Annotated in this window: 53 protein-coding genes (1 of these 53 cut by a window edge); 36 read left to right on the top strand and 17 right to left on the bottom strand. The window is 61.8% G+C overall.

Annotation, left to right across the window (positions count from 1 at the left end):
- The 7 genes from ACFO3E_RS13200 to ACFO3E_RS13170 all read left to right on the top strand — a co-directional run.
- Window positions 1-1975, top strand: the 3' portion of a protein-coding gene (locus tag ACFO3E_RS13200; RefSeq protein ID WP_380805350.1) for an efflux RND transporter permease subunit. Its footprint begins 1130 nt before the window's first position; only the last 1975 of its 3105 coding nucleotides appear in the window; its start codon lies off the left edge, out of view; the stop codon is at window positions 1973-1975.
- Between the two features lie 23 nt (window positions 1976-1998).
- Window positions 1999-2547: a TspO/MBR family protein gene (locus ACFO3E_RS13195; RefSeq protein WP_380805347.1), complete on the top strand. Its 549-nt coding sequence runs from the start codon at window positions 1999-2001 to the stop codon at window positions 2545-2547.
- 46 nt (window positions 2548-2593) lie between these two features.
- Window positions 2594-2893: an accessory factor UbiK family protein gene (locus tag ACFO3E_RS13190; protein WP_066524502.1), complete on the top strand. Its 300-nt coding sequence runs from the start codon at window positions 2594-2596 to the stop codon at window positions 2891-2893.
- A gap of 109 nt (window positions 2894-3002) precedes the next feature.
- Complete coding sequence (locus tag ACFO3E_RS13185; RefSeq protein WP_066528600.1) at window positions 3003-3509, top strand: type III secretion system chaperone family protein; 507 nt, start codon at window positions 3003-3005, stop codon at window positions 3507-3509.
- A gap of 11 nt (window positions 3510-3520) precedes the next feature.
- Window positions 3521-4333 (top strand): pyrroline-5-carboxylate reductase, encoded by an 813-nt coding sequence (gene proC / locus ACFO3E_RS13180; protein ID WP_380805344.1) that lies wholly within the window; start codon window positions 3521-3523, stop codon window positions 4331-4333.
- 69 nt (window positions 4334-4402) lie between these two features.
- Complete coding sequence (locus ACFO3E_RS13175; RefSeq protein ID WP_380805341.1) at window positions 4403-4906, top strand: asparaginase domain-containing protein; 504 nt, start codon at window positions 4403-4405, stop codon at window positions 4904-4906.
- Window positions 4907-5193: 287 nt separating this feature from the next.
- Entirely contained in the window at window positions 5194-5427 is a 234-nt protein-coding gene (locus tag ACFO3E_RS13170) for a hypothetical protein (RefSeq protein ID WP_066524497.1), read from the top strand.
- 116 nt (window positions 5428-5543) lie between these two features.
- Here the strand turns inward: ACFO3E_RS13170 and ACFO3E_RS13165 are convergent, their stop codons facing one another.
- The 4 genes from ACFO3E_RS13165 to ACFO3E_RS13150 all read right to left on the bottom strand — a co-directional run bounded on the left by ACFO3E_RS13165 (window position 5544) and on the right by ACFO3E_RS13150 (window position 9692).
- Entirely contained in the window at window positions 5544-6071 is a 528-nt protein-coding gene (locus ACFO3E_RS13165; protein WP_066524496.1) for a CarD family transcriptional regulator, read from the bottom strand.
- Between the two features lie 303 nt (window positions 6072-6374).
- Window positions 6375-6713: a ferredoxin FdxA gene (gene fdxA / locus ACFO3E_RS13160; protein WP_066524495.1), complete on the bottom strand. Its 339-nt coding sequence runs from the start codon at window positions 6711-6713 to the stop codon at window positions 6375-6377.
- A gap of 83 nt (window positions 6714-6796) precedes the next feature.
- The gene (locus ACFO3E_RS13155; RefSeq protein ID WP_066524494.1) at window positions 6797-7093 is read right to left on the bottom strand and encodes an RNA-binding S4 domain-containing protein; all 297 of its coding nucleotides are present in this window, start codon (window positions 7091-7093) and stop codon (window positions 6797-6799) included.
- Entirely contained in the window at window positions 7086-9692 is a 2607-nt protein-coding gene (locus ACFO3E_RS13150) for a helicase-related protein (protein WP_380805337.1), read from the bottom strand. The genes ACFO3E_RS13155 and ACFO3E_RS13150 overlap by 8 nt, the downstream gene beginning before the upstream one ends.
- 226 nt (window positions 9693-9918) lie before the next feature.
- Here ACFO3E_RS13150 and ACFO3E_RS13145 point away from each other — a divergent pair, with 226 nt between their 5' ends.
- Genes ACFO3E_RS13145 through ACFO3E_RS13135 form a run of 3 tightly spaced genes read left to right on the top strand, consistent with a single transcriptional unit; the run spans window position 9919 to window position 12531 of the window.
- Window positions 9919-11460, top strand: coding sequence for a peptidoglycan DD-metalloendopeptidase family protein (locus ACFO3E_RS13145; RefSeq protein WP_380805334.1), 1542 nt, complete (start codon window positions 9919-9921; stop codon window positions 11458-11460).
- A gap of 39 nt (window positions 11461-11499) precedes the next feature.
- Window positions 11500-12378 carry a nucleotidyltransferase family protein gene (locus ACFO3E_RS13140; protein WP_380805332.1) on the top strand — a complete coding sequence of 293 codons (879 nt, stop codon included), beginning with the start codon at window positions 11500-11502 and terminating at the stop codon, window positions 12376-12378.
- Between the two features lie 24 nt (window positions 12379-12402).
- Window positions 12403-12531 (top strand): hypothetical protein, encoded by a 129-nt coding sequence (locus ACFO3E_RS13135; protein WP_380805330.1) that lies wholly within the window; start codon window positions 12403-12405, stop codon window positions 12529-12531.
- Window positions 12532-13777: 1246 nt separating this feature from the next.
- Here the strand turns inward: ACFO3E_RS13135 and ACFO3E_RS13130 are convergent.
- Together ACFO3E_RS13130 and ACFO3E_RS13125 are read right to left on the bottom strand one after the other, a co-directional pair.
- Entirely contained in the window at window positions 13778-14167 is a 390-nt protein-coding gene (locus tag ACFO3E_RS13130) for a hypothetical protein (protein WP_380805328.1), read from the bottom strand.
- Window positions 14168-15044: 877 nt separating this feature from the next.
- Entirely contained in the window at window positions 15045-16373 is a 1329-nt protein-coding gene (locus ACFO3E_RS13125) for a lipopolysaccharide biosynthesis protein (protein ID WP_380805325.1), read from the bottom strand.
- 117 nt (window positions 16374-16490) lie between these two features.
- Between ACFO3E_RS13125 and ACFO3E_RS13120 the strand changes: the two genes are divergently transcribed.
- The gene (locus ACFO3E_RS13120; RefSeq protein WP_380805322.1) at window positions 16491-17255 is read left to right on the top strand and encodes a phosphocholine cytidylyltransferase family protein; all 765 of its coding nucleotides are present in this window, start codon (window positions 16491-16493) and stop codon (window positions 17253-17255) included.
- On the opposite strand, the gene ACFO3E_RS13115 is transcribed toward ACFO3E_RS13120, so the two are convergent.
- The 5 genes from ACFO3E_RS13115 to ACFO3E_RS13095 all read right to left on the bottom strand — a co-directional run bounded on the left by ACFO3E_RS13115 (window position 17243) and on the right by ACFO3E_RS13095 (window position 21806).
- On the bottom strand, window positions 17243-17671 hold the full coding sequence (locus ACFO3E_RS13115; protein ID WP_380805319.1) for an HIT domain-containing protein: 429 nt from the start codon (window positions 17669-17671) through the stop codon (window positions 17243-17245). The two genes, ACFO3E_RS13120 and ACFO3E_RS13115, sit on opposite strands and share 13 nt — an antisense overlap.
- Window positions 17668-18729: a CDP-alcohol phosphatidyltransferase family protein gene (locus tag ACFO3E_RS13110; RefSeq protein ID WP_380805317.1), complete on the bottom strand. Its 1062-nt coding sequence runs from the start codon at window positions 18727-18729 to the stop codon at window positions 17668-17670. Before ACFO3E_RS13110 ends, ACFO3E_RS13115 begins: the two co-directional genes overlap by 4 nt.
- A gap of 52 nt (window positions 18730-18781) precedes the next feature.
- Window positions 18782-19798 carry a glycosyltransferase family 2 protein gene (locus tag ACFO3E_RS13105; RefSeq protein WP_380805314.1) on the bottom strand — a complete coding sequence of 339 codons (1017 nt, stop codon included), beginning with the start codon at window positions 19796-19798 and terminating at the stop codon, window positions 18782-18784.
- Window positions 19799-19839: 41 nt separating this feature from the next.
- Window positions 19840-20472, bottom strand: coding sequence for a hypothetical protein (locus ACFO3E_RS13100; RefSeq protein ID WP_380805312.1), 633 nt, complete (start codon window positions 20470-20472; stop codon window positions 19840-19842).
- A gap of 107 nt (window positions 20473-20579) precedes the next feature.
- Window positions 20580-21806, bottom strand: a complete 1227-nt coding sequence (locus ACFO3E_RS13095; RefSeq protein WP_380805309.1) for a glycosyltransferase — start codon at window positions 21804-21806, stop codon at window positions 20580-20582.
- A 134-nt stretch (window positions 21807-21940) separates the two neighbouring features.
- Here ACFO3E_RS13095 and ACFO3E_RS13090 point away from each other — a divergent pair, with 134 nt between their 5' ends.
- The 8 genes from ACFO3E_RS13090 to lpdA all read left to right on the top strand — a co-directional run bounded on the left by ACFO3E_RS13090 (window position 21941) and on the right by lpdA (window position 32174).
- Complete coding sequence (locus tag ACFO3E_RS13090) at window positions 21941-22729, top strand: succinate dehydrogenase iron-sulfur subunit (RefSeq protein ID WP_062115037.1); 789 nt, start codon at window positions 21941-21943, stop codon at window positions 22727-22729.
- Between the two features lie 4 nt (window positions 22730-22733).
- Window positions 22734-23195 (top strand): PaaI family thioesterase, encoded by a 462-nt coding sequence (locus ACFO3E_RS13085; RefSeq protein WP_380805306.1) that lies wholly within the window; start codon window positions 22734-22736, stop codon window positions 23193-23195.
- Window positions 23192-24304, top strand: a complete 1113-nt coding sequence (gene zapE / locus ACFO3E_RS13080) for a cell division protein ZapE (protein WP_066524457.1) — start codon at window positions 23192-23194, stop codon at window positions 24302-24304. Before ACFO3E_RS13085 ends, zapE begins: the two co-directional genes overlap by 4 nt.
- Window positions 24305-24581: 277 nt before the next feature.
- Window positions 24582-25544: a malate dehydrogenase gene (gene mdh, locus ACFO3E_RS13075; protein WP_066524456.1), complete on the top strand. Its 963-nt coding sequence runs from the start codon at window positions 24582-24584 to the stop codon at window positions 25542-25544.
- A 98-nt stretch (window positions 25545-25642) separates the two neighbouring features.
- Window positions 25643-26527: a succinate--CoA ligase subunit alpha gene (sucD, locus tag ACFO3E_RS13070; RefSeq protein ID WP_066524454.1), complete on the top strand. Its 885-nt coding sequence runs from the start codon at window positions 25643-25645 to the stop codon at window positions 26525-26527.
- An 87-nt stretch (window positions 26528-26614) separates the two neighbouring features.
- Complete coding sequence (locus ACFO3E_RS13065) at window positions 26615-29410, top strand: 2-oxoglutarate dehydrogenase E1 component (protein ID WP_380805301.1); 2796 nt, start codon at window positions 26615-26617, stop codon at window positions 29408-29410.
- 8 nt (window positions 29411-29418) lie between these two features.
- On the top strand, window positions 29419-30660 hold the full coding sequence (gene odhB, locus ACFO3E_RS13060; protein WP_380805299.1) for a 2-oxoglutarate dehydrogenase complex dihydrolipoyllysine-residue succinyltransferase: 1242 nt from the start codon (window positions 29419-29421) through the stop codon (window positions 30658-30660).
- A gap of 113 nt (window positions 30661-30773) precedes the next feature.
- Entirely contained in the window at window positions 30774-32174 is a 1401-nt protein-coding gene (lpdA, locus tag ACFO3E_RS13055) for a dihydrolipoyl dehydrogenase (protein WP_380805297.1), read from the top strand.
- 61 nt (window positions 32175-32235) lie between these two features.
- Here the strand turns inward: lpdA and ACFO3E_RS13050 are convergent, their stop codons facing one another.
- Together ACFO3E_RS13050 and ACFO3E_RS13045 are read right to left on the bottom strand one after the other, a co-directional pair.
- Window positions 32236-33408, bottom strand: coding sequence for a GGDEF domain-containing protein (locus ACFO3E_RS13050; protein ID WP_380805295.1), 1173 nt, complete (start codon window positions 33406-33408; stop codon window positions 32236-32238).
- A 132-nt stretch (window positions 33409-33540) separates the two neighbouring features.
- A complete protein-coding gene (locus tag ACFO3E_RS13045; protein ID WP_066524447.1) occupies window positions 33541-34218 on the bottom strand; it encodes an HAD family hydrolase in 678 nt (225 codons plus the stop codon).
- A 158-nt stretch (window positions 34219-34376) separates the two neighbouring features.
- On the opposite strand from ACFO3E_RS13045, the gene glmU reads away from it, so the two are divergent.
- From glmU to glmS, 3 genes are all read left to right on the top strand, one after another.
- A complete protein-coding gene (glmU, locus tag ACFO3E_RS13040) occupies window positions 34377-35669 on the top strand; it encodes a bifunctional UDP-N-acetylglucosamine diphosphorylase/glucosamine-1-phosphate N-acetyltransferase GlmU (RefSeq protein ID WP_380805384.1) in 1293 nt (430 codons plus the stop codon).
- Complete coding sequence (locus tag ACFO3E_RS13035; protein WP_380805291.1) at window positions 35666-36523, top strand: metallophosphoesterase; 858 nt, start codon at window positions 35666-35668, stop codon at window positions 36521-36523. The genes glmU and ACFO3E_RS13035 overlap by 4 nt, the downstream gene beginning before the upstream one ends.
- A 93-nt stretch (window positions 36524-36616) precedes the next feature.
- Window positions 36617-38440 (top strand): glutamine--fructose-6-phosphate transaminase (isomerizing), encoded by a 1824-nt coding sequence (glmS, locus tag ACFO3E_RS13030; RefSeq protein WP_380805289.1) that lies wholly within the window; start codon window positions 36617-36619, stop codon window positions 38438-38440.
- Between the two features lie 107 nt (window positions 38441-38547).
- Here glmS and ACFO3E_RS13025 read toward each other — a convergent pair whose 3' ends face one another.
- Window positions 38548-38745 (bottom strand): KTSC domain-containing protein, encoded by a 198-nt coding sequence (locus tag ACFO3E_RS13025; RefSeq protein WP_066524439.1) that lies wholly within the window; start codon window positions 38743-38745, stop codon window positions 38548-38550.
- Window positions 38746-38798: 53 nt separating this feature from the next.
- Here ACFO3E_RS13025 and ACFO3E_RS13020 point away from each other — a divergent pair, with 53 nt between their 5' ends.
- Entirely contained in the window at window positions 38799-40013 is a 1215-nt protein-coding gene (locus ACFO3E_RS13020; RefSeq protein WP_380805286.1) for an FAD-dependent oxidoreductase, read from the top strand.
- A gap of 117 nt (window positions 40014-40130) precedes the next feature.
- Here ACFO3E_RS13020 and ACFO3E_RS13015 read toward each other — a convergent pair whose 3' ends face one another.
- Complete coding sequence (locus tag ACFO3E_RS13015; protein WP_380805285.1) at window positions 40131-41744, bottom strand: GNAT family N-acetyltransferase; 1614 nt, start codon at window positions 41742-41744, stop codon at window positions 40131-40133.
- A 95-nt stretch (window positions 41745-41839) separates the two neighbouring features.
- Window positions 41840-43060, bottom strand: a complete 1221-nt coding sequence (locus ACFO3E_RS13010; protein ID WP_066524435.1) for an NADP-dependent isocitrate dehydrogenase — start codon at window positions 43058-43060, stop codon at window positions 41840-41842.
- A 167-nt stretch (window positions 43061-43227) separates the two neighbouring features.
- Here ACFO3E_RS13010 and ACFO3E_RS13005 point away from each other — a divergent pair, with 167 nt between their 5' ends.
- Together ACFO3E_RS13005 and ACFO3E_RS13000 are read left to right on the top strand one after the other, a co-directional pair.
- The gene (locus ACFO3E_RS13005; RefSeq protein ID WP_066528596.1) at window positions 43228-43962 is read left to right on the top strand and encodes a phosphatidylserine decarboxylase; all 735 of its coding nucleotides are present in this window, start codon (window positions 43228-43230) and stop codon (window positions 43960-43962) included.
- Complete coding sequence (locus ACFO3E_RS13000) at window positions 43959-44738, top strand: CDP-alcohol phosphatidyltransferase family protein (RefSeq protein WP_066524433.1); 780 nt, start codon at window positions 43959-43961, stop codon at window positions 44736-44738. Before ACFO3E_RS13005 ends, ACFO3E_RS13000 begins: the two co-directional genes overlap by 4 nt.
- 5 nt (window positions 44739-44743) lie before the next feature.
- On the opposite strand, the gene ACFO3E_RS12995 is transcribed toward ACFO3E_RS13000, so the two are convergent.
- The gene (locus ACFO3E_RS12995; protein ID WP_066524431.1) at window positions 44744-44971 is read right to left on the bottom strand and encodes a hypothetical protein; all 228 of its coding nucleotides are present in this window, start codon (window positions 44969-44971) and stop codon (window positions 44744-44746) included.
- Between the two features lie 249 nt (window positions 44972-45220).
- On the opposite strand from ACFO3E_RS12995, the gene rpsB reads away from it, so the two are divergent.
- The 11 genes from rpsB (at window position 45221) to fabZ (ending at window position 56215) form a co-directional block, all read left to right on the top strand.
- Window positions 45221-45979 (top strand): 30S ribosomal protein S2, encoded by a 759-nt coding sequence (rpsB, locus tag ACFO3E_RS12990; protein ID WP_066524430.1) that lies wholly within the window; start codon window positions 45221-45223, stop codon window positions 45977-45979.
- Between the two features lie 116 nt (window positions 45980-46095).
- Entirely contained in the window at window positions 46096-47022 is a 927-nt protein-coding gene (gene tsf, locus ACFO3E_RS12985; protein WP_066524429.1) for a translation elongation factor Ts, read from the top strand.
- Between the two features lie 158 nt (window positions 47023-47180).
- Window positions 47181-47906: a UMP kinase gene (gene pyrH, locus ACFO3E_RS12980; RefSeq protein ID WP_066524428.1), complete on the top strand. Its 726-nt coding sequence runs from the start codon at window positions 47181-47183 to the stop codon at window positions 47904-47906.
- Between the two features lie 6 nt (window positions 47907-47912).
- Window positions 47913-48470, top strand: a complete 558-nt coding sequence (gene frr / locus ACFO3E_RS12975) for a ribosome recycling factor (protein ID WP_066524426.1) — start codon at window positions 47913-47915, stop codon at window positions 48468-48470.
- 44 nt (window positions 48471-48514) lie between these two features.
- Window positions 48515-49258 (top strand): isoprenyl transferase, encoded by a 744-nt coding sequence (locus tag ACFO3E_RS12970; RefSeq protein ID WP_066524424.1) that lies wholly within the window; start codon window positions 48515-48517, stop codon window positions 49256-49258.
- Between the two features lie 3 nt (window positions 49259-49261).
- Window positions 49262-50038 (top strand): phosphatidate cytidylyltransferase, encoded by a 777-nt coding sequence (locus ACFO3E_RS12965; protein ID WP_380805278.1) that lies wholly within the window; start codon window positions 49262-49264, stop codon window positions 50036-50038.
- Window positions 50038-51195 carry a 1-deoxy-D-xylulose-5-phosphate reductoisomerase gene (locus ACFO3E_RS12960; RefSeq protein ID WP_066524421.1) on the top strand — a complete coding sequence of 386 codons (1158 nt, stop codon included), beginning with the start codon at window positions 50038-50040 and terminating at the stop codon, window positions 51193-51195. Before ACFO3E_RS12965 ends, ACFO3E_RS12960 begins: the two co-directional genes overlap by 1 nt.
- On the top strand, window positions 51192-52325 hold the full coding sequence (gene rseP, locus ACFO3E_RS12955) for an RIP metalloprotease RseP (protein WP_380805275.1): 1134 nt from the start codon (window positions 51192-51194) through the stop codon (window positions 52323-52325). The genes ACFO3E_RS12960 and rseP overlap by 4 nt, the downstream gene beginning before the upstream one ends.
- A gap of 93 nt (window positions 52326-52418) precedes the next feature.
- Window positions 52419-55061 (top strand): outer membrane protein assembly factor BamA, encoded by a 2643-nt coding sequence (gene bamA / locus ACFO3E_RS12950; RefSeq protein ID WP_380805272.1) that lies wholly within the window; start codon window positions 52419-52421, stop codon window positions 55059-55061.
- Complete coding sequence (locus tag ACFO3E_RS12945; protein ID WP_066524416.1) at window positions 55061-55723, top strand: OmpH/Skp family outer membrane protein; 663 nt, start codon at window positions 55061-55063, stop codon at window positions 55721-55723. Before bamA ends, ACFO3E_RS12945 begins: the two co-directional genes overlap by 1 nt.
- Window positions 55724-55732: 9 nt before the next feature.
- Window positions 55733-56215, top strand: a complete 483-nt coding sequence (fabZ, locus tag ACFO3E_RS12940; RefSeq protein ID WP_066524414.1) for a 3-hydroxyacyl-ACP dehydratase FabZ — start codon at window positions 55733-55735, stop codon at window positions 56213-56215.
- Window positions 56216-56395 lie beyond the last annotated feature (180 nt).

Below are 56395 nucleotides of genomic sequence, written 5' to 3'. Positions count from 1 at the left end.
GTGGCTGCTCGGCCTGTCGATCAACCTGCTGACGCTTCTCGCCTTCGTGCTGGCGATCGGGCTGGTCGTCGATGACGCGATCGTGGTGCTGGAAAATGTCTATCACCGGATCGAACAGGGCGAAGATCCGCTGCTTGCCGCCTATCGCGGCACCCGGCAGGTCGGCTTTGCGATCATCTCGACCACGCTGGTCGTCTGTGCCGTGTTCGTGCCGGTCATGTTCCTCGCCGGCCAGACGGGGCTCCTGTTCCGCGAACTCGCCATCGCGATGATCGCTGCCATCGCCTTTTCCGGCTTCATCTCCTTGAGCCTCGCGCCGATGCTCTGTTCGAAGCTGCTGCGCCACAGCGAGCGCGGACGGCTGGCGCGTTGGGTCGATAAACGGTTTCAGCGGCTCGAAGGCGGCTATGCACGCTTGCTCGACCGCGTGCTGCGGCGGCCCGCCTTGGCGCTGGTCGCGCTGGTCCTTTTCCTGGGCGCGGCTGGCGCGCTTTTCATGACGCTGCCGACCGAACTTGCCCCGGCCGAAGACACTGGCGTGGTGGACGGCCAGGTCAGCGCGCCTGAAGGCACCGGTTTCGACCGGATGAAAGCCTATATGCGCGGCATCGAGGATGATCTTCAGCCGCTGCTCAAAGACGGCAGACTGAAGGTGCTGAACATCCGGACGCCCGGCGGCTTTGGCGCTAGCGATGATTTCAACGGCGGCAATATCATCGCCTTTCTCCGTCCCTGGGAAGAACGCAGCGTCACCACCGCCCAAGTGGCCGACGCGATCAACAAGGTCCTCGCCAATCAGACCGGCGTGCGCGGCAATGTCGCGCCGCGATCCGGCTTGGGCCGGGGCAGGGGACTTCCAGTCAACCTGGTGCTGGCTGGTTCAACCTATGAAGGGCTAGTCGCCGCGCGGGACCGGATCATGGCGGCGGCGGCGAGCAATCCGGGCCTCGTCAACCTCGACAGCGACTATAAGGAAACCAAGCCGCAGTTGCGGATCGAGGTGGATCAGCAGCGCGCGGGCGATCTTGGCGTGTCTGCTAACGACATCAGCCAGGCGCTGCAAACGCTGCTCGGGTCGCGCCGCGTCACCACCTATGTCGATCGCGGCGAGGAATATCGCGTGCTGATCCAGGCCGAGCGGGAAGGACGGCAGACGCCAGCAGACCTTGAACGCATCCAGGTCCGCAGCCGCACCGGCCTGCTTGTCCCCCTCTCGTCGGTGGTGACCATGCGCGAAGTCGCCGGGCCGCGCCAACTCAACCGCTTCAACAAACTGCGCGCGATCACCCTGACGGCGGCGCTTGCACCCGGCTATTCGCTGGGCGAAGCCTTGTCCTATCTGGAGGCGCAGGCCCGCCAGTCGCCAGAGGTGCTCGCGATCGGCTATCGCGGGGAAAGCCAATCGCTGCGGGAAACCGGGGGATCCATCTGGCTGGTTTTCGGCCTCACCATCCTCATCGTCTATCTGCTGCTCGCTGCGCAGTTCGAAAGCTTCATCCATCCCGGCGTGATCATCGCGACCGTCCCGCTGGCTGTCGCGGGCGGCGTGCTTGGGCTGGCGCTGACCGGCGGATCGGTCAATCTTTACAGCCAGATCGGCATCGTCATGCTGGTGGGTCTCGCCGCCAAAAACGGCATCCTGATCGTGGAGTTCGCCAACCAGCTGCGCGACGAAGGGTTGGAGGTCGCCGAGGCCATTCGCCAGGCCGCCGCCCGCCGCCTGCGCCCGATCCTCATGACATCGATCGCCACCGTCATTGGTGCGGTGCCGCTGGTCATTCGAGGCGGGGCTGGGGCTGCCGCGCGCCAGTCGATCGGCGTCGTGGTGGTGTTCGGTGTGTCCCTGGCCACGCTGATCACACTGTTCCTGATCCCTATCCTCTATTCGCGGGTTGCGGGACGAACCGTTTCACCGCAAACCGTAGGACGGCGGCTTGACACGGCTTTGAAGGATTCGCCCGAAGCCGCCGAGTGAGGAATAGTGGAGCTGCGCCGACGATGAACGAGATCGCGTCCCCAGGTCAGTTGCGCCTGGATTATCTCCGCTGGGCATTGGTCACGGTCCCGGCGATCGTCTTCCTGGGTTTCCTGTCCGGCAAGCTCGCCAATAGCGGCTATGGCAATCGCTGGTTCGACGCCCTCATCAAACCCGACTTCATGCCGCCGGGCTGGGCGTTCGGGGTGGCGTGGACGATCCTCTACATCTTCATGGGACTGGCCCTGGCGATCATCATCCATGCTCGCGGCGCGCGGGGGCGCGGCTTGGCCATCACCATATTCTTCGTCCAGCTGCTGCTCAACCTCCTCTGGTCGCCGCTCTTCTTCCGGGCGCATCAGGTGGATAATGCGCTTGCTTTGATCCTTCTGCTGTTCGTCCTGATGGCGCTCACCACATTCCTCTTTTGGCGCATCCGCCGCGTGGCGGGGCTGCTGCTGCTGCCCTATCTCGCCTGGCTGGGCTTTGCATCCGCGCTCAATTATGAGATCGGCCGCCTTAATCCCGACGCGGAAACCCTTGTGGCGCCCGCACTCAAGACCCAAATATAGATATGAAGGCGCATCTCACATGCGCCGCCAATCAAGGAATTAGGACATGCAGAGCGAAAACCGCTTTTTCGACGACCTCGCCAAGCTGGTGAATGGCGCCGCTGGAACGGTGGCTGGCATGAGCCGGGAATTTGAAACCAACGCCCGCGAAAAGGCCAAGCAGTGGATCGGCGGCATGGATTTCGTCAGTCGCGACGAGTTTGACGCGGTGAAGGCGCTGGCCGCGGCGGCCCGTGAAGAGGTCGAACTGCTGAAGGCCCGCATCGACGCGCTGGAGGGGAGGTCGGCTGAACCGGTGACAAAGACCGTTCGCTCACCCAAGGGCGGGACGCCGGGCGCAGAATAAGTGGGCCTTGCCGCCTGTCCGTTTTATTTCTGCAACGATGCCCTAATTTGACGCCTTTTCCCGATTCGGATGGTTTCCCTGCCATCGGGAAATGCTCTATGGCCAGCAGATGATGGACAGTGACGAATTTGAAAATGGCGGTCAGGAAGCCGCGCCGATCGACATGCTGGCCGCCTATTTTGAGGCGAATGGCTGGAGTTTCGATCAGGTCGGCGAGGATGAGATCGTCGCAAGCACCCAAGGTTCCTGGGCGCAATATGAACTGCGCGGCATCTGGCGCGACGAAGATCAGGTGCTGCAATTGCTGGCGCTCCCCGACATTCGCGTGACGGAGGATAAGCGCGCCGCGGTTTACGAGACATTGGGCCTCATCAACGAACAGCTCTGGCTCGGCCATTTCGAACTTTGGTCGTCGAGCGGCATCGTCCTGTTCCGCCACGGTGCGCTGCTGGGCGCAGGCGGCGTCCTGACGCTGGACCAGGCGCAGATCCTCGTCGAAACGGCGATCGATGAGTGCGAACGCTTCTACCCCGTTTTCCAGTTCGTCCTATGGGGCGGAAAGAGCCCGACCGAGGCTATTTCCGCCAGCCTGATCGAGACGCGCGGCGAAGCCTGAGGGGCATCCCCATGAATGATATCTGGCCGAAGAAGCTGTTCCTCGTCGGCTGCGGCAATATGGCAGGGCAAATGCTGACCCGCTGGCTGGCCTGCGGGCTGGACCCGGCGCGTGTCACCGTGCTGCGCCCCAGCGGCCGCGCGGTGGCGGATGGGGTGCAGGTCGTAACAGCCTATCCCGCTTCGCTCGCCCCCGGCACAACCGTGTTGCTTGGCATGAAGCCCTATCAGCTTGGCGATGTGGCAACCGCCTTGGCCCCCCTATGCGGAGAAGGGACGACGCTCCTTTCGATATTGGCGGGCACGCCGTTGGCGGACCTCAGGCGACAATTCCCCAAAGCAGGCCCGATCGTCCGCGCCATGCCCAACCTCCCCGTTGGCCTGGGGCAGGGCGTCACTGCCCTGCATGCCGAGGCGGCGAGTTCCGAGGCCGCGCGGACGGCGATCGACGCGCTCATCGCGCCGCTTGGCCTTGCGGAATGGATCGCCGATGAAGGGCAGTTCAACGAAGTCACGGCACTGTCGGGATGCGGCCCCGCTTTCCTGTTCCGCTTCATCGATGCCCTTGCGCGCGCAGGGGAGGCGATCGGCCTGCCAGCGGACCAGGCCGCCCGCATGGCGCTCGCGACCGTCCACGGCTCCGCAAATATGGCAGCGCAGGCGAGCGATAGCCCGGCCGTGCTGGCGGACCGCGTCGCGAGCCCTGGCGGCATGACGCGCGAGGGGCTGAATATACTCGATGCCGACGATCGGCTTCTGAAGCTCCTCACCGACACATTGTGCGCAGCCAGAGACCGGGGCGAAGAAATGGCGCAGGGCGGCTAGGCGGCGGTTCCTATCGGGCTGGATAGATCCTAAATGCAGGGCTGATCCTCCAGCCTTCCGGAGCTTGCCATGCTATCCGCCGACACGCCGATCCTTCTTCTAACCACCGGCGGGACCATCGATAAAATCTATTTCGATGCCCTGTCCGACTATCAGGTCGGCGAAACGGTGACGGCGAAGCTACTGGACATCGCGCGGGTCAAACGGCCTTTCCGCATCGAAGAAGTCACGCGCAAGGACAGTCTGGAACTGGACGACGCGGACCGCGCGCTGATCCGGGATCGCGTCATGGCGGCCCCGGAAAGCCACATCATCATCACCCATGGCACCGATACGATGACGGACACGGCCAAGAGGTTGGATGGCATCGCCGGCAAGACGATAGTGCTGGTCGGTGCACTGGCCCCGGCGCGCTTCGGGGAAAGCGACGCGAGCTTTAACCTCGGCATGGCCTTCGCCACGGCGCAAGTGGCGGGCCCCGGCGTTTACATCACCATGAGCGGATCGGTGTTCCCTGCTGATCAGGTCATCAAGGACCGGGCCAAGGGCGCCTTCGTGCTGCGGAGTCGATAGTGAGCGGAGTTATGGCAGCAACGGCGCTTATTGAGACCCGTTCGCTCCGAGCTTGTCGAAGGATTTCTTCCTCTCCAGAAAGTAGCGGGTTTCACCATTCAGATGAGGCGAATGACCCATTCGACAGCCCGAGCGGAGAGATGAAAATCGCGCTCGCTTCAATCCCTTCCTCCCCAATTCTGCACCTTGACGCCAACCGCTTCAAATCCAGCCCGCAGTCTCATCAGGAACCCAGCCGACCGATGAGCATTATTCGTGCGGGTGGCGTAACGATGAGGAGGACATTCATGGCCGATTATCAGGAGCGTCCGGCAACGACGACCACGGTGATTGAAAAGCGCGGCGGTGGCGGGACGGCGATCGCGGTGCTGCTGTTGGTGATAGTGGTGGCGATTGCCGCCTTCTTCCTGATCAGCAGCCAGACGCGCAAGGACAACGCGGTCGAAGGCGCCGCCACCCAGGTCGGTCAGGCCGCGAGCGATGTCAGCGACGCTGCGAAGGATGCCGCCAAGGGCGAATAGGGATTATAGTCCGGCGGATTGGTCTTCGATGCTTGCCAGGACGAAGAAAGGGCGCCCCGGCCGGGACGCCCTTTCTGTCTATCAACCTGCCGTTGTCGGCTCGGCCGTAGCGGGTTTCAGACTTCCACCTTCGCATGCTTGGGCGCGGCTTCGTTCAGAATGCGCAGGATCTTCTTGAGAGCGCTCGGCTCATCCGTCTCTTCCATTGCCGCGAGTTCGCGGGCGAGGCGGCTCGACGCTGCTTCGAAGATCTGACGCTCGGAATAGCTCTGCTCCGGCTGGTCGTCGGCACGGAACAGGTCGCGCGTCACTTCGGCGATCGACACCAGGTCGCCCGAGTTGATCTTCGCTTCATATTCCTGCGCGCGGCGCGACCACATGGTCCGCTTCACCTTGGGCTTGCCCTTCAGCGTTTCAATCGCCTCTTCCAGGGTCTTGTTGGAGGACAGCTTGCGCATGCCCACCCCTTCGGCCTTGTTAGTCGGCACGCGAAGCGTCATGCGCTCCTTTTCGAACCGGAGCACATACAGCTCCAATTCCATGCCCGCGATCTGCTCCTTCTGCAGCTCGACGACGCGGCCCACGCCGTGCTTGGGGTAAACAACATAATCACCAACGTCAAAGGACAGCGCCTTGGCAGCCATTTGAAACCTTTCTAATTCTACCGGGGACGAATACGCGCCGCGTCACAGATGCGCAAATAGGGCACAAGCCGGGGATTCCGCGGCGCCACCGTCAGGACATGAGCAAATACTCCAGGACGGATGCGACCGTTTCCGCCTCTTGCCGCCTATTTAGCAGATTCGTAACAAAATTGCCACCCCCAGACGCAAAATCCGGGAGTGAGCGTGCGAATGACACGCTAGGGATAGTCGCGGGCGCATGTTGAGGCCAACTTAGCGGCGGGTCCCACGCTCCAAAAAAGGGGCAAGCCCCCTTGCGGCTGATTAGCTTCCCGAGCCCGGTTCGGGGGAGAAGAATTTCTCCAGCTTATTCTCCACGCCCTTCATATCGTCCGCGTCGGCAGGCGCTTCGCCCTTGACGGTGATGTTGGGCCATTCGGCGGAGAATTTCGTGTTGAGTTCCAGCCACTTTTCCAGGCCATTCTCCGTATCGGGCAGAATGGCTTCGGCCGGGCATTCAGGCTCGCACACGCCGCAGTCGATACATTCATTGGGATTGATGACCAGCATGTTCTCGCCCTCGTAGAAACAGTCCACGGGACAGACCTCGACGCAATCCATATATTTGCAGCGGATGCAGTTGTCGGTCACGACATAGGTCATGGGTCAGCACTCTTAGGGTTTCGACAGCGGCGGCCCTGCTATGCCCGGCGGGCGAGAAGGTCAATGAGGATATTTTTGCGCGGCTAATTGCCTAGCTTCAGTTCCTCGTAACAGGTCTGCGCTTCGGGAGCCGGTCCGCGCCGCCCGGGGAGCTGCACGACGCGCACGACGCGCACGCCGCTTGGATGAGGAAAGGTGATCAGATCGCCCGCGCGCACCGGCGAATGAGCCCGTTCGATGCGGCGGCCGTTCAGGCGGATGTGCCCGTCTTCCGCCATTTTCTGCGCCATTGACCGGCTTTTGGCGAGCCGGGCGAACCACAGGAATTTGTCGATGCGCAAGCTCGGCCCATGATTGCCGGCAGGCGCGCTGTCAGCCATTGCGGCCGAGCAGCTCGGCAAGACCGGCAAAGGCGTGATTGCCCGCAGGCGCTACGGCCGGTGCGGCTGCGCCAGACCGCGACGGCGCGCCGCGCGAGGGCGCCCCACGCCGCGCAGGGCCGCGGGACTGCTGCTGGTCGGGCCGTGGTTTTTGCCGCCCCCGGAAGGCCCAGTTGACGCCGCCCTCCGCGGGCGTTTCGACCGGCCGGAAGCCAGCCAGGCGCATCAGCTGCAGGAAGGCGGCTTCATTCAATCCCAGCGACACGATCTGCGGGCTCTGCGCCGTGAAGGATTCGCCCTTGGCGATAGCCTCATGAGCGGTGCGCGCCATGCGCTCTGCCATATCAATGCGCAGCATCTGGTCGCCAAAGCCCCGGAAACCGGCGATCCGCGCCCCCATCTGCTCCGGCTTTTCGCCAGCGGGAATCAACGTCAGGCCCGCTTGGGGCAGGGGCAGGCAAGGCTTTGCGATCCGCGCCGCCAGCAATGCCGCCCGCCAGCGCGCCGCGCCTGGCTTCAGCAGGCCCGGATGATAAATGTCGAGCACGCCGATATCGATGCCCGCCCGCCGCAGCAGGTGACGCTGATCCTTGTCGAGATGACCAAGCGCCGAATCAAGCTCTGTCCGTGCGATTACCCCCCCAGCGTCGGCCAACTGCGCAAAGACGGCGCGGACAACGGCGGGAACTTCCGGGTCTGCAGAGCTGGCCACCATCTTGGTCAGCGGCAGCAGATGCTTTTCCTTCTGCGCTTCCACCCAGGTGGCGAGGCGGCCGATCACCTGCTTCTGCACATCCTGCCCCAGCGCCAACAGGCCGCGATCCAGCCGGATTTCGGGCGTCAGCAATGAGGGGCCGGGCAGCAGCGCCGCCACGGCATTGCCCTGCCAGCTGATCCCCGGCGCCTGTCCCGCCTCGTCCATGAGCGCGAAATCTGTGTCGGGCGCGCCCAGCAATTCGTCAGCCTTCACTCGCAATATCCTTCCAAGGCGGCGTTCCGCCGCCGCCAGCAGCATCTTCCTATCCTGATGCCGCGTAGCCGGATCGACCGAGAAACGAAATCCGTCAAGTCGCCCGATCGTCTCACCATCGACCCAGACCGTCCCGTCCTGCTCCACTTCGACGGGCAAATTGCTCGCATCCTGCCCCATATCGCGCAGCAGAACGGCGGTGCGGCGGTCCACAAACCGCTGCGTCAGCGCCGTGTGCAGCGCGTCGGACAGCCTTTCCTCCAGCGCCCGCGTCCGCTCCGCCATTTCCGCCGGATGCGCCAGCCAGTCGGCGCGATGGGCGATGTAGGACCAGGTGCGCGCCGCCGCGATCCGGGCCGATAGCGTGTCGATGTCCCCCTGCACCGAATCGAGTCGCGCCAGTTGCTGGGCGAACCAGTCGCGCGGGATATGGCCCATTCCTTCAGACAGGAACCGCCAGATGCGGCTGACCGTGCGGGCATGATGCTCAGCCCCCACTTTTTGGAAATCGGGCAGGCCGCACGCCGCCCACAGCCGTTCGACCTGCTTCTTGCCCTTGACCCGATCGACGACCAGCGGATCGGCGGCCAGCCGCTTCAGCACCGCGAGGTCGGTCGCCTCTGGGGCCGCGCGGAGCTGGTCGAGATCGGGCCGCGTTTCCAGTTCCAGGATCAGCCGGTTGACGCTGTCCATCCGCGGCTGCCCTTCGCGCCAGAAAAGCTGATCGACGGGAGGAAAGCGGTGCGCCTCGATCGCCTCTATCTCTTCGGGCGTGAAGGCCGCGTCGCCATCTTCATGCCCCAGGCTGCCGAAGGTGCCGTCCTTATGATGCCGCCCGGCGCGCCCCGCGATCTGCGCCATTTCCGATACGGTTAGCCGCCGCGTCCTTCGGCCGTCGAACTTGCGTAGCGAGGCGAAGGCGACATGGGCTACGTCCAGGTTCAGCCCCATGCCGATCGCATCGGTCGCGACCAGATAATCGACCTCGCCGTTCAGAAACATCTGCACCTGCGCATTGCGGGTGCGGGGCGATAGCGCGCCCATCACCACTGCAGCGCCGCCCCGGAACCGTCGCAGCATTTCCGCCACGGCATAGACTTCCTCGGCCGAGAAGGCGACCACGGCCGACCGCTTGGGCAGGCGCGACAGCTTCTTGGCGCCCGCATAGGAAAGGGTGGAAAAGCGCGGACGGCTGATTATTTCCGCCTCGGGCACCAGCGCCTTGACGACCCGGCCGATGCTGGCCGACCCCAGGATCATCGTTTCTTCCCGGCCCCGCGCGCGCAGCAGGCGGTCGGTAAAAACATGCCCGCGCTCGGGGTCCGAGCCCAACTGCGCCTCGTCCAGCCCGACAAAAGCATAATCGCCATCGACCGGCATCGATTCGGCGGTGCACAGATAATAGAGCGCGCCCGGCGGCACGATTTTCTCTTCGCCGGTAATCAGCGCGACCTGGTTCGCCCCCTTGATCGCGACGACCCGGTCATAGACCTCACGCGCAAGCAATCGCAGGGGAAAGCCCATCATGCCGCTTGAATGGCCGCACATGCGCTCGACGGCCAGGTGCGTCTTGCCGGTGTTGGTAGGACCCAGCACGGCTGTGACGGGCGAACGGGCGAACTGGGCCATGATCCTCTCTATGTCGGGGATGGACGCGGCAAGAGCAAGGGGAAGTGGTCCGGATTCTCCTTCATTGGCTAAGTTCAAGTTGCTTAACGGCTGAAGGGCACGTTTCGTCGCGCATTAAGGGTTAAAAAATCCGTCTTTATTTGACTTTAACCCTATGCGTTCACAACAATGCCCACGAACGCGCGGCGGGGGCCGAGCGTATTTTGCCCGCGGGGGGCCTTCAAACGTGTTTCATGGTAGCCAGCTCAGTCCTCAACAGGGGGGCGCGTCCGCATCCCTCTGGTTGACGGACGCCATCGGCCGGGGCTCCGCGACGCCCCCCGATGCGCGCGACTGGCGCACCCGCCTGCGCGACTGGGCCGAAGATGTCGAGCTGGTCCCCGACCTTGGCCAGCGCGTCGGCAGCCGCACCTGGTTTCGCGGCCTTGCCACCTGTTTCGGGCTTTGCGCCGCCGCCCTCTATCTCTCCCCGGGCTTTCACCCGCTCCCTGGCGAACCGCAGCCCTTGCTCGCGCAGCCCCAGTTCGACGAAGTGCGCAGCCAGATGATCACCCCGCTCGCCATGGGCGCGGACAGCGGCAGGCGCATGGGGCCGACCGATGCGGTGCAGCCTTTGCGCGAAACCCCTGAACGTCCGCAGATCGAACTGCGCGCGCAGATTGGGGGCAGCGATTCGCTCGGCCGCGCTTTGTTTCGGGCCGGGGTAGGCAGCAGCGACGTCGCTGAGGTCATGACCCTGGCCAGCGGCGACATTGGCAAGGGCATGAAGTCCGGCACGCCGCTCGACATCATTCTTGGCCGTCGCGCCAGCCGCGACATGCCCCGGCCGCTCGACCATCTCGCCTTCCGCGCCCGGCTCGATCTCGCGCTGGAGATCAACCGCGTAGGCGGTGTACTGCAGGTAAAGCGCACGCCGATCCGCGTCGATGACACGCCGCTGCGCATCCAGGGCGTGATCGGCGACAGCATCTACCAATCGGCTCGTGCGGCCGGAGCGCCGCCCAAGGCGATCCAGACATTCCTCCGCGTCGTGGCCCGACAGGTCGATCTTGGCTCAATCCACGCCGGGGACCGCTACGACATCATCACCGAATATCGGCGCGCCGAAACGGGCGATGTGGAAGTGGGCGACCTGCTCTTCGCGGGCCTCCACCGGCCCAGCGGCCGCGGCATCGACATGCTGAAATGGACGAGCGACGGCCGCAGCCAATGGTTCGAGGCTTCGGGCGTCGGCGAACGGCGCGGCGTCCTGTCCGCCCCGGTCCAAGGCCGGATGTCCTCGGGCTTCGGCATGCGCCGCCACCCGATCCTGGGCTATACACGCATGCACGCGGGCATAGACTTTGCCGCCGCTTATGGCTCGCCCATCTATGCGGCGACCGATGGCGTCGTGTCCTATGCCGGACGGCATGGCGGCCATGGCAATTATGTCCGCCTGGAACATGGCAGCGGCCTCGCCACCGGCTATGCGCATATGAGCCGCATCGCCGCCCGCTACGGTCAGCGCGTCCGGCAGGGGCAGGTGATCGGCTATGTCGGCTCCAGCGGCCTATCGACCGGCCCGCATCTTCATTATGAACTCTACCGCAGCGGCCGCACCATCAACCCGCTCTCGGTGAGGTTCACCACGACCGCGCAACTGGCCGGCCGCGAACTCGCCGCATTCCGGGACCGCCTGCGCCAGCTCAAGAGCCTGCGTGCCGGGCTCCCCGTCAAGGTCGCTCAGGCGAGCGCACCATCATCGGCCCTGGCTCAGGCTGTCAATTAGCCGCTTTCCGTCGCGGGGCTGCTTCGCTAACCCCCACTCATGACGAAGATCACCGCCCTGTTGCTCGCCGGATCGCGCCCCGGTTCCGATCCGCTTGCGCTTGCCGCAGGCGTTCCCGTGAAGCCGCTGGCTCCGGTCGCAGGCGAACCGATGATCAACTATCCCGCGCGGGCCTTGCTGGCCCACCCGTCGATTGGGCAGCTTGTCATCCTGACTCAGACGCCAGAACTATATAAGGCAGAGCCCGCCACAGCATGGCTCGGCGATCATCCGCAGGTCCGCTTCGAAGCGAGCAACAGCGGCATTGCCTCCACGCTGCTTGGCCTGCTCGATCGCCCGGATTTGCCTTTCCCACTGCTCGTGACGACGGCGGACCATGTTCTCCTGGACATGGATATGCTCGACCAGTTCATGGCGGAAGGGCAGGGGGCTGACATTGCCGTCGCGATGGTCGAGCGGACCACGCTGCTCGCGCGCTACCCGGCCTCCCGCCGCACTTGGCTCAAATTCCGTGACGGCTGGTGGTCGGGCGCCAACCTCTTCTGGTTCGGCAGCGCTAAGGCACGTGCCGTCATCTCGCTCTGGCAGGAAGTCGAACAGGACCGCAAAAAGGGATGGAAGATCCTTGCCGCCTTCGGCCCCTTGGTGCTGCTCGGCGCCCTGCTGCGGCTCTTGGCACTGCGCAGCGGCATAGCCCGGATAGGCCGCCGCTTTGGCCTAAGCGCCAAACTGGTCGCTATGCAAAAGGCCGAAGCCTGCATCGACGCCGACAAAGGTGAAGATGTAACGCTGATCGAAGACATATTGCGCGGGAAAACAAGCGCTGTCAGCTCGGTGAGAGACTGGGTGGATTGCGGACTGTCGGGTATAGATGCGACGGCGACCGATAGCAGACGTTCGAACTACCTTGCACAATGAACGCCACCGCTGCATCGATAGGGCATGACCGCATCATTGCTCGCTCTTTCGACAGGCCACTACTCACTGGAATTTGAACCTTCCGATATGCCGTCGGTGAAAGCAACAATTCTTGATCAGTTTGGCCGACCAGAAATACAGCAATATGGCTAAGCAGAATACCGTTTCGGAGGCAGCAGCTTTACTTTTCAAGGCGAATGGGATGAGCCTTGCTTCATATCTGATTCGGACTCCGGAGATGATATTCTAAGGACGATCTATCAGGTTTTAAGCGCTGAAAGGTAAGATGCGCCAGCACCTGCTTTTTAAAGGTCGTCCGGCCAACCATTAGACGGCGCTTGGTCGCCTGCCGCTCGGCGGCTTTCGCACCGCACCGGACCAGCGGGTTTTCGGCGGCGTGCTCCGATTTGCAGGCTCCGAACGACGATGCCGGGTGGTGAACAGACTGTCGGCTCACGGACAAATTTTCTTCGAAGCTGCCATGACTGCCGCTGTCAACGCGCTTCAAGGGCATCCTCTCTCCGACTAGATTGGCACAAAGAGTTAGGGCAACCTTCCGGAGTTGACACTCCCCGCCCAACAAGCCCACAGCACCTAAATATCAAGTCCTTCTCCGAGCGGAAAATTGGGCCATGAACAAAAGTATATTCACGACGACAGTCTTCGTCATCTGGCTCGCCGCTCTGCCGACCTTCGCTTCGGACATGCCGAAAGGCGCAAAGATAATTCCTCCGTCAAAATTAGACCGGAGCAAACCCATACCGCGATCGAGCCCATTCTCCTGGATCACCCCCGAAGACAGCGATCTGTTTCCACGCTTTAATAGTGTTAATGGGACGACCAAGTACACGCTCCATATCGACGCAGAGGGGAAAGTTGTGCGGTGTGAAGTGACATCAAGCGATGCCCCGCAAGAATGGAACGCAATAGCATGCAATCTTCTGTCTACACGGGCCCGCTTTTTGCCCGCTCTGGACGCGAATGGACAACTAACAGCAGGTAAGTTTTCGAACAAAATAAAATGGCGATAGCTCCCTTCAAGCCGACAGAATGGTGGCTTCTGGTCGGGTGCTCACCGTTGCCTTACGAAAGCGTAAAGGGCCCATGGCGAGCACCGATGAGTAGTCTCACCATTTCCGTACGCCGTACACCGCTTCCAATAAGACGGAGATGATGTACGCAAACGCTATCATCCTCATCGACGATATAAACGTTTCGTTCTCCACGTACCCCGCGAGATTGAGCGCAACGATCAGGAATTGAAACGGAAGGAGTGGTAACATCACTCTCCGGACCATCTCGCCAAGCAAAAGTCGGAACATAACGCGGCCCGTGCCTCCCTCCGGGGAGTCTGATTTTGGCAGGATGCTACAGCGTCGTAAATGCCCGCTTGTGGTCGCTATTTATCGAACCAAACATCGGAGATACGGCCATCGCACTTAGCGATGCTGAGGGCCAGCTGGCCGCCGCCATGCGTGACCGCGACATCTCCCTCCGCATTAACCTCCGGCGATTTCCCCCGACTGACGGACCAGCGCGCGCCATCATCTTCTACATCGATGTCGGGATAAAAAATTCGATCTGCTGTTGGGAAAAAGTCCCCCTCTACAGCCAAAAAGATAGCTGCGGCGGTCTCAGCCTTGTTGACCAATGGCTTTGTGGGTTCACCCGCACGCATACAATGGTCTGACGCGGCGGAAGCGGCAGCGGCCGGACATGTCACGACAAAGATTACAAACGCTATGAATGCCCTTAAGGCTTTTCGTAAGTTCGGCTTCGTCTGCTGCATATTGCCCCGCGTTTCATCATGTGAATGTCAGCTTTAGAGGGACGATACAGCGGAACGGAATGCCCGCAAATGGTGGCTTGCCGCTGGGCAGCTAGCTCCCCTTCAACGGAACAGCAGGTTAAGGGCAGCATGGAATGCTTCGCGGGGTCACCTGCGACGGTGGCGGTTGGGTAGCGATCTGTCTGCTTTGTGCAGCGTAAAATTGATCTCGGACGTTGGAGCAGCACTTCGCTCGCCTAGTGTTTAACCCGTTTTATAAGGGCATTGAGAGAAAAACTATAAAAAGCGTAACATATCAGAACGTAAACTAAGATCAAAACGACCAAAAATATTTCATCTATCTGTTCTTTATATAACTCATAGAAAAATCCTGCGCCGGTTATAGACACCAATAAAGCAGCAAATAGCGTCCACTCTATCAATCGTAGCTTTTTGTTGACGTTCATATGCCATTTTCCAAGTAGCAAGACCGATCCGGTCGCCAATTGGTGTATCCTGCCTCACGGTGTTTGCGTCTGCAATGGGGATCGAGCGAACGCAAACCAATGGACCGCATATGGTCGTTAGCCGACAACTCTACCGTCATGCCGGCCTTGAGCCGGCATCCCGCTTCTTGTGATCGGCGATGTTAAGCGGGACCCCCGATCAGGTCCGGGGTGACGAAGAACTGGCGACCGTCATTGGTCGTTAGCCGACAACTCTACCGTCATGCGGGCCTTGAGCCGGCATCCCGCTTGTTCTGATTGCAATGTTAAGCGGGACCCTGGATCAAGTCGGGGGTGACGGAAAACAGGCGACCGGCCTTGATCGTGAGCAGCCCGACGGCATCCGCTATTCACCAAGGGCACGCTTCTCATCGACCTAAAACACAGCCCCGTCACCCTTGATGAGCCTCGTCCCGCCTCATCGCCTTCCGGCTCGCCAACCCCATCATGATGAACCCCGCCGCTGACGCGATCACATTTGCGCTCGCTGCACCGATCGTGCCATGGATCGACAGCAGAACCGCTTGAAGCGTGAGTAGCAGCAGCGTTGTGATCAGCGTGATCCGCAGCGATAGCGCTGAACGGTCTGTAGCCATCAGTAACGGCCTATAGCTTACCCCTAGCAGGTCGATGCACGCCGCGATCCCCAATAACAGCAGCAACGGATAGGCGGGCAGGAACGGCTTGCCCGCGATCAGCCCAAGCAGCGGGTGGCCAACCGTCAGGATCAACGCGATAATCACCGCCCCTGCGACATAGGCCAGCCGATTGGTGCGCCGGAAGAGCGTCCGTAGCTCATCCGTCCCATGGCTGGAGTGGGTCCGGCTCAGTTCCACGAAGATGCTGCGCGACAGTAGCGTAGAAATCTTCGTCAGCGATTGGGCGAGTTGATTGGCCAGGCGGTAAAGACCTGCGCCCGCAGGACCGACGAATAGGCCGACCACCAGCACCGCCAACTGCTGACCGGTTGAAACCAGCGTTGTCTGCAGATTAGTTGCGGTCAAGAATGTGATTATACCGGGATTCTCAAGCCGTGCTTCCATTGCTCGGCCTGAGCGCCAACTGCCAAGCCGGTCGCCGCCCACGCGCAGCGCCAAGTTCCAATAGGTCGCCGCGCACAGCAGTTCGGCTACGCCCCAGGCAATAAGATAACCAGTGATATTGGGCATCAGTGCCCAGGCGATCGCCGCGCCTATCATGCGTCCGATCGGTATCATGGTTTCGGCCGCCGCCGCTGAATCGAAGCGGTCGAACAGGCGTAGCACGCCCGTGGGGGAGGAGCGGATGGTGATCAGCATGACCATGCAGAAGAACCATGTCTGCCACGCCATCGCGGAAGACAGCTCCATCATCGGCCCAAAGGCCACCAGGATAATCGCCGCGATCACGCCTCCCGCTGCCGCGGACGCAAGATCGATCAGGATGCAAAAGCGCAGGACGCGGTTCAGCGCATCATGATTGGCGCTCATCAGATGCGGTTGGCCGTATCGCACGACAATCTGCCAGCTTTCGAAGCTAACCAGCGTCTTGACGATCGTCGCGGCGCTCAGGATCAGGGCGAAGCGACCAAAATCGGCCACGCCCAGCGTCCGTGTGACGATCGCCAGATAAGCAAGGCTAAGCACCGCGCCCACGCCCTTGCCGCCCAGCAGCCAGCCGGTATTTGCCAGGATGCGGGCAAAGCCTTCCTTGGCCCCGCTCGACCCGTCCTTGCTGTCCACTTGTGTCCTGCGCCTTTCGCTCGCCGCCTGCCGGGCGCTATCTAGGGATTTGTGGGGCGAAGGGCAATTATCTCCTCGGCTTCCCTAGTCAAGGCAAACGCATTAAGGCGCCATGCCATGAGCATCAGCAAAGCCATCATCCTCTCCGCCGGCCAGGGTTCGCGCCTCCTTCCACTGACGCGCGACGTGCCCAAATGCATGATCGACTTCAATGGTCGCACTCTCATCAGCTGGCAGGTGGCGGCGCTGGTCGCCAATGGGGTGAGCGACATCGTCGTGGTCACCGGCTTTCGCACGGAGCGCGTGGAGGATCATGCGCTGCAGCTCTATCGCGAAACGGGCGCGCGCATCCGGACGCTGTTCAACCCCTTCTTCCAGGTCGCCGACAATCTTGGCACCTGCTGGATCGCTCGGGAGGAAATGGACCGGGACTTCATCATCCTCAACGGCGACACGATCGTCTCGGACGAGATCGTCGCGAAGCTGATCGGCGGCGCGCAGGATGCGATCACCGTCACAGTCGATGTGAAAAGCGACTATGATGACGATGACATGAAGGTGAACCGCGACGCGAGCGGCCGTCTGCACGCCATCGGCAAGCGTCTGCTGCCTCCCGACACCAATGCCGAATCGATCGGCATGCTCGCATTCCGGGGCGAGGGGCCCGCCATCTTCCGCAGTCAGATCGACCAGATGATGCGCACGCCAGAGGGGGTTGAGCGCTGGTATCTCCGCGCGATCGATCTGATTGCGAAGGGCAACCGCGTCGGCACGGTATCGATTCAGGGCATGGAGTGGCAGGAAGTCGATTTCCCGCAGGATGTCGATGCCGCCAACGCGCTCACCGCCCGCTGGCTGGCGGAAGGCCGCTACGTGAAATAGGGTTTGAGCCAGCCGGTCAGTGCCGCGACCTGGTCGCTGTCCAGCTTGACCGCCTGGCCAAGGTCGGGCTGCCCGGGCCAGCCTGCGTCGGCTATGCCGATGCCGGCATGCTCCCTGCTGCCCTCATATCGGGGCAGGACATGGAAATGGACATGCGGATCGACCATCATCAGCATCAGATAATTGATCTTCTCATAACCGATCGCTCCTGAAAGCGCTGTCTCGATCGCCTTGGTCACCTCGGCCAGTTCGGCATGGGCCGCCGCCTCAAGAGCCCCGAAAGCCGTGGCGTCAGACTTGGCCGCCAGCACCAGCGCTCCCAAGGTTGGCTGGGCCGGACGCAGCAGCACCACCCAATGATCGAACTCGGCCACCAGCGTTTGCGGGAATCCGAATCTTCTGATGGTTTCATTCATGCTCTCGCCTCCATCCAGCTGACGATAGGCCGCCCCGCGCGCTTTTCACCATAAGCTTGCAGCAACCGCACCGCATGTACGATCAGCGAAATCACTGTCCACCAGGCAAGCGCGATCAGCCCCAGGTCTGGCCGCCCAGCAAGGAGCGAGACGAACAGGATCACCATATTGGGATTGCGCCGCGCGGTGATCAGCCGGAACCAGCTGTCGAACCGGCCCCAGACATGAATGTCCATGCCAAAGTCCTTGATGAACATGCCTTCGATCAGGCGCTGGAGTATGTAGCCCACCACTATGACCGCTATGACCACCGCGAAGCTTTCGGGCGATAGCGCCAATCCCCATGCCGATAGCCCGACGCCCCAGAAATACCACCAGAAGGGCGGATGGATGAGATCGACGCCATGATCCGCGACATTTCCCCATTTGGATGATGTGATCGTGCAGCGCGCGAGTTTCCCATCCACCGTGTCGAGCACCATGAAAATCATGGCAGCCAATATGCCGGTCCAGTACATGCCCTGCGCAAAAAGATATGTCGCAACCAGACAGAAGGTTGCGCCGATCGCCGTCACCATGTTGGGCGTCATGTGCAGTGACGCGGCAATGCGCGTTAGCCAGAGCGCGAGTTCCGGCCAAAGATATTTGGTCAGCAGGTCTGTAACGCCTTTATAAGCGCCGAAGTAGCTGCGCCGCTCGATCTCCCGCCGGGTTGCGGGGGTGAGTTCCCGGACGAAGGGCTGCTCAAGCTTCCGGAGCTGGCGATTATAGAGCTTGCGGCCCTCCGACAGGTCGATGACATGCTCCGGTCTGCCCCCCGCAGCGACCTGCCCGACGATCAAGGCGCTTCCCCACATGAATACCGTTCCCGGGGTTTCCAAAACCAGCCGCAACAGTAATGGGTCGAACACATAGCTGAGGTTTACTTGGAGTTCGTACCCTGCGGCGATAGGCTGCTTCGCGGTCTCTTGTGCGATCAGGCGGTGGGCACGCTCGGATGCGGTCATGCCCCAGATGATGCCGTCAGGGTTGCCGGAGAAGACGATATTCTGGTCCATTATAGCGGTTTGCAATCCTGTTGGTTGCGGCTTGAACGTCGAAAGAGCGGGCTTAACCCCTGAGCGCGAATGCCAGATTGTCGATCAAGGACGCGCTGACGCCCTTGCGCAAAGGTGATCGGGTGAAGCGGGACAAAGCCTTGCGGCGCCCGATCGTGCCGGAAGCGTGCAAGCAGGAATAGAACCACACCTGGCCGAAAACGCTCGCGAGCGCCCGTTGCGAATAGATGCCTGCCCGAGCGTTCGCCCGCTGTAGCCGCTCTAGCCACCCTTCAGCCCAATCGAGGAAAGTTGGATGGTCGCGCCACTCCTTGCCCTTCATTCTCATCAAACGACAGTGTCGGGCAAGGTCTTCCTCGTCGAAGGCGACGCCCAGGGCGATAAGCTGGCGTTCGGCAATGCGGACCTTCGCGGTCTGCACCTTGGTTCCGCTGGAATTGGTAATCCGGCCGCCATGCTCGCGCATAAGCGTAAGTGTGCGGGCCATGTTCGCCGCGTGATACTTTTCCGAAAGCCGCACCGACAGTTCGAAATCCGAGGACACGGCGAAATCCTCGTCATAGCGCAAGTCCCGCAGCGCCTTGGTGCGCGCCATGACCGAGGTATTTGCATGACAGCAGCGGAATAGAAGCCAAGCCTTCAGTTCGTCGGGGTGAAGCGGTTTGATGAGGTTCCGTACTGCCCGCCCCTTGCCGTTCACCTTGGTAACCCAGCCGCCCAGCGTGGTGATCTGCGGATTACAATCCAGATAGGTGACCTGTCTTTCCAGCCGGCGAGGAGCCATGCGGTCATCGCTGTCGAGGAGAGCGATATACTCGCCCCGAGCGAGATCCAGACCCCGGTTGCGCGTGAAGGGGATACCCCGATTCTGACCGTTATGCTCTACCCTGATGCGCGGGTCGTCATAGCGGCCTACCACCGCCATACTGTCGTCCGTCGATCCGTCGTCGATGATCAAAAGCTCAAAATCATCGAAATTTTGGGCTAGCACCGATTCAATCGCGGCGGCTACGAAGACCGCGCGATTATAGACCGGCATGAACACAGTGACCTTGGGCGAATGGGGCATCTCAACCTTGTTATCAAATGAGCGAGGTTCGTTGGGGGAAATCAGCTCCAACGATAGTACATGATGTGTGAAAATTGGGACGAACATGCGACAAACTGCTGGGCGGCGGCCGGGCGGAAATAGCGGCCCTTCAAATCCTCGTGCAAAGCGCAGAAGCGATTGATCGTATCTCTTTCGCCGCGGCGCTCGGCATCATCGAAGATAACGATGCAGTTTTGATCACGAAAACTGTCGATCAGTTCGAGCCCCGCCCAGCGGGAATGCCGCTTTGTTCCGATAGGAGCGTCGATCAGAATGAGGTCGAACTTACCCTGGATCCTGGAAAGGTCGGCGTAGCCTTGAACATCCACCCCATGGATCAATTTGGGCACGAGAGGGCTGTGTACAACCTCGTGGCTTACCCTCTGCCCAATCCGGTCAGACCAGTCGCTGTCAGTTTCCAAAGTTACGATGTCGAGTGGAAACTTCTTGGCCAACGCGTTCAGGAGCAACGTGGACTGCCCTGCGCCAACGTCCAGTACGCGATTGATCGGGTTTTCGGTGATGATGCGCAGAATCAGGTAGAATAGGCCGTAATTCGCACCTGCACCGGTGGGGTAAAGCGGCGGGACGGGCAAATCCAGCTTGGCCACTGCGTCATGGACCATGTTTTGTAGCAGTACCTCGCGCAGCATCCGCTTGGAGAAGGTGAGAGGCCATGAAAGAGGGCGTGACATAGATATACTCGTGCTTGAGAAGCCCGCGAAGACGCGCCCCCTTTAGAAATCTTCGGCTAGGGGCGTCAAAATAATTCGCCCGGGCGGGTTGACCCCTCTGTGTCGATGGCGGCATTCGCGCAGCGGCTTTCGACCCGCAGCAAAAGCACCCATTCTGACATGCAGTGATCGAGTGACCAGCGGCGAGCACCTGCACTCTGCGCCTCCTTTGATCGATGAGAGGCCAACTCGGCCCGGATGGCGTCGGCCAGTCCTTCCACATCCTCCACAGGTGCGAGCGTCCCGTAAGGACCGGCTTCAACCACTTCGCGATTGCCGGTGGGACAATCGGTGGCGACGATCGGAAGCCCGCAAGCGAGTGCTTCGATCAGTGCGTTGCTTGCGCCCTCCCAGCGTGACGCGCTGACGAAGAGATCGGCGCGCGAAAGGATGGCGAAGGGATTGTCCTGATAGCCGAGCAGGGCAAGCCGGTCGGTAACGCCCTTTTCTTCAGCCAGGCTTTTGAGCGCCGCGACCTGATCGGGATTGCCGTCGCCAATGATCATGAGCCGCGCGCCGATGTCCCGAAGAGAGCCAAGGGCGGAGACGAGCAGATCAAAGCCTTTTTGCCGCACGATCCTGCCCATTGTGACCAGCACGGGTGGGCCGTCGCTGCCCTTGTCCAGGAAATGATGAGCGAAGGGTGCAGAAACAAGCCGATCGACTTTCGCCAGATCAACCCCATTGGCGATGACACCCACTTTTTTTTGGGGCAATGCGGTTTGAATTTCCGCTGCCAGGGCGTGGGACACAGCTACGATAAAGTCTGCACCGCCGAATTTAAGGCGATTGCTCCAAGCGCCGATCAGCGCCTGCCATCGTGTCGCCTTGCCATGATGCGCCGAATTGCTGGCGCGAGCGCCCAACTGGATGGATCGCCTTCGGCCACTCAGGCCAAGGGCAATTCGCGCGGCGAGGTGGAGGTGATTGCCACCGCTCAGGAACAGCGTAGGACGGCGGCGGCGCAGGGCCGTGGCGAGGGCGGGAATATTAAGCGCCAGATCAAGACCGCGGTTGTGCAGGCGCATCGCTGATCCCGTCTCGAAAATCGGCACGCTGGCTGGCACGCGTGCGCGCAAAGCGCCTTCGTCCCGAACTACCCATAGTTCGACCGGCAGGCCCGCTTTTGCACAGGCTGCTGCGATCTCGATGGATTTTACGACTGTGCCGCTGGGCCGGAAGTCGTAATTGCCGATGGCGATGATGGGATTGTTATTCTGCAACTGCGGCTCAACTCTGGGACGCCTGTTCATAGGCGCGGAAAGGGCGGCGTGCCAGCCTTTTGCTTTTGCTTCTTTGAAGGGTAGCAAATGGCTGGACGAGGCGCTAAGGGCTTCGCTCGCGCGCCCCGATCGATTATCGGCGCGGACGGAGGACATCTTATCCCATGGCCGAATTCTCTCTGCCCAAGAACAGCAAGATTTCCGGTAAGGGCGTTGCCCATAAGGCGCCGGACGGGGCGAGCAACGTCAAGAGCTTCAAGGTCTATCGCTATGATCCCGACTCGGGTCAGAATCCGCGCTATGACACGTTCGAGATCGATCTCGACAATTGCGGACCGATGGTCCTGGACGCGCTGCTGAAGATCAAGAATGAATATGATCCGACGCTGACCTTCCGCCGGTCCTGCCGTGAAGGCATTTGCGGTTCCTGTTCGATGAACATGAACGGCAAGAATGGCCTCGCCTGCACCACCTCGATCGAGGAATGCGCCGGCAAGGAAGTGCGCATCACGCCGCTGCCGCACATGGACGTGATCAAGGATCTGGTTCCCGACTTCACGCACTTCTACGCGCAGTACAATAGCATCAAGCCGTGGCTGCAAACCGTCAGCCCGCCGCCGAGCGGCAAGGAGCGGCTGCAGTCGCCCGCCGATCGCGAGAAGCTGGACGGCCTCTATGAGTGCATCCTGTGCGCCTGCTGTTCGACCAGCTGCCCCAGCTACTGGTGGAACTCCGACAAGTTCTTGGGTCCGGCCATCCTGCTCCAGGCTTATCGCTGGCTGGCCGACAGCCGCGACGAATATACCGGCGAGCGCTTGGATGAGCTGGAAGATCCGTTCCGCCTCTATCGCTGCCACACCATCATGAACTGCGCGAATGTCTGTCCCAAGGGCCTGAGCCCGGCGAAGGCGATCGCGGAGACCAAGAAGATGATGGTCGAACGGCAGCTCTGATCGCGTGAGCGACGATGCGGGTCATGTGAGCCGCGCGCCCGATGGGCCGTGGGCTGGCTGGCTGGTCTGGACCGATCCGGTGGCGGGGACCTTCCTCGACGCATCGATCGGTCGGAGCTATTCGCGCGGTAACGGTCAGGGCAGGGCGACGGTGATGCTGGAAACGCAGCCGTCGCATGCCAACCGGCTGGGCGCGTTGCACGGCGGCTTTCTCGCGGGCTTTGCGGATCATGCCTATTTCGCAGGGCTTACCGCGATGGGACGGCCGGAACAGGCTGCTGCGGTGACGGTGGACCTTTCCATGCAATATTGCGGATCGGGCGAGGTGGGTTCCCCGCTTCAGGCTGAGGTCGAGTTGCTGCATGAAACGGGGCGGCTCATGTTCATGCGCCTGACGATCCATCAGGATGACAAGCTGGTCGCTTCATCGACGGCGACGGTGCGCAAGGTTCCCACTCCCAAATGAGCAGCGTGATCGAGCGTTATCGCGCGCTCGTCGCGGCAGGGGAATTGCGCGCCGACCTCGACCAGGAAGCAGCGGCGCAGCGACTGGATAGTCTGCAGCAGGAACTGGAAGCAGCCCCCCCGCGCGGCTCGACGCTCTGGAAATTGCTGCGCAAGCCCCCCGAACCGCCGCGCGGGCTTTACATGTGGGGCGGCGTCGGGCGCGGCAAATCGATGCTGATGGACCTGTTCTTCGACACGGTGAAGGTCCAGCGCAAAAAGCGCGCGCATTTCCATGAATTCATGATCGACGTCCATGCGCGGCTGGCCGAAGCGCGCAAAGCGGAGAAGGGCGACCCGATTCCACCCGTCGTGGAGTCTCTGGCGGAAGAAGCACGGCTGCTCTGTTTCGACGAAATGGTCGTCAACAATATGGCCGACGCCGCGATCATGTCGCGCCTGTTCACCGGGCTTCTCGACAAGCGGGTGACGATCGTCACCACCTCGAACCGGGAGCCGGACGAACTCTACAAAAACGGCCTCAACCGCCAGCTTTTCCTGCCCTTCATCGAATTGATCAAGAGCAAGCTGGATGTGATGACCCTCAACGGTCCGACTGATTACCGGCTTGACCGATTGGGCGACGCAAAGCTGTGGCATGCGCCTAACGGGCCAGAGGCGACCAGGGACCTTTCGGAGGCCTTTTTCCGCCTGACCGATTATCCGGTGGAGGATAGGGCTAAGGTTCCGGCCGAGGACATACAGGTGCAAGGTGGCAGGACGCTGCATGTGCCCAAGAGCCTGAAGGGCGTGGCGGTCTTCTCGTTCAAGCGCCTTTGCGCCGAAGCGCGGGGCGCACCCGATTATCTGGCGATCGCCCGGCGTTTCCACACGGTGATCCTTGTCGGCATTCCGGTGCTAGGTCCGGAGAAACGCAACGAAGCCGCCCGTTTCGTGACGCTCATCGACGCGCTGTACGAATATAAGGTGAAGCTACTTGCGTCCGCTGACGCGGAGCCGGTCCGGCTTTATCCCGAAGGGGACGGGGCGTTCGAGTTCGAACGAACGGTCTCGCGCCTCATGGAAATGCAGTCGGACGATTATCTGGCGATGGGTCACGGACCCAAATAGCGCCTTGTTTGGGCGTCCCCAAAATTCGCGCATTCCGGTCAAAAATGGCCCGGACGCTTCCCCCGGAAAGGGAAGCGTCCGGCAGGTGGCCGCTGCGGGAAAGGCCGGCGCCAGGGTAGGAGCGCGCGGCCGACAAGGGCTTTGAAAGCATTAATGCAATTGCGAATAAGTTGCAAAGATAAATCCGCTAGGAGGCTTTTAGTTGGTTGAATCCTTCATGAGATCGGCTTAAGCGAGCCAGCAATTCCAATTTTCCGTGCTTGGAGGATGATTGTTTATGGCCCGCAAGAAGATCGCGCTCATCGGCGCTGGCAATATCGGTGGTACGCTCGCGCATCTCGCTGCACTTAAGGGTCTGGGCGATATCGTCCTCTTCGATGTCGTCGAAGGCGTGCCCCAGGGTAAGGCGCTCGACCTTTCTCAGTGCGGCCCGGTCGAAGGTTTCGACGCCAAGATCACCGGCACCAATGACTATGCCGACATCAAGGACGCAGACGTCATCATCGTCACTGCCGGCGTCGCCCGCAAGCCGGGCATGAGCCGCGACGATCTTCTCGGCATCAACCTCAAGGTCATGAAGGCCGTGGGTGAGGGCATCAAGAACAACGCCCCCAACGCTTTCGTCATCTGCATCACCAACCCGCTCGACGCGATGGTATGGGCGCTGCGCGAATTCTCCGGCCTGCCGCACAACAAGGTCGTCGGCATGGCGGGCGTCCTTGACTCCGCGCGCTTCAGCCACTTCCTGGCTGAAGAGTTCCAGGTGTCGGTGAAGGAAGTGAACAGCTTCGTGCTCGGTGGCCATGGCGACACGATGGTTCCCGTCGTCGAATATTCGACCGTTGCGGGGATCCCCATCCCCGACCTCATCAAGCAGGGCCGCTCCACCAAAGAGCGCATCGACGCCATCGTCCAGCGCACCCGTTCGGGCGGCGGCGAGATCGTCGCGCTGCTCAAGACCGGTTCGGCCTTCTATGCGCCCGCCACCAGCGGCATCGCGATGGCCGAAGCCTATCTGTTCGACCAGAAGCGCCTGCTGCCCTGCGCCGCGAACCTGACCGGCCAGTATGGTGTCGACAATCTCTATGTCGGCGTGCCGGTGATCATCGGCAAGGACGGCGTCGAGCAGATCGTCGAGATCGAGCTGAACGACGAGGCCAAGGCCAACCTCCAGGTGTCGGTCGACGCGGTCAAGGAACTGCTGGAAGCCTGCAAGGGCATCGACTCCTCGCTCGCCTGAGCCAAGAGCTGCACCAGTGCGCCCCAGGTGAGTGAGCAGCCTGGGGCATGCTGCCTTCCATCTGAAGTGCCACGTCCACAGAATGTAAAGGGACTGACATGTCCATTCTGGTGAACAAGAACACCAAGGTCATCACTCAGGGTATGACCGGCGCCACCGGCACCTTCCACACCGAACAGGCGTTGGCCTATGGTACGCAGATGGTTGCGGGCGTCACGCCGGGTAAGGGCGGCACGAGCCATATCGGCCTGCCCATGTACGACACCGTCGCGGAAGCCAAGTCGAAGACGGGCGCCGATGCGTCGGTCATCTATGTTCCGCCGCCGTTCGCGGCTGACTCGATCCTGGAAGCGATCGATGCCGAAATCCCGCTGATCGTCTGCATCACCGAAGGTATTCCGGTGCTCGACATGGTCCGCGTGAAGCGCGCCCTGTCCGGCAGCAAGTCGCGCCTCATCGGTCCGAACTGCCCTGGCGTTCTCACCCCCGATGAATGCAAGATCGGCATCATGCCCGGCAGCATCTTCAAGAAGGGCTCGGTTGGCGTCGTGTCGCGTTCCGGCACCCTGACCTATGAAGCGGTGTTCCAGACCTCGAACGCTGGCCTGGGCCAGACCACGGCGGTCGGCATCGGCGGTGACCCTGTCAACGGCACCAACTTCATCGACGTCCTTGAGCTGTTCCTGGCCGACGACGCGACCGAATCGATCATCATGATCGGCGAAATCGGCGGCGATGCTGAAGAGCAGGCTGCTCAGTTCTTGATCGACGAAGCTAAGCGCGGCCGCAAGAAGCCGATGGCTGGCTTCATCGCTGGCCGTACGGCGCCTCCGGGCCGCCGCATGGGCCATGCTGGCGCGATCGTATCGGGCGGCAAGGGCGACGCTGAGAGCAAGATCGCGGCAATGGAAGCGGCTGGCATCAAGGTTGCGGCCAGCCCGTCCGAACTGGGCTCGACGCTCGTCGAAGTGCTCAAGGGCTAAGTCAAAGCAGACAGGGCGGCCGGGCTGCACCCCGGCCGCTCGTTACCCCGCTCCGCGACTGCACGCGGTCGGCATGGGACGCATGAGATGGGTTACGAAAACCAGGATTTTGAGACGGAGCGCGGGCCTAGCTGGGCGCGCCCGAACTGGCCGCTGACGGACACGGATGATCTGACCGGCGCGCTTGACCCGACGCAGATGCAGGTGGCGGTGAAGGCCGCCGCCAAGGCATCGGGCAAGGCGGTGTCAGATGCGGACGCGGTCAGCGCGGCTGACGATGCTATCCGGGCGCAGCTGCTGATCCGCACTTATCGCGTGCGTGGCCACCTGGCGGCTAATCTCGATCCCCTGGGGCTGACCCATCGTGAACTTCCGGCCGACCTGACGCCCGAATATCACGGCCTTACCGACTTAGAGAAGAAGATCTATCTCGGCGGTACGCTGGGCCTGCAATATGCGACCGTGCGCGAAATCGTTGCCATCCTGCGCGCCAATTATTGCGGCAATGTTGGCCTGGAATATATGCACATCGCCGATGTCGAGGAACGCGTGTTCCTCCAGGACCGGCTGGAAGGCAAGGACAAGGAGATCCACTTCACGCCTGAGGGCAAGAAGGCGATCCTGTCGAAGGTGATTCAGGGCGAGCAGTACGAAAAATTCCTGGGCCGCAAATATGTCGGCACCAAGCGTTTCGGCCTGGATGGCGGCGAGTCCATGATTCCCGCGCTCGAAGCGATCATCAAACATGGCGGCGCGCTGGGCGTGCGCGAGATTGTTTACGGCATGGCCCATCGGGGCCGCCTGAACGTGCTCGCCAATGTGATGGCCAAGGGCTTCCGCGTCATCTTCCATGAATTTTCCGGTGGTACGGCCAATCCCGAGGATGTTGGTGGTTCGGGCGACGTCAAATATCACCTCGGCACATCGACCGACCGTGAGTTCGACGGCATCAAGGTGCATATGTCGCTGGTGCCCAACCCGTCGCACTTGGAAACGGTCGATCCGGTGGTTCTGGGCAAGGTCCGTGCGCAGCAGACCTTCCGTGACGACTTGGGCAATCATGAGCAGGTTCTGCCCGTGCTGATCCACGGCGACGCTGCTTTCGCCGGGCAGGGCATCGTTTGGGAATGCCTGGGCTTTTCGGGGGTTTCCGGCTACAATACCGGCGGCTGCATCCACTTCATCGTCAACAACCAGATCGGCTTTACGACCTCGCCCCAATTTTCGCGCGGATCTCCCTATCCGAGCGACGTGGCGAAGGGCGTCCAGGCGCCGATCCTGCACGTCAATGGCGACGATCCGGAAGCCGTGACCTTCGCATGCAAGCTGGCAATCGAATATCGCCAGACCTTCCATCGCGACATCGTGATCGACATGTGGTGCTATCGCCGCTTCGGTCACAATGAAGGCGACGAGCCGAGCTTCACCCAACCGCAGATGTACGCGAAGATCCGCCAGCATCCTCCCGTCAGCGATGTCTATTCGGCTCGGCTGAAGGCGGAAGGCGTGGTTGATGATGATTTCGTCAACAAGGTAACGGGCGATTTCGTCAACCAGCTTGAGGAAGAGTTCGAAGCGGCAAAGAGCTACAAGGCCAATAAGGCTGACTGGTTCGCGGGTCGCTGGTCGGGCCTGCACAAGCCCGCCGACGCCGAAACCGCGCGGCAGAATGTCGAAAGCGCGATCAGCCAGAAACTGTTCGATAGCCTGGGCAAGACGCTGACCACGGTTCCCGAAGGGCTCAACGTCCACAAGACGCTGAAGCGCGTGATCGAAGCCAAAGCCGAGATGTTCAAGAACGGTGTGAACTTCGACTGGGCGACCGGCGAAGCGTTGGCGTTTGGCTCGCTGCTGTCGGAAGGCTATGGCGTTCGCCTGTCGGGCCAGGACTCCGGTCGCGGCACGTTCAGCCAGCGTCACGCCGTCTGGATCGATCAGGACAGCGAGAATAAATATATCCCGCTCTCGACCGTGCCGCACGGCCGCTTCGAAGTGTTGGATTCGCCGCTTTCCGAATATGGCGTGCTAGGCTTTGAATATGGCTTTGCGCTGGCCGATCCCAAGAGTCTCGTGCTCTGGGAAGCTCAGTTCGGCGATTTCGCCAACGGTGCGCAGATCGTGTTCGATCAGTATATCGCTTCGTCGGAAACCAAGTGGCTGCGTTCCAATGGTCTCGTTTGCCTGTTGCCGCATGGCTATGAAGGGCAGGGTCCGGAACATAGCTCGGCGCGTCTGGAACGCTTCCTGCAGCTTTGCGCCGAGGGAAATATCCAGGTCGCGAACATCACGACCCCTGCGAACTATTTCCATGTCCTGCGTCGTCAGATGCTGCGGCCTTTCCGCAAGCCGTTGATCATCATGGCGCCCAAGTCGCTGCTGCGTCACAAGCTGGCGGTGAGCAAGGCCGAGGACTTCCTGGGCGAGACGCACTTCAAGCGGATCCTGTCGGACCCTAACGGGGCGGCTGATGCGGATACCCGCCGCCTGGTGCTCTGCTCGGGGAAGGTCTTCTATGACCTGCTCGAAGCGCGCGACGCGGCCGGTGACACGGATGTTCAGATTGTTCGTATCGAACAAATCTATCCGTTCGCCACCGAAGCGCTGGCCACGCGCATCAAACGCATGACCAGCCTGGAAGATGTGGTTTGGTGCCAGGAAGAGCCGCGCAACAATGGCGCCTGGTTCTTCGTGGAACCCTATGTCGAGGAAGCGTTGGCGCAGGCTGGCAAGGCGCCGATGCGCGCGCGCTATGCGGGCCGCAAGGCTGCCGCTTCGCCCGCCACGGGCCTCGCCAAGCGCCATGTCGCCGAGCAGGGCGCCCTCGTCGCCGATGCGCTGGGCCACAGCGTTCGTGAAGAAATCCGCCGCCAGAAGAAAGGCTGACACAGCTCATGGCAACCGAAGTCAAAGTTCCCACCCTGGGCGAATCCGTCACCGAAGCAACCGTTGGCCAGTGGCTTAAGAAACCCGGTGAGGCCGTCAAAGCCGACGAGCCGATCGTCAGCCTGGAAACCGACAAGGTTGCGGTTGACGTGCCTGCGCCGGTCGCTGGTACGCTAGGCGACATCATCGCCAAAGAAGGCGATACGGTGAATGTCGGCGCATTGCTGGCGATGATCAATGAGGGCGCTTCAGCAGATCCCCCCTCGGCGGCTGCTCCGGCTCCCGCCGCGAAGGCGGAAGCTGCAATGCCAGCGCCTACCGCTGCGGCCTCTGCAGACGACGATGAGGGTGGCAACCTGACGCTTTCACCTGCCGTGCGCCGGCTGGTGCTGGAGCATGGTCTCGATCCCAGCAAGATCAAGGGCACCGGCAAGGACGGTCGCCTGACCAAGGACGATGTCATGGCCGCCGTTGCCGCGGGCACGGCCAAGGCGACCGCTTCGGTTTCTGCCCCCGCGCCCGCTGCTGAAGCACCGGCTGCTGGCCCCAGCCGCAAGCAGGAGCGCGTCAAGATGACCCGCTTGCGCCAGACCGTCGCCAAGCGTCTCAAGGAAGCCCAGAACAACGCGGCGCTCCTCACCACCTATAATGACGTCGATATGACCAACGTCATCGAGGCGCGCGCGAAATATAAGGATCTGTTCGAAAAGAAGCACGGCGTTCGCCTCGGCTTCATGGGCTTCTTCACCAAGGCCGTCTGCATGGCGCTGCGCGACATTCCCGGCGTCAACGCACAGATCGAGGGCGACGAGATCGTCTATAACGACTTTGCCGACATTTCGGTGGCTGTGTCGGCGCCGAACGGTCTGGTCGTGCCGGTCATCCGTAATGCGGAAAGCCTGAGCGTCGCAGATATTGAAAAGACGATTGGCAACTTCGGCAAGAAGGCCAAGGAAGGCGCGCTGACCATGGAAGATATGAAGGGGGGCACCTTCACCATCTCCAATGGCGGCGTGTTCGGGTCGCTCTTGTCGAGCCCGATCATCAATCCCCCGCAATCGGCGGTGCTGGGCCTTCACCGGATCGAGGACCGTCCGGTCGTCCGCAACGGTGAGATCGTCATCCGTCCGATGATGTATCTGGCGCTCAGCTATGATCATCGCCTGATCGATGGTCGTGAAGCCGTGACCTTCCTGGTTGCGGTCAAGAATGCGATCGAGGATCCGACCCGCCTGCTGATCGACCTGTAAGGGGCAGCCCTATCGTTCCGTTCGGGCTGAGCCTGTCGAAGCCCCGTCCTTTTTGCGAAGGACAAAAGAAGAAGTGAGGCCCTTCGACAGGCTCGGGGCGAACGGAGATTGTTATGGCAGACTTCGATTACGACGTTCTGGTGATCGGCGCTGGCCCGGGCGGCTATGTCGCTGCGATCCGCGCGGCACAGTTGGGCCTCAAGACCGCTTGCGCCGAGAGCCGCAACACGCTTGGCGGCACCTGCCTCAATGTCGGCTGCATCCCGTCCAAGGCGCTGCTGCACGCTTCGGAACTATATGAGGAAGCGGCCGGCGGCGCGCTCGCCAAGCTGGGCGTCAAGATCGACAAGATGAGCCTGGACCTCGACACCATGCAGGGCCAGCGCAAGGATGCGGTGAAGGGTCTGACCGGCGGCGTCGAATTCCTGTTCAAGAAGAACAAGGTCGATTGGTTGAAGGGGCTCGCCAGCTTCATTGGACCGAACACTGTTGACGTCGCGGGCAAGTCCGTGACCGCCAAGAACATTATCATCGCGACCGGCTCATCCGTCACACCGCTGCCGGGCGTTGAAGTCGATAACAAGAAGGGCCTGATCGTCGATTCCACTGGCGCACTGGAACTCGACAAAGTCCCTGATCATCTTGTCGTCATCGGCGGCGGCGTCATCGGGCTGGAACTGGGTTCCGTGTGGCGTCGGCTGGGTTCGAAGGTCACAGTGGTCGAGTTTCTCGACCAGATCCTGCCCGGCATGGATGGTGAAGTTCGCAAAGAGGCGAACAAGATATTCAAGAAGCAGGGCTTTGAATATAAGCTTGGCACCAAGGTGACCGGCGCGGAGGCGCACAAGAAGGGCGTCACCTTAACGGTCGAGCCCGCCGCCGGTGGTGCTTCGGAAACGATCGAAGCGGATGTCGTGCTGGTGTCGATCGGTCGTCGCCCGAATACGGATGGCCTGGGCCTCGACAAGATCGGCCTAGAACTGAACGCTCGCGGCCAAATTGAGACCGATCATGATTTCGCGACCAAGGCGCCCGGCGTCTGGGCGATCGGCGACGTGATCCCCGGGCCAATGCTGGCGCACAAAGCCGAGGACGAAGGCATTGCCGCCGCGGAGAATATCGCGGGCCTGACCGGCATCGTGAATCATGATGTGATCCCCTCGGTCGTCTATACCAAGCCTGAAATAGCGGGCGTGGGCCTGACCGAGGAAGCCGCCAAGGAGCGTGGCGCGATCAAGGTCGGTAAGTTCCCGATGCTGGCGAACAGCCGGGCCAAGACCAATCATGAGCCTGATGGCTTCGTGAAGGTCATTGCCGACGCTGAAACCGACAAGGTTCTGGGCGTGTGGGTGATCGCGACGGTAGCCGGCACGATGATCGCGCAGGCGGCGCAGGCTATGGAGTTCGGCGCTTCGAGCGAGGACATCGCCTATACCTGCCACGCGCACCCAACGCATAGCGAAGCGATCAAGGAAGCCGCGATGGCGGTGACGGGCAAGCCGATCCACATGTGATCGCTGTCTCGACCTCTCAGTCGAGGTTAAAGGGCCGCCTTTCGGGTGGCCCTTTTCTTTTTCAAGCGCTGACGATCCGCTGAGGGAAGACGGGTTCCGCAGCCGGCGAAGAGAGGGCGCGCCGAACGCAGACCCGGTTGCGACCGCGTGATTTCGCTTCGTAGAGTGCCTCGTCAGCGCGCGCGATAGCGTCGTGGATCGATCGGTCGCTCCGCTGCACGGTGGAAAGCCCGAAGCTGGCGGTCAGCACATGCGCAAGTTGCAGCGTAACCGCCACCGTTCGAGTAAAGCTTTCCCGCAGGTCGTTGGCGACCTCCGCAGCCCGGGCCGCGTTCGTGCCCGGGAGGAACAGGACAAATTCCTCCCCGCCAAAGCGCGCGGCAATGGCGCCGGGCGGTGCGGCCGCGATGATCAGTTGAGACAGCGCGCTGATCACCGAGTCGCCGAGTGCGTGTCCATATTCGTCGTTGACGGCTTTAAAATGATCGATGTCGCAGACGATGAGGCTACCACCATGCCCACCTTCCGCTTCGATCCTGGCGACTGCGTCATCAAAGCCGCGGCGGTTGAACAAACCCGAAAGAGGATCGATCATCGCCTCGCGTTGATAGCGGCCCAGCAAAACAATCACCTGCGTCGCCAGCGCGGAAAGCGCTAGAAACAGTCCGAAAATGCAGGCCAGCGCTTGCATCAGATAGGCATAATTGCTGGTGAGGAAGTCACTGCCGGCAGAAAGAGTAAGGGGGACGGTGCTGCCGCGCACAAGATTGTCCAAGGCGACAAGACATGCCGCAGCGAACAGCGCTCGATCCGCACCCCCACGCAAATGGCCTTTCGCGGCGATGAGCGGGAGTGCGATAAGGAGGAAGCATCCGAAGTCCGATGCAACCAGCTCAAGGGGCAAATTATCGACAATATTCGCGATGACACAGAGCAGTAGCGAACCGCCCCAGATACTTAGCCGAACCGGCAAGAGCCAGGATGGCCGCCAGCGTTGCAATAGCGCCTGGCTGAAAAGCAAAAAGCCGGTCGCGAACAGCAGATCGGCGATAATGCTCCACAGCGGTGTAGGGATCGCCGCGAAGCCGGCAGGCGCGGAAAAGCCCGCGGCGATGCAGAAAAAAGCCGCGCTCCACCAGCCTGCCGCACGCACATGCCAACCCCAGACGATCAGGAAAACGACCCCGAAGCTCGCCATCATCACCGGCAGGAAGAAAGCGTAGTTCTCGCCCATGCTGTCTGCCCTCTATCTGGTTGACGGTAAGATGCCGGGCACAAGGCTGCCGTGCGGGACGCGGTATAAGGCCTGACTTAACAAATACTTCCAAAATCGATGAGATGTTGGTCCGTTATGGACTAACGGCCGTCACGCAGGTCCACCCAGCCAGTTTTTCAGGAGCGGCAGCAACTCATCGAAATGATGGATGACGGCGTCCGCCTTCAGTTGTTCGACAGGGCCATCGAGGAAACCGAAGCTGACCGCGATACTGGGAATGCCCGCATTGCGCGCGCCCGCGATGTCGTTGATCGTGTCGCCCAGGAAGATGGTGCGGCCGCCGCCCGCGCGTGCGATCATTTCGTGAATGGGGGCAGGATCAGGCTTTGCTACACCTAGCGTGTCGCCGCCCACGACGCTGGCGAAACGGTCTGACAGGCCGATCTGGTGAAGCAGTGGAATGGTGAAGCGTTCCGCCTTGTTCGTGCAAATGGCGAGCTTCAAGCCTGCCTGCTCTAGCGCCGTCATCGCTTCCAACAAACCCGGATAGGGTATGGAATGGATGGCGAGGTTTTGCTCATAATAATCGAGCAGGATCGGCAGCATCCTCGCCAGCAGATCATCATCATAGCCGCCGGACGCCGTCAGCGCGCGCTCCAGCATGACTTTCGCGCCCTTGCCAACGAAAGGGCGGATCGCATCGACGGGAAAGGGCGGGCGGCCATCCGTCGCGATCGCATAATTGACGGCAGCCGCCAGGTCGCCGCTGGTGTCGAGCAAGGTGCCGTCAAGGTCGAAGCCTACTATGTCAAAAGGAATGCTGGTCATCGGCGGCTCATGCGGTCTGCGCGGTGGCAAAGGCAAGTCAAACGTGGCAGAGAGCGATGAGATTTATCGATCTTTTCACCCAAGAAGAGGACGCGTCCGCCGTGACCGCCACCCGCCCACTCGCCGTCATCATCCTTGCCGCCGGGCAGGGTACGCGAATGAAATCGGCCAAGCACAAGGTGCTGCACCCCGTCGCGGGCCGGCCGATGCTGCTGCACCTGCTCAGCAGTATCGCAGAGCTTGACCCCGAGCGGCAGGTGGTGGTTGTCGGGGCTGGCCGTGATCAGGTGGAAGCGGCTGTGGCAGGCACCGGTGCGGTGATCGCGGTGCAGGAGCAGCAACTGGGCACGGGCCATGCCGTCGCGCAGGCGCATGACGCGCTCGCTGGTTTTGCGGGCGATATCCTGATCCTCTATGGCGATGTGCCGCTGGTCCGGCCTGAGACGATGCGGGCGATGCTGGACCGGCTGAACCTGGGGGATGAACTGCGCGCCGTGGTTCTGGGCTTCCGGCCGGAAGATGCCGGGGCCTATGGCCGGATCATCACCAATGGTCAGGGCATCATCGGCAAGATGGTCGAATATAAGGATGCAGACGCTGCTGAGCGTGCGGTGACGCTGTGCAACTCCGGCCTGATGGCGGTGCGATCGACCGATCTCTTCGTGTTGCTGGACAAGATCGGCAACAACAATGCGGCGGGTGAATATTATCTGCCCGACATCATCATGCTGCCCGGAACGCAAAGCGCAGTCATCGAAACGGAGGCGTGGGAGGTGGCTGGCGTCAATAGCCGGGCTGAGCAGGCGGTGATCGAGGCTGCGTGGCAGGACCGGCGGCGCAGTGAGGCTATGCGCGACGGCGCGACGCTGATCGCACCAGAGACCGTGTTTTTCGCCTATGACACGGCGCTGGGCCGCGATGTGGTGATCGAGCCCAATGTCGTGTTTGGACCCAGTGTAACGGTCGCCGATAATGTGGTGATCCGCGCCTTTTCGCACCTTGAAGGGGCGACAATCGGGACGGGCGCGGAGATCGGCCCTTATGCACGGCTGCGCCCAGGAGCGAAGATCGGCGCCAAGGCGAAGGTCGGCAATTTCGTCGAAGTCAAAAAGGCGGAACTGGGCGAGGGCGCGAAGGTCAACCACCTGTCCTATATCGGCGATGCCAGCATTGGGACCGGCGCGAACATTGGGGCGGGTACGATCACCTGCAATTATGATGGCTTCTTCAAATATAAAACGGAGATTGGCGCAGGCGCCTTCATCGGCTCGAACAGCGCGCTGGTCGCGCCGGTGAAGATCGGCGAGGGGGCAATCGTGGGCGCAGGCAGCGTCGTGACGCAGGAGGTAGAGGCCGACGCGCTCTGTCTTGTTCGTCCTGTGCAGGAGGGGAAGCCAGGCTGGGCAGCACGCTTCCGGGCAAAAATGCAGGCGCGCAAAGCCGCCAAGTGACGCGTCTTTTTAGCCGCCGGGGCTGCGTCTGGGCCTTGCTGCTGCCCTGCCTGCTGCTGACCAGCTTTGCCTTGTGGCTTTGCGACAATGCCCGCGTCATGCCGGTGGTGCGACGCATGGAGATCGCGCTGCCCTATCCCGCGGGTGCGATGCGGCAGCCGGTGACAGTAGCATTGTTGACGGACAGTCACCTGTCCGGGCCGGACAACAGCCCCGAACGGATGACAAGGATCGTGCGGCAGGTAAACCGACTAAAGCCCGACCTCATCCTGCTGGGCGGGGACTATATCGGAGACCCTAAGGGTGGCGCGACGTACGACGCAGCAGCGAGCATTGCGCCCTTTGCCGGGCTGCGCGCTCCCTTGGGGGTGCTGGCGGTGCTGGGTAATCATGACGCGAAACGTCATGCCAAGGTCAATGGCAAGCAATGGCGTCAGTTGTTCGCGAGGATTAGTATTCCGTTGCTACTCAACGAAGCCGTCCGGCGAGGGCCGCTGGTGATCGGCGGGTTGCGGGACATCTATACGAGCCGGCCGGACATCCCCGGCACCTTGCAAGCAATGGAGGAGCTGGGCGGCGCGCAGGTCGTCCTGTCGCACGGACCGGATGTGCTTCCCGCCCTGCCGGACAGGCCGCTGCTGACGCTGGTGGGGCATACACATTGTGGTCAGGTGGCGCTGCCGTTTGCCGGGATCGTCTATGTACCGTCCCGCTTCGGTACGCGCTATGCCTGTGGCCTATATCGCGAGGGCGCGAAATCGATGATCGTGTCGGCTGGCGTCGGCACCAGCGGGCTGCCGATCCGGATGCTCTCACCGCCGGATGTCTGGCTGGTGACAATTCGTCCAGAATGATACTGGCCCCTGTCGCTGGCATGCCGATCATGGCATAGGTGGGCGGAAGGCAGCGCTTCTCTTTTCTTTGCATGACTTTGAGGCTCAGGATTCATGTGCGGTATCATCGGAATCATCGGTAAGGACGATGTGGCGGAGCGGCTTGTCGAAGGGCTGCGCAGGTTGGAATATCGCGGCTATGACAGCGCGGGCGTTGCGACGGTCTATGAGGGCGCGATCGAGCGGCGGCGGGCGGAAGGCAAGCTTGCCAATCTGGTGAAGGAATTAGCGAATTGTCCGCTGCCGGGAACGACGGGCATCGCACATACCCGCTGGGCGACGCATGGGGCGCCGACGACCAATAATGCGCATCCGCATGCCACGAAGGAAGTGGCGCTGGTGCACAATGGGATCATCGAGAATTTCAAGCCGCTGCGTGAGGAACTGACGGGGCGCGGGCGTCGTTTCGATAGCGAAACGGATACCGAAGTCGTGGCCCATCTGGTGAGTGAACTGGTCGAGCAGGGCGCTTCGCCGCAGGAGGCCGTCCGCCAAGTGCTGCCGCGCCTGCATGGCGCTTTTGCCCTGGCGATCCTGTTCCGCAGCCATCCGGACATGCTGATCGGCGCGCGGCTCGGGTCGCCCCTGGTGGTCGGTTATGGCGAGGGCGAGACCTATCTCGGCTCCGACGCGCTGGCGCTGGCTCCGCTGACGCAGCGCATCGCCTATCTGGAGGAGGGCGATTGGGTCGTCGTCACGGCCGATGGCGCGGAGATTTTCGACAAGGACAACAACCCCGCCGAGCGACCCATCACCATTTCCGGCGTCACTGGCGAGCTGATCTCCAAGGGCAATCATCGTCACTATATGCTCAAGGAGATTTACGAGCAGCCGGTCGTGGTGGCGCAGACGCTGAAGTCTTACCTTCAGCGGATGGAGGACCGGGTCTCGCTGCCGATACCGGATTTTGACCTGGGAACGATCCGCCGCGTCACCATCGTCGCCTGCGGCACCAGCTATTATGCGGGGATGGTCGCGAAATATTGGATCGAGCAGTTCGCCCGCGTCCCCGTCGATATCGATGTGGCGAGCGAGTTCCGCTATCGCGCGCCGGTGATGGAGGATGGCGGGTTGATGATCGTCATCAGTCAGTCCGGTGAGACGGCAGATACGCTCGCCGCGCTGCGTTATGCCCGCGCGGAGGGGCAGAAGATCGCCGCCGTCGTCAACGTGCCGACCAGCACCATGGCGCGGGAGGCTGACCTGCTGCTGCCAACCCATGCAGGGCCGGAAATCGGCGTCGCTTCAACCAAGGCCTTCACCTGCCAGCTGGCGGTGCTGGCCGCGTTCGCCGCCAACCTTGCGCGCGCCAAGGGTCGGCTCGACGCCAAGGCGGAGAAGGAACTGGTGCGGCACCTGTCCGAAGCGCCCGCTGCGCTCAATGGGGCGCTGGCCTATGACGAGTCGATCGAGGATATGGCGCATCTGGTCGCGGGTGCGCGCGACGTGCTGTATCTGGGGCGTGGGCCGGACTATCCGCTGGCGCTGGAAGGGGCGCTGAAGCTCAAGGAAATCAGCTATATCCATGCCGAAGGCTATGCCGCTGGCGAGATGAAGCATGGGCCGATCGCCCTGATCGACGACAAGGTGCCGGTGATCGTGCTGGCGCCGAGCGGGCCGCTGTTTGAAAAGACCGTCAGCAATATGCAGGAAGTGCAGGCGCGCGGCGGCAAGGTTATTTTGATTTCCGATTATGATGGGGTTCAGGCCGCGGGCGAGGGCTGCATCGCGACCATCACCATGCCCAAGGTCCATCCACTGATCGCGCCGATGATTTATGCGGTGCCGGTGCAGTTGCTTGCCTATCATGTGGCGGTCGCGAAGGGCACGGATGTCGATCAGCCGCGTAACCTGGCGAAATCGGTGACGGTGGAGTGAGGTAAAGCCTACGGAAGCAGTCGGAGGGCCTTTCCGTTCGCCAAGAAAGCCCTCTGACAAGCTCAGGGCGAACGGTTTCAAGGCGATCTCGACCCAACGCGGTTCGTTCATTCCTCACGGGTGAAGCGGAAATGGTCGCGAATGCGGCGGTTGAAGAAGCCGCCCTTCGACGTGGCCTTTCGCATGTCGGCGACCAGCTTCTCCGGCACGTCATGATAGCTATAGCGCCTACCGCTGACGAACTGCACATCCAGCCGGTGTTGCGCGGCATCATAATCGAAGCGGCGGATGACGGTCGAAGGCATGCAGGTTATAACCCCTGTGGCAGGACGGATGTTTCCTGAAAGCAGGAGGGGCAATGGCCGCTCATCTGGTGATCGTCGGCGGCGGCCCTGCGGGGATGATGGCTGGCCTGCTGTTCGCGCGAGCGGGGGTCCCGGTCACTGTGCTGGAGAAGCATGGCGATTTCCTGCGCGATTTTCGTGGCGATACGGTTCACCCCTCCACGCTGGAACTGTTTCGCGAACTCGGCCTGCGTGACCGCTTGCTGGAACGGCCGCACAACAAGGTCAGCGAACTGGCGGGGCGCGTTGCCGGGCGGCGGATGCGGATAGCCGATTTCCGCCGTTTGCCGGTGGAAAGCCGCTTCATTGCGCTAATGCCGCAGTGGGATTTCCTGGATTTCGTGGCGGACGAGGCGCGGCACTATTCAGGTTTTGCCCTGCGCATGAATGCGGAGGCGATAGGGCTTGGCTATGACGGCAGCGGGCGCGTCAATGCCGTGCTGCTCGCCGGCGGCGAGAGGGTGGCCGCCCAATATGTGATTGCGGCGGACGGGCGCCGGTCGGTGTTGCGAGAGGCGGCGGCGCTGCCGCTGGAGGATATCGGCGCACCCATGGACGTTTTCTGGTTCGGTTTGCCGAAGCGGGAGACGGCGGAAAATCAAAGCATGGGCGTGTTCGAAGCCGGGCGGCTGTTCGTTCAGATCGACCGGGGCGATTATGGGCAGTGCGCCTATGTCTTTGCCAAGGGGCAGGCGGATGCCGTGCGCGCCAGAGGGTTGGAGGCGTTTCGGGCCGAGATCGGAACGCTGGCGCCGGATATGGCGGAAGCGGCGCGGGACCTGACGAACTGGGATCAGGTGAAACTGTTGTCGGTGGCGCTCGACCGCCTGACGCGCTGGTATCGGCCGGGGCTGCTGGCGATCGGAGATGCGGCCCACGCCATGTCGCCGGTTGGCGGTGTGGGGATCAACCTAGCTATTCAGGATGCGGTGGCGGCGGCGAATTTGATGGCGGGCGCAATGGCCGAGGGGCGGGATGTGGACGCTATCGCGCCTCTGGTGCAGCGGCGGCGACTGCTGCCGACGCGGATTATCCAGCGGATGCAGAAGATGGCCCATGACCGGATTATCGGGGCGCTGCTGGACCCGGATGCGCGGCTGACCGCGCCGCCCTGGCCGGTCAAGTTGCTGGATCGCTTTGCGGTTTTGCGGGGGATCCCGGCGCGGCTGGTGGGATTGGGATTCCGGCGCGAGCATATCCGGTCGCCCGATGCCGGAGGACGGATTTAGCAGCTTTGGGCTTGTCGGGGTGTGAAGAATGGGGCTTCGACAGGCTCAGCCCGAACGGTGGTGGGCGGCTTCTTGCATTGCTGAGGTAGTTGACGGTGAGAGGCGTCTTGCGACTGATCACCCACCGCCCGGCGCATTGTGCCCGCCTGCCGGGACGGGGCCACCGCTGGGGGCGTGAGCGTGATCGGGGCTGCTGTCCCAATCGATATGGTAAAGGTCGAACCGCCGGTCGCGCAGGTTGCGTACCGTGCCTTCCGCGCGGGCCCAGCTGAGGTCCGCGAGGTTCACGTCGGCCATGGTCAGCGTTTCGACATTCTCGGTCGATTCCGCCGCGATGCCGTCGCGCGCGAAAGGGAGGTCGCAGGGCGTCAGGATCGCGCTCTGTGCATATTGAATGTCCATATTATCGACATTGGGCAGATTGCCGACATTGCCGGACATCACGACATAGCATTGGTTCTCGATCGCGCGGGCCTGCGCACAGTAGCGGACGCGCATATAGCCCAGGCGAGAGTCGGTGCAGAAGGGCACGAAAATAATGCGCGCGCCCTGATCGACGAGGCGACGCGCCAGTTCGGGGAATTCACTGTCGTAGCAGATGAGGACGCCGATCGGGCCGCAGTCGGTCTGGATAACGTCCAGCGAATCGCCGCCCTTGATGTTCCACCAGAAGGCTTCGTTGGGCGTGGGATGGATCTTTTCCTGCGTGTGAACCGAACCGTCGCGCAGGGCGACATAGGCGATATTCTGGATATCGCCATCATCGGCTCGCGTCGGGTGAGACCCGCCGATGATGTTGATATTATATTCCAGAGCCATCCGCGTTAGCTCCTTGGTCAGGCGCGGGGTATAGCCGGTGAGCTTGTCGATCGCTTCAAGCGGCGAGAGCTTCTTCGTTTCGAAAGAGAGCAGGGGAAGGGTGAATAGCTCCGGAAAGACGATGAAGTCGGACCTGTAATCCGCCGCCACATCGACGAAATATTCGATGTTGCGGATGAAAGCGTCGAAATCCTCGACCGCGCGCGCCTGAAGCTGGCAGGTGGCGAGGCGGACGCTTTCGACGCCGCGCGGGACCCGCATTTCGGGGGCTTCATCCGGATCGACATAAGGATTGCGCCAAACAAGGTGAGCGGCGTGACCGTCCGACTGCTTGTCCTCGGGCAGGTAATTTTCGAGGACGCCCAAGGGTTCGAACTGGTTCTTGAGCTGGAAGCTGATGACCTGGTCACGCAGCTTGCCGTGGACCACCTTGTCCAGATAGTCGGCGGGACCATCGACGCGGCGTTTGGCGCGCGCGTAGCCGGGCATGCGGCCAGCGATGATGATGCCGTGCAGGTCCAGCTGTTCGGCCAGTTCCTTGCGTTCGTCATAGAGGCGCTGGCCGATGCGCAGGCCACGTAATTTGGGATCGACGGCCATTTCATAGCCGTACAGCCATTCACCCGCCGCGCTGTGTCGGGTGCCGAAGCCGTTGGCCGTGATCTCCTCCCAATCATGGAACGAAAAGGCCATCGTCCTGCTGACGCGCATGGTCGCGCAATAGCCGACGATCCGGTTATCGTAGAGGGCGACGAAGCAGCCATCCGGAAAATTGTTGATCTGACCCCGGAGCGTGGCCAGCGAATAATTGGACATGCCGGGATAGACACGGGCGATCAGCCGCTGAATGCCGCGTACGTCGGATGGGACCGCGGTGCGGACCTCCAGGCGTTTTCTGGTCGCGGTCGTCATTCAGATCTCCCGTCATGGAAAAGGCGGCGCTTGGGGCGCCGCCTTCATTCCGTTACCGTACTGAAATTCCCGAGAAGCGGATCAGTTCCGTGTTCTCAGTTCCACTTGGCCATTTCAGCTTCGAGGTTGACGCGGATCTGTTCGAAGAACTGTTCCGTCGTCATCCACGCCTGATCGGGGCCGATCAGCAGCGCCAGATCCTTGGTCATCGCGCCGCTTTCAACGGTTTCGATGCAGACCTTTTCCAGCGTTTCGGCGAACTTGGTCACTTCCGGCGTGTCGTCGAACTTGCCGCGGAAGGACAGGCCCTGGGTCCAGGCGAAGATCGACGCGATCGGGTTGGTCGAGGTCGACTTGCCCTGCTGATGCTGGCGATAGTGGCGGGTGACGGTGCCGTGCGCGGCCTCCGCTTCGACCGTCTTGCCGTCGGGCGAGAGCAGGACCGAAGTCATGAGGCCGAGCGAGCCGAAGCCCTGCGCGACGGTGTCCGACTGGACGTCGCCGTCGTAATTCTTGCAGGCCCAGACGAACTTGCCGCTCCACTTGAGCGCGGACGCAACCATGTCGTCGATCAGGCGGTGCTCATAGACGATGTCCTTCGCCTTGAACTGATCGGCGAATTCGGCGTCGAACACTTCCTGGAACAGATCCTTGAAGCGGCCGTCATAGGCCTTGAGGATGGTGTTCTTGGTCGAGAGATACAGCGGCCATCCGCGATCCAGCGCATAGTTCATGCTGGCGCGGGCGAAATCGCGGATCGAATCGTCAAGGTTGTACATGCCCATGGCGACGCCGGGGCTGGGGAAGGTGAAGACGTCCTTCTCGATCTTCTCGCCATTTTCGCCGTCCCACACCATGCGCAGCTTGCCGGGGCCGGGGACGAGGAAGTCGGTGGCGCGATACTGGTCGCCGAACGCGTGACGGCCGATCACGATCGGATCGGTCCAGCCCGGAACCAGGCGAGGGACGTTCTTGATGACGATCGGTTCGCGGAAGACGACGCCGCCCAGGATGTTGCGGATCGTGCCGTTGGGCGACTTCCACATCTGCTTGAGGTTGAATTCCTCGACGCGTGCTTCGTCGGGGGTGATAGTGGCGCACTTCACGCCGACGCCATATTGCTTGATCGCATTGGCGCAATCGACGGTGATCTGATCGTTGGTCTCGTCGCGCTTTTCGACGCTGAGGTCGTAATATTTCAGGTCGATGTCGAGATAGGGAAGGATAAGGCGCTCACGGATCCATTGCCAGATGATCCGCGTCATTTCGTCGCCGTCGATCTCCACGACAGGGTTTTTGACCTTGATCTTCGCCATGCGCCTCTTTCGCCTTCTTGGTTCGGTTGGAATTTGCGACACGCCCTAGGGAAAGCGGCGGCAATGTTCAACTGCGCAATGGCTTTTGCCGAGCATCCGTGTCCACCGGCACCAGAGGCGGTATCGGCCGTTGTCACCGCATGGGACTGTGCCTAAAGACGGATGCCATGGAAAATGACGAAATCACCGTCGCTTTGGGCGGCAATGTGAAGTGGCGCTTCCCTTCGGTGCATGCCGAAGGGATGAAATTTGGCCTGATCGCTGCGGCGATCACACTGGTGCTGTTCCTGGTGGGCTGGGAGATTCCCGGTTGGCTGATGGTGATGGTGACGATTTGGGTGTTCGCCTTCTTCCGCGATCCGGTGCGCGCGGTGCCGCAGGATGAGCGCGCGATCGTCGCGCCTGCCGATGGGCTTGTGACGCTGATCCAGCGCGTGCCGCCGCCCCGCGAGATGGCGGGAGCGGACGGACTGGGCGATCAGCCGATGGTCCGCGTTTCGATCTTCATGAGTGTGTTCGATGTCCACATCAACCGCACGCCGATCGGCGGGACCGTGAAGTCGGTCGTTTATATCTCCGGTAAGTTCTTGAACGCCGACCTCGACAAGGCGAGCGAGGATAACGAACGGCAGCATATCCTGGTCGAGCGGCATGATGGGTTGCGGGTCGGCTTTACCCAGATTGCGGGGCTGGTGGCGCGTCGGATCGTGCCGTTCGTGAAACCTGGCGACATGATCGCGGCGGGGCAGCGTATCGGCCTGATCCGTTTCGGCAGTCGCGTCGATGTCTATCTGCCCGCAGGAACCGCACCGCGTGTGGTGCTGGGGCAGAGGACGGTGGCGGGCGAAACCATCCTGGGCCAGATTGGCGACATGCGCGTCATTTCGGGCATCCAGCAATGAGGCAGCGGCGCACCATTCCGCGAGGGCTTCGCCGGGGCATCACGTTGCGGATGGTCGCGCCCAATGCTGTTACGGCGATGGCGCTCTGCTTTGGCCTGACCGGCGTTCGCTACGGCATATCGGGCGAGTGGGAGAGGGCGGTACTGTCCATCCTGATCGCCGGAGTTCTGGACGGGCTGGATGGGCGGATCGCCCGGCTGCTTCGTGGAGAAAGCCGATTCGGGGCAGAACTGGATTCGCTGTCTGATTCGATCGCCTTTGGCGTCGCGCCGGCCCTGACCCTTTATCTATGGTCGTTGCACGCTATGCCCAAGTTCGGCTGGATCTTCGCGCTGGCCCATGCTTTGTCCTGCGCGCTGCGGCTGGCGCGGTTCAACGCGAACATTGATGCGGACGAGCAGCCCCATAAGTCCGCAGGTTTCCTGACCGGCGTGCCGGCTCCAGCGGGCGCTGGCCTGGCATTCGTGCCGCTCTATCTGTGGCTGGTGACGGGGCAGGAGATATTCCGGGCCTGGTATGTCGTCGCGCCATGGACCGCCTTCACGGCCTTCCTGATGATATCCAACATCGCCACCTATAGCTGGTCGGCGCTCCGCTTGCGCAAGCGGATCCGGCTGGAAGCAATTGCAGTTGCAGGGCTGCTAGCTGCGCTGCTGATCACCGATCCGTGGCTCACATTGCTCTTCATATGCGCCATCTATCTGACCACCATACCGTTCGGGATGATGTCCTATGCGCGGGTGCGCCGGCAGCAAGCGCCAGCCGCCAACGCTTGATCCGATCAGGCGGTGAGGATGCCGGCAGCTATCGGGCGGACGGAGACGGTGGAACGCGGCTCTGCCCGGCGGCGGCTGATCCGCAGGCGGTAAACCGGCGCCTCCTGCGGGATAGGTTCGAACAGCAGAGCGGCGATCATCTTGTCGCGATAGAGTGCGAACATGCCCAGGATCGTGCCAGCGGCCAGCAAGAAGGCCGCGAAGAAAACGGTAGCTGCAACAAGGGTGAACATGAGGCCGCTCACTTTTCTGTGCTAGGGAACCAAAGTCCCGAAATGAAGGCAGCAAACCGGCCGGAGCGCCTGTTTGTTCCACATGTTCACTTTATGTTCTCAATCTCTCAGCGAGTCAACCCCTTGCATCGCTGCGTGGTAGGGGCTAAGGGCCGCGCCATTCCACATGGGAATCGCACATATCCGGTGCTGCGGCGTTCGCGTTTCAGTTCCTGATTCCCAGAGGCATCAACCGGAAGGAGAAATATTATGGCGGCTCCTGTCGTCACCATGCACCAATTGATCGAGGCCGGCGCTCACTTCGGCCACCAGACCCACCGCTGGAACCCGCGCATGAAGCCGTACATCTTCGGCGAGCGCAATGGCATCCACATTCTCGACCTGTCGCAGACCGTGCCGCTCTTCGGCCGCGCACTGGATTTCGTATCGGGGACCGTCGCAGCCGGTGGCAAGGTGCTGTTCGTCGGCACCAAGCGCCAGGCGCAGGACCCGATCGCTGAAGCCGCGCGCAAGTCGGGCCAGCATTTCGTCAACCACCGCTGGTTGGGCGGCATGCTCACCAACTGGAAGACCATCTCGGGCTCGATCAAGCGCCTGAAGACCCTCGAAGAGAAGCTGTCGGGCGACACCCACGGCTTCACCAAGAAGGAAGTCCTTCAGATGACCCGCGAGCGCGAGAAGCTCGAACTGTCGCTGGGCGGCATCCGCGACATGAACGGCATCCCCGATGTCATGTTCGTGATCGACGCCAACAAGGAAGAGCTGGCGATCAAGGAAGCCAACACGCTGGGCATCCCGGTCGTTGCGATCCTCGATTCGAACGTCTCGCCCGACGGCATCGCTTTCCCGGTTCCCGCGAACGATGACGCCAGCCGCGCGATCCGCCTCTACTGCGACGCTATCGCCGCCGCCGCCACCAAGGGCAACCGTGGGGCGCAGCAGGCTTCGGGCGTTGACCTGGGCGCTCTCGATGAGCCCGAGGTTGAAGAGGTCGTTGCGCAGGCCTGATCCCGCGGTCTTCGAACTGCAAGATTGACAGGCTAGGGCGCGCTCCACCGGAACGCGCCCTACTGCTTGTTTGAACCATTCATATTTGAACCCATCGAACATTTAGGAGCCGAAACATGGCCGAGATTACCGCTGCCGCCGTCAAGGAACTGCGCGACCGTTCGGGCGCGGGCATGATGGACTGCAAGAAGGCGCTCGCCGAAGCCAATGGCGACATGGAAGCCGCCGTCGATTGGCTGCGCGCCAAGGGGCTTGCCGCCGCGCAGAAGAAGTCCAGCCGCACCGCCGCCGAAGGTCTGGTTGGCGTCGCTGTCGCTGGCACCAAGGGCGTTGCCGTCGAGGTGAACAGCGAAACGGACTTCGTCGCCAAGAACGACCAGTTCCAGGATTTCGTCCGCACCGTGGCGCAGGTGGCTCTGAACAGCGGCGCGTCCGACGCCGAAGCGCTGTCGGCTCAGGCCCACCCCGCTGGCGGCACCATTTCGGAAAAGCTGGTGTCGAACATCGCTACCATCGGCGAGAACCAGACCCTGCGCCGCGTCGGCCAGGTGGAAGTAAGCCAGGGCGTGGTCGTCCCCTACGTCCACAACGCGGCTGCGCCGGGCCTTGGCAAGATCGGCGTTCTCGTCGCGCTGGAAGGTGATGCGCCTGCTGACGTCCTGGAGCCGCTGGGCAAGCAGATCGCGATGCACATTGCCGCGGCTTTCCCGCTGGCGCTGTCTGCGGCCGACATCGATCCGGCCCTGCTGGAGCGTGAGCGCGCCATCGCCGCTGAAAAGGCTGCCGAATCGGGCAAGCCCGCCGAGATCGTCGCGAAGATGGTCGATGGCGCCGTGGCTAAGTACGCGAAGGAGAACGCCCTGCTGTCGCAGCTGTTCGTCATGGACAACAAGACCCCGGTGGCCGACGTCGTCGCCAAGGCGGCGAAGGATGCAGGCAAGTCGATCACGCTGAAAAATTATGTCCGCTTCCAGCTCGGTGAAGGCATCGAGAAGGAAACGAGCGACTTCGCTGCCGAAGTCGCCGCGGCTGCGGGCGTTTGATCCGGCCGTGATCTGACAAAGCGTTCGGTTCGGGCGGCGCGCGGGAAGCAAGGCTTCTCGACAAGCCGCCCAAGGACGCTAAGGACTTCACAGAGTGGCGCGCGCTGCCTAAGGTGCGCGCCATTTCCTTGTCTGCCTCTAGAGGAATTTTGCCCCGCATGACCCGTCCGCCGTTCAAGCGCATATTGCTGAAACTCTCGGGCGAAGTGCTGATGGGGCAGGGGCAGTTCGGCATCGAGCCAGAGACCGTGAACCGCGTCGCGTCCGAGATCGCTGCGGCGAAGGATGCGGGCTTCGAAATCTGCGTCGTGGTCGGCGGCGGCAATATCTTCCGGGGTCTGGCGGGCGCCGCGAAGGGCTTCGACCGCACCAGCGCCGACTATATGGGCATGCTCGCCACCGTGATGAACGCGCTGGCGGTGCAGAATGCGCTGGAAAAGATCGGCTACGACACGCGCGTCCAGTCGGCGATCCCGATGGCCTCGGTCTGCGAGCCTTATATCCGGCGAAAGGCGGTGCGGCACATGGAAAAGGGCCGGATCGTCATCTTCGCGGCGGGGACCGGCAGTCCCTTCTTCACCACTGATACCACTGCGGCGCTGCGTGCGGCCGAAATGAATTGCAACGCGCTGTTCAAGGGTACCAGCGTCGATGGCATCTATGATGCCGATCCCAAGCAGGTGCCGGATGCAGCGCGTTATGACCAGATCAGCTTCGACCGGGTGCTGAACGACAATCTGAAGGTCATGGACGCGAGCGCCATTGCGCTCTGCCGCGAAAACAATATTCCCATCGTCGTGTTCAACATCCGCGAAACCGGCAATCTGGCCAAGGTGCTGGCCGGTGACGGTGTTGCGACGATCGTGCAAAATCAGGAGCGCTGAAAGACCATGGCTCAATATGACAAGGCCGACCTCGAACGCCGGATGCACGGGGCCGTCGAATCGCTGAAGGGCGACCTGGCGGGTCTGCGCACCGGCCGCGCCAATATCCAGCTGCTCGATCCGGTGACGGTTGAGGTTTATGGCGCGCACATGCCGCTGAACCAGATTGCTACCGTTTCCGCGCCCGAGCCGCGCATGTTGTCAGTTCAGGTGTGGGATAAGACCAATGTCGGCCCGGCCGACAAGGCTATCCGTTCGGCGGGCCTGGGCCTGAACCCGATCGTTGACGGTCAGACGCTACGCCTGCCCATCCCCGATCTGACCGAGGAGCGGCGCAAGGAACTGGCCAAGCTCGCCAGCAAATATGCGGAAGGCGCGCGTGTTGCGGTCCGCAATGTCCGCCGCGACGGCATGGACCATCTCAAGACCGACGAAAAGAAGGGTGAGATCAGCGAGGATGAGCGCAAGCGCCTCGAAACCGAGGTGCAGAAGCTGACCGACAGCACCATCGCCGATATCGATGCGGTGACGGCCGCCAAGGAGAAGGAAATTCTCGGCCACTGAGCCGGGACGCTCCGCCCCGTGTCCACCGCTCGCGCGCACTTCTGATGGCAAGCCAAGCCCAGTCCGACCTCGCCCATGGAGATGCGTCCGGTCATGGCGCGCGTCATGTCGCCATCATCATGGATGGCAATGGCCGATGGGCGAAGAAGCGGTTCCTGCCCCGCATCGCCGGACATCGCGCTGGCGTGGAGGCTGTGCGCCGGGTTTCGCGCGCGGCGCGCGAGTTGGGATTGGAGTGCCTGACGCTCTACGCCTTTTCCTCTGAAAATTGGAAGCGGCCCGCGAGCGAGGTGGCAGACCTCATGGGGTTGCTGCGGCGCTTTATCGAATCCGACCTGGACGAATTTCACGCGAACGGTGTCCGGCTGCGCGTCATCGGCAATTATCAGGCGCTTGATCCCGCGCTCGTCGATCTCATCGAACGGGCGGTGGCGCGGACCGCGGCCAATACTGGGCCGATCATCGCCATCGCACTCAATTATGGCGCGCAGGACGAACTGGTGCGGGCGGCGCAAAGCATCGTTCAGCGTGTTCAGGCGGGCGAAATCGACCCGGATGCAATCGGCATCGGCGATGTGGAAGCGGGCCTCGATACTGTCGGCCTGCCGCCGCTCGACCTTTTGATCCGGACCTCGGGAGAGCAGCGGCTCAGCAACTTCATGCTGTGGCAGGCGGCCTATGCCGAACTCTATTTCACCGATACGCTCTGGCCCGATTTTGATGCGGGGGCGCTTGCCGAGGCCCTTGATGCCTTCCGCTTGAGGGACCGCCGTTTCGGCGGGCTGTGATCTATGTCGAGCGAGCTTCGTACCCGCACGATCGTCGGCATTCTCCTTGTATTTCTGGCTTCGGCGGGACTCTATTTCGGCGGATTTTTCTTCTGGCTGTTGCTCGTTATCGCGGGCGTGCTGATGCAGGGGGAGTGGGCTGACCTGGCGGGAGCGACGCCTGAGCACCGGCGCTTGTCGATGTTTGCCGTATCCGTCCCGCTGGCGCTGCTTTGTCCGTTGGCGGCTGGAGTGTCCTGGACAGCCTTCACGCTTATGGTGGCGGCCTTTTTCTTCGTTGCATTGATTACGCGCTCGCTGCGGCTGGCGATGGGCGTCTTTTACGTGTGCGTGCCGGTGATGGCGCTCATCTTCCTGCGGCAGCAAGAGCCGGACAATTTCGGCCTGCTGCTGGCCTTCTGGGCGCTGGCGCTCGTCTGGGCGACGGACATTGGGGCTTATTTCTCGGGGCGCGCGATCGGCGGCCCCAAGCTGGCTCGCCGGGTCAGCCCGTCCAAGACCTGGGCTGGACTGGGCGGCGGCGTGCTTGCCGCGCTGGTCCTCGGCTTTGTGCTGCACCGGTTCGCGGGCCTGCCGATCCAGCTTGCCGCCGCGAGCGGGCTGCTGGCGGTGGCGGCCCAGCTTGGCGACCTGCTTGAAAGCGCGATGAAGCGGCGCGCGGGGGTCAAGGACAGCGGGAGCCTGCTACCCGGCCATGGCGGGGTGATGGACCGCCTGGATGGCGTTGCCACCGCCGCTCCATTGGCGGCGCTCCTCTATCTTTTTCTGGTATTTTCCTGATGCGTAAAGTTTCAATCTTCGGCGCGACCGGCTCTGTCGGCATGTCGACGCTCGACCTCATTCAGCGCGACCCCGGCGCATTTGAAGTCGTCGCGCTCACCGCCCACAGTGACGTCGATGGCCTGGCCGCGCTGGCGCGCCAGTTCGGCGCGCGCATGGCGGTGATCGGGGATGAAGCGCGCTATGACGCACTCAAGGCCGCGCTTGAAGGATCGGGCGTTATAGCTGCCGCGGGCGAAGGGGCTCTAGTGGAAGCGGCTGAGGCTGGCGCGGACTGGAGCATGGCGGCGATCGTTGGCTGTGCGGGCCTGCGCCCTACAATGGCGGCGTTGAAGGCAGGCGGCACGGTTGCGCTCGCCAACAAGGAGTCGCTGGTTTCGGCAGGCGCGCTCATGATGGATGCGGTGGAGCATTCGGGCGCGACGCTGCTGCCGGTCGATAGCGAACATAATGCTATTTTCCAGTGCCTTGCCGGAAGCCGCTTGGAAGATGTGGCAAGGATTATTTTGACCGCGAGCGGCGGTCCCTTCCGCACCCGCAGCCGGGAAGAGATGCGCGACATCACGCCTGCTCAGGCGGTGGCGCATCCCAATTGGTCGATGGGCGCGAAGATCAGCGTCGATAGCGCGACTATGATGAACAAGGGGCTGGAGCTGATCGAGGCAGCTCATCTCTTCCCCGTCGGGCTCGACCGGATCGAGATATTGGTCCACCCCCAATCGATTATTCACAGCATGGTCGAATATCGGGACCGTTCGACCTTAGCTCAGCTTGGATCGCCTGACATGCGCATCCCCATTGCGAGCGCGCTTGCCTGGCCCAAGCGGATGGAGACGCCGTGTCAGCCGCTGAACCTCGCGCAGGCGGGACGGCTGGACTTTGAGGCTCCGGACGAAGATCGCTTCCCGGCACTTCGTCTGGCGCGGCACACCGCGGAAGCAGGTGGCGCGGCTCCGGCGATTCTCAATGCCGCCAATGAAGTGGCCGTCGCGGCCTTCCTTAAAGGTGCCATCGGCTTCCTTGATATCGCCATGATTGTGGAGGACGTTCTGAACCGCTATAGCGCGCCTGTGCCAAGCGGGATCGACGATGTGCTGGAAGCGGATGCGCAGGCGCGAAGCATGGCGCGACATGTGATGGAAAGATTGACTGCTTGATCCAGAACCCCGGTTTTCTGTTGACCGTCCTAGCCTTTGTAGCGGTCATCGGACCGCTCGTTTTCGTGCATGAGCTGGGCCACTATCTGGTTGGCCGCTGGTGCGGGGTGAAGGCGGAGGCTTTTTCGATCGGCTTCGGTCCGGAAATCGCCGCATGGGTGGACCGCCGCGGCACACGCTGGCGGATCGGCGCGCTGCCGCTGGGAGGCTATGTCCGTTTCAAGGGTGATATGAACGCCTCCAGCCAGACCGATCCGGCCTGGCTGCAGCTTCCTGCCGCCGAGCGTGCGGAAAGCTTCCCCGCCAAGCCGCTGTGGCAGCGGGCGGCAATCGTGGCGGCGGGGCCGTTCATCAACTTCCTCTTCGCTATCTTGATCCTTGCCGCCTTCGCCTTCGCCCATGGGGAAAGCCGCACGCCAGCGGTAGCCGGTCAGGTTCAGCCGGGCAGCGCGGCCGCTGCGGCGGGGATTCAGCCAGGCGACCGCATCGTCTCGCTCAACGGCCGGGAAGTGGCGACATTCGACGATATCCGGCTCTATGCGCAGATCCGTCCCGATGAGCCGGTGAAGATCCTGATCGAACGCGCAGGCAGAAGTATCGAGAAGCAGGGCCACGTCAGCGCGGTGCAGGAGCGAGACGGCTTTGGGAACAGCTACCGGATCGGTCGGCTGGGTATCGCTCCGGGGGAGCCCGTGGTTGAGCCGGTCGCGCTCTGGCGCGCGCCCATCGTCGCTATCAAGCAGACGGGCCAGATCATCCGCACTATGGTGGAGACGCTGGGCCAGATATTGGGCGGCGGCCGCTCGGTGAAGGAACTTGGCGGGCCGCTCAAGATTGCCGAGGTTTCGGGTCAGGCGGCGACGCTGGGCATCGAAAGCTTCGTCTTCTTCATGGCGCTCATTTCGATTAACTTGGGGTTCATCAACCTGTTGCCAATCCCCATGCTCGATGGCGGGCATCTTTTATTTTACGGGGTGGAGGCAGTGCAGCGCAGGCCGGTCAGTCCGCGCGTGCAGGAATGGGCTTATCGTTCGGGCCTGGCGGTGCTCCTGGCCATGATGATGCTGGTTACTTTCAACGATTTATCTTCTTTCGGTCTCTGGGAACGCCTGTCCGGCTTGATCGGCTAAGCCGTATCGGGCAGGGAGACGCGATTTAGCGTCGTCTTTCCCGGCGTGAACGAAGATTTGCTTTTTTGTAAAAGGGTAGAGCGGGTGACAGCGATGATGAGCAGCAAGAGACAGCGCCCGGTTGTCGCGGCCCTTCTGGCAACGACGATGTTCGGCGGCCTGTCTGCGGTTCCCGTGCTGGCGCAGGAAGCCGGCGTCCCGGCAGCGCCCGCTCCTGCTGCTGCGCTGCCGACCGCGGGCACAGTCCGTAGCATCAATGTCGTGGGCCAGCAGCGCTTGGAGCCCGACACGGTCCTGTCCTACACCAAGCTGCGCATTGGTCAGCCCTTTACCCAGGAATCTCTCGATCAGGCCCTGCGCGACCTTTACGAGACGGAGCTGTTCGCGGATGTTCAGATCCGCAATGACAATGGCGCGCTCACCATCGAGGTGAAGGAAAATCCGGTCATCAACCGCATCGTGCTGGAAGGCAACAAGCGGCTGAAGGAAGACAAGATCCGGCCGGAAATCAGGCTCGCCCCGCGCCAGATATATACGCGGTCTAAGGTCCGTGCCGACGTCGCCCGCATCATCGAGCTTTATCGCCGCCAAGGTCGATTCGCCGCGACCGTTGAGCCGAAGATGGTTCAGCTCGACCAGAACCGCGTCGATATCGTCTTTGAAATTTCGGAAGGGCCCAAGTCCAAGGTCCGCCAGATCAACGTGATCGGCAATGACAAGTTCAGCGACGGCGAACTGCGCAGCCAGATGGTGACGAAGCAGTCGCGGTGGTTCCGCGTTTTCTCCTCGGGCACCAGCTATGACCCGGATCGCCTGGCCTATGACCAGCAGAAGCTGCGCCAATTCTACCTGACCGAAGGCTATGCGGACTTCCGTGTGATTTCGGCAGTCGCGGAACTCACGCCCGACAAGCAGGACTTCATCATCACCTATGTGGTCGAGGAAGGAAAGCGCTACAAGTTCGGCGACGTAAAGGTCGAGTCCGACATTCGTGACCTGTCGAGCGCGTCGCTCACCAAGACGCTGCCGATGAAGAAGGGCGATTGGTACAACGCCAAGCAGGTCGAGGACACGGTCGATACGTTGAGCGAGACGGCGGGCCTGTTCGGCTATGCCTTTGCGGAAGTGCAACCGGACTTCAATCGCGACAAGGACAGCCTGACGATGGGGATTAATTTCCGCATCGCCAATGCGCCGCGCGTCTATGTCGAACGCGTCGATATCAACGGCAATACGCTGACGCAGGATAAGGTGGTTCGCCGCGAATTCCGTCTGGCGGAAGGCGACGCGTTCAACAGCTTCCTCGTCAAGCGTTCGAAGGACCGCATCAACTCGCTAGGCTTCTTCCAGGAAAAGCTGGATATCGAACAGAAGCCCGGGTCCGCGCCCGACCGCATCGTGCTGGAAACCAATGTCCAGGAAAAATCGACCGGTGAACTGTCGCTGTCGGCCGGCTTCTCTTCGCTTGAGCGCTTCATCGTCGCGGCGTCGATTACCCAGCGCAACTTCCGGGGCAAGGGACAGGAACTGCGGGCGAGCGTCAACTATTCCAGCTATTCCAAGTCCGTTGAACTGGGCTTCACCGAGCCCTATTTCATGGACAAGAATATCGCGCTGGGCGGCGACATCTATCGCCGCGACCTCAACAGCTTCCGTTATCTGAACAATAACGATCGTGACACAACCTACAAGCAGACCACGACCGGCTTCCAGATCCGGGCTGGCGTGCCGATCACGGAATATATGTCGTTGGCGCTGCGCTACAGCCTCAACCTGGATGATGTGAGCCTGGATAAGGACACCTACTACACCAATGGGGTTTGCGATCCGATCCTGGCTGGGCGCTATTTGTGCGACGCCATTGGAAAGCGGACGACATCCTCGCTCGGCTACTCGCTGATCTACGATAATCGTGATAATCGCATCCGTCCAACGCGTGGGCATAATGTCGTGGTCAGCCAGGACTTCGCTGGCCTAGGCGGCAGCGTCAAATATATCCGCACGCGTCTAAACGGATCGAAATACTGGCCTTTGGGCGGGGGCTTCATCTTCTCGCTGTCTGCGGAAGGTGGCTATATCCACAGCCTTGAAGGTGAGCGTCGCGACGCCTCCGGCGAGTTGGTGGACAAAGTCCGCCTGACCGATCGCTTCTTCCTGGGCAATCCGCAGATTCGCGGCTTTGATATCCGCGGTATCGGGCCGCGTGTGAAGCGTTTCTACCTAGTGGAAGATCCGGACAACGCGGGCAGCTTCATTCGCAGTACTGGCGACAACAATGTCAGGGATGACGCGCTGGGTGGTAGAATCTACTATCTTGCTCGCGCAGAAGTCGAAATTCCGCTTGGTTCGGGCGCCCGTGAAATGGGATTGCGTCCTTCTATTTTCGTAGATGCTGGTGCTGTCGCGGGATTGCGCGATCCGATCCCCACGAACTTCCCCGGCTACTGCTCCGTAACTCCTCAAACAGGCACCACGGGCAGCGCGAGCACCGTTCGCGCAGCGTCGCTGGGTAATTGTAATGCTCCACCAACGGGTTTTGACGCCGCCTATCTGGATGGCACCGGATTTGAGGAAGTATATCTCGGCGACACGCTCAAGCCGCGTGTTTCCGTGGGGTTTGGCATCAACTGGAACTCGCCTTTCGGGCCGTTCCGCATCGACATCGCCAAGGCCCTGCTCAAGGAACCAGGGGACGACACTCAGCTCATCAGCTTCAACGTAGGGACTCAATTCTAATGAAGACGATTATCAAGGCTGCGGCGCTCGCTCTTGCGCCCATGACTGCCATCGTGCTGACCAGCGCGCCTGCTGCCGCTCAGTCCAAGACCGGCATCGCTGTCGTCGATCTGCAGCGCGCCGTCGCTACCAGTTCGGCCTACACGACTGCGCGGACGCAGATCCAGACCACTTACAAGGCACAGATCGACAGCTTCACCGCTCGCAAGAACGCGATCGATGCCGACCTGAAGGCGAAGGGCACGGCCCTGGAAGCCGCGATGAAGGCGGCTGGCGGCAAGCCGACCCCGGCTATCCAAACGCAATATGACGCCTATCAAAAGGCTGGCCAGAACGGCCAGGCCGAACTGCAGCGGCTGGGTCAGCCGATCGCGCTCGCCAACGCCTATGTCGAAGAGCAGATTTCGGCCAAGCTGTCCGACGCGCTCAAGTCCGCCATGACAAAGTCGAAGGTGGATCTGATCCTCGCGCCGGATGCTACCGTATCCTATCAGCCGACCGTCGATATCACTCAGCAGGTCGTGACCGAACTCAACGCGCTGGTGCCCAGCGTAGGCATCACGCCGCCCGCTGGCTGGCAGCCCGGTGGTGCCCGGGGTCAGGCCCCGGTGCCTGCCGCCGCGGCTCCCGCCAACCCGTCGCAGCAGCCGACTTCGCGCTGATAGCAGCCGATGACGGGGGAAGTTGACGCGGCACCCGCCGCCACTGGTTCCATCGATATTCGTGGGATCATGGCGGCGCTGCCGCACCGCTATCCGATGCTGCTCGTCGATCGCGTGGTTGCTCTCATACCCAATGAGAAGATCCACGCGGTCAAGGCCGTGTCGATCAACGAGTCCTTTTTCCAGGGACATTTCCCTGGACGGCCGATCATGCCGGGCGTGCTGATCGTCGAGGCGATGGCGCAGGCCGCGGGCGTGCTGACGGTCGAGACGCTCGATCTTCGTGGCTCGGGCAAGCTCGTCTATTTCATGAGCATCGACGGGGCGAAGTTCCGCAATCCGGTGGAGCCGGGTTGCCTGCTCGACCTTCATGTCGAACTGCTTCAGATTCGGGGGCGCGTCTGCAAGTTCCTCGGCAAGGCTTCGGTGGATGGCAAGCTTTGTGCCGAAGCGAATTTCGTCGCGATGATCGCCGACCCGCCGGTGGATTGACCCGAGCCGTCAGTTTGGGGTCCTCACATGGAACGGGCATCAACCCACCTCTGTTCGCCCTGAGCTTGTCGAAGGGCACGTCTAGAGCGGAATCTGATCACTCTGGCTCATATCCTGTAGCGGTGAAGTAATTTGCGCATTCTTCGGGGGTGAAGCGTGGCAAAGCGTCGCGGATTGCAT

Source organism: Sphingobium tyrosinilyticum (assembly GCF_042654265.1).
Taxonomy (GTDB): Bacteria; Pseudomonadota; Alphaproteobacteria; order Sphingomonadales; family Sphingomonadaceae; genus Sphingobium; species Sphingobium tyrosinilyticum.
Note: the sequence above shows the minus strand (reverse complement) of the source record. Positions and strands in the feature narration are given on the sequence as shown.

Excerpts from the sequence above, each read along its gene's own strand:
- ACFO3E_RS13195 (WP_380805347.1), top strand. The coding sequence starts at position 1,999 with ATGAACGAGATCGCGTCCCCAGGTCAGTTGCGCCTGGATTATCTCCGC.
- ACFO3E_RS13190 (WP_066524502.1), top strand. The coding sequence starts at position 2,594 with ATGCAGAGCGAAAACCGCTTTTTCGACGACCTCGCCAAGCTGGTGAAT.
- ACFO3E_RS13185 (WP_066528600.1), top strand. The coding sequence starts at position 3,003 with ATGATGGACAGTGACGAATTTGAAAATGGCGGTCAGGAAGCCGCGCCG.
- proC (WP_380805344.1), top strand. The coding sequence starts at position 3,521 with ATGAATGATATCTGGCCGAAGAAGCTGTTCCTCGTCGGCTGCGGCAAT.
- ACFO3E_RS13175 (WP_380805341.1), top strand. The coding sequence starts at position 4,403 with ATGCTATCCGCCGACACGCCGATCCTTCTTCTAACCACCGGCGGGACC.
- ACFO3E_RS13170 (WP_066524497.1), top strand. The coding sequence starts at position 5,194 with ATGGCCGATTATCAGGAGCGTCCGGCAACGACGACCACGGTGATTGAA.
- ACFO3E_RS13165 (WP_066524496.1), bottom strand. The coding sequence starts at position 6,071 with ATGGCTGCCAAGGCGCTGTCCTTTGACGTTGGTGATTATGTTGTTTAC.
- fdxA (WP_066524495.1), bottom strand. The coding sequence starts at position 6,713 with ATGACCTATGTCGTGACCGACAACTGCATCCGCTGCAAATATATGGAT.
- ACFO3E_RS13155 (WP_066524494.1), bottom strand. The coding sequence starts at position 7,093 with ATGGCTGACAGCGCGCCTGCCGGCAATCATGGGCCGAGCTTGCGCATC.
- ACFO3E_RS13150 (WP_380805337.1), bottom strand. The coding sequence starts at position 9,692 with ATGGCCCAGTTCGCCCGTTCGCCCGTCACAGCCGTGCTGGGTCCTACC.
- ACFO3E_RS13140 (WP_380805332.1), top strand. The coding sequence starts at position 11,500 with ATGACGAAGATCACCGCCCTGTTGCTCGCCGGATCGCGCCCCGGTTCC.
- ACFO3E_RS13135 (WP_380805330.1), top strand. The coding sequence starts at position 12,403 with ATGACCGCATCATTGCTCGCTCTTTCGACAGGCCACTACTCACTGGAA.
- ACFO3E_RS13130 (WP_380805328.1), bottom strand. The coding sequence starts at position 14,167 with ATGCAGCAGACGAAGCCGAACTTACGAAAAGCCTTAAGGGCATTCATA.
- ACFO3E_RS13120 (WP_380805322.1), top strand. The coding sequence starts at position 16,491 with ATGAGCATCAGCAAAGCCATCATCCTCTCCGCCGGCCAGGGTTCGCGC.
- ACFO3E_RS13115 (WP_380805319.1), bottom strand. The coding sequence starts at position 17,671 with ATGAATGAAACCATCAGAAGATTCGGATTCCCGCAAACGCTGGTGGCC.
- ACFO3E_RS13110 (WP_380805317.1), bottom strand. The coding sequence starts at position 18,729 with ATGGACCAGAATATCGTCTTCTCCGGCAACCCTGACGGCATCATCTGG.
- ACFO3E_RS13105 (WP_380805314.1), bottom strand. The coding sequence starts at position 19,798 with ATGCCCCATTCGCCCAAGGTCACTGTGTTCATGCCGGTCTATAATCGC.
- ACFO3E_RS13100 (WP_380805312.1), bottom strand. The coding sequence starts at position 20,472 with ATGCTGCGCGAGGTACTGCTACAAAACATGGTCCATGACGCAGTGGCC.
- ACFO3E_RS13095 (WP_380805309.1), bottom strand. The coding sequence starts at position 21,806 with ATGAACAGGCGTCCCAGAGTTGAGCCGCAGTTGCAGAATAACAATCCC.
- ACFO3E_RS13090 (WP_062115037.1), top strand. The coding sequence starts at position 21,941 with ATGGCCGAATTCTCTCTGCCCAAGAACAGCAAGATTTCCGGTAAGGGC.
- zapE (WP_066524457.1), top strand. The coding sequence starts at position 23,192 with ATGAGCAGCGTGATCGAGCGTTATCGCGCGCTCGTCGCGGCAGGGGAA.
- mdh (WP_066524456.1), top strand. The coding sequence starts at position 24,582 with ATGGCCCGCAAGAAGATCGCGCTCATCGGCGCTGGCAATATCGGTGGT.
- sucD (WP_066524454.1), top strand. The coding sequence starts at position 25,643 with ATGTCCATTCTGGTGAACAAGAACACCAAGGTCATCACTCAGGGTATG.
- ACFO3E_RS13065 (WP_380805301.1), top strand. The coding sequence starts at position 26,615 with ATGGGTTACGAAAACCAGGATTTTGAGACGGAGCGCGGGCCTAGCTGG.
- odhB (WP_380805299.1), top strand. The coding sequence starts at position 29,419 with ATGGCAACCGAAGTCAAAGTTCCCACCCTGGGCGAATCCGTCACCGAA.
- lpdA (WP_380805297.1), top strand. The coding sequence starts at position 30,774 with ATGGCAGACTTCGATTACGACGTTCTGGTGATCGGCGCTGGCCCGGGC.
- ACFO3E_RS13050 (WP_380805295.1), bottom strand. The coding sequence starts at position 33,408 with ATGGGCGAGAACTACGCTTTCTTCCTGCCGGTGATGATGGCGAGCTTC.
- ACFO3E_RS13045 (WP_066524447.1), bottom strand. The coding sequence starts at position 34,218 with ATGACCAGCATTCCTTTTGACATAGTAGGCTTCGACCTTGACGGCACC.
- glmU (WP_380805384.1), top strand. The coding sequence starts at position 34,377 with ATGAAATCGGCCAAGCACAAGGTGCTGCACCCCGTCGCGGGCCGGCCG.
- glmS (WP_380805289.1), top strand. The coding sequence starts at position 36,617 with ATGTGCGGTATCATCGGAATCATCGGTAAGGACGATGTGGCGGAGCGG.
- ACFO3E_RS13025 (WP_066524439.1), bottom strand. The coding sequence starts at position 38,745 with ATGCCTTCGACCGTCATCCGCCGCTTCGATTATGATGCCGCGCAACAC.
- ACFO3E_RS13020 (WP_380805286.1), top strand. The coding sequence starts at position 38,799 with ATGGCCGCTCATCTGGTGATCGTCGGCGGCGGCCCTGCGGGGATGATG.
- ACFO3E_RS13015 (WP_380805285.1), bottom strand. The coding sequence starts at position 41,744 with ATGACGACCGCGACCAGAAAACGCCTGGAGGTCCGCACCGCGGTCCCA.
- ACFO3E_RS13010 (WP_066524435.1), bottom strand. The coding sequence starts at position 43,060 with ATGGCGAAGATCAAGGTCAAAAACCCTGTCGTGGAGATCGACGGCGAC.
- ACFO3E_RS13005 (WP_066528596.1), top strand. The coding sequence starts at position 43,228 with ATGGAAAATGACGAAATCACCGTCGCTTTGGGCGGCAATGTGAAGTGG.
- ACFO3E_RS13000 (WP_066524433.1), top strand. The coding sequence starts at position 43,959 with ATGAGGCAGCGGCGCACCATTCCGCGAGGGCTTCGCCGGGGCATCACG.
- ACFO3E_RS12995 (WP_066524431.1), bottom strand. The coding sequence starts at position 44,971 with ATGTTCACCCTTGTTGCAGCTACCGTTTTCTTCGCGGCCTTCTTGCTG.
- rpsB (WP_066524430.1), top strand. The coding sequence starts at position 45,221 with ATGGCGGCTCCTGTCGTCACCATGCACCAATTGATCGAGGCCGGCGCT.
- tsf (WP_066524429.1), top strand. The coding sequence starts at position 46,096 with ATGGCCGAGATTACCGCTGCCGCCGTCAAGGAACTGCGCGACCGTTCG.
- pyrH (WP_066524428.1), top strand. The coding sequence starts at position 47,181 with ATGACCCGTCCGCCGTTCAAGCGCATATTGCTGAAACTCTCGGGCGAA.
- frr (WP_066524426.1), top strand. The coding sequence starts at position 47,913 with ATGGCTCAATATGACAAGGCCGACCTCGAACGCCGGATGCACGGGGCC.
- ACFO3E_RS12970 (WP_066524424.1), top strand. The coding sequence starts at position 48,515 with ATGGCAAGCCAAGCCCAGTCCGACCTCGCCCATGGAGATGCGTCCGGT.
- ACFO3E_RS12965 (WP_380805278.1), top strand. The coding sequence starts at position 49,262 with ATGTCGAGCGAGCTTCGTACCCGCACGATCGTCGGCATTCTCCTTGTA.
- ACFO3E_RS12960 (WP_066524421.1), top strand. The coding sequence starts at position 50,038 with ATGCGTAAAGTTTCAATCTTCGGCGCGACCGGCTCTGTCGGCATGTCG.
- bamA (WP_380805272.1), top strand. The coding sequence starts at position 52,419 with ATGATGAGCAGCAAGAGACAGCGCCCGGTTGTCGCGGCCCTTCTGGCA.
- ACFO3E_RS12945 (WP_066524416.1), top strand. The coding sequence starts at position 55,061 with ATGAAGACGATTATCAAGGCTGCGGCGCTCGCTCTTGCGCCCATGACT.
- fabZ (WP_066524414.1), top strand. The coding sequence starts at position 55,733 with ATGACGGGGGAAGTTGACGCGGCACCCGCCGCCACTGGTTCCATCGAT.